General features: G+C 70.7%; 50 protein-coding genes. 39 read left to right on the top strand and 11 right to left on the bottom strand.

The window, feature by feature from the left end; all coding sequences use genetic code 11:
- Positions 1-18: 18 nt before the first annotated feature.
- Together AB0M73_RS40585 and AB0M73_RS40580 are read right to left on the bottom strand one after the other, a co-directional pair.
- Positions 19-1,680: an FAD-binding dehydrogenase gene (locus AB0M73_RS40585; RefSeq protein WP_363903172.1), complete on the bottom strand. Its 1,662-nt coding sequence runs from the start codon at positions 1,678-1,680 to the stop codon at positions 19-21.
- Positions 1,677-2,306, bottom strand: a complete 630-nt coding sequence (locus AB0M73_RS40580) for a TetR/AcrR family transcriptional regulator (protein WP_363903169.1) — start codon at positions 2,304-2,306, stop codon at positions 1,677-1,679. Before AB0M73_RS40580 ends, AB0M73_RS40585 begins: the two co-directional genes overlap by 4 nt.
- 112 nt (positions 2,307-2,418) lie before the next feature.
- Between AB0M73_RS40580 and AB0M73_RS40575 the strand changes: the two genes are divergently transcribed.
- The 5 genes from AB0M73_RS40575 to AB0M73_RS40555 all read left to right on the top strand — a co-directional run bounded on the left by AB0M73_RS40575 (position 2,419) and on the right by AB0M73_RS40555 (position 8,632).
- On the top strand, positions 2,419-3,657 hold the full coding sequence (locus tag AB0M73_RS40575; RefSeq protein WP_363903166.1) for a peptidase S8: 1,239 nt from the start codon (positions 2,419-2,421) through the stop codon (positions 3,655-3,657).
- Between the two features lie 80 nt (positions 3,658-3,737).
- Positions 3,738-5,360 (top strand): alpha/beta hydrolase, encoded by a 1,623-nt coding sequence (locus tag AB0M73_RS40570; RefSeq protein ID WP_363903163.1) that lies wholly within the window; start codon positions 3,738-3,740, stop codon positions 5,358-5,360.
- A 190-nt stretch (positions 5,361-5,550) separates the two neighbouring features.
- Positions 5,551-7,065, top strand: a complete 1,515-nt coding sequence (locus AB0M73_RS40565) for an AMP-binding protein (RefSeq protein WP_363903161.1) — start codon at positions 5,551-5,553, stop codon at positions 7,063-7,065.
- A gap of 156 nt (positions 7,066-7,221) precedes the next feature.
- Complete coding sequence (locus AB0M73_RS40560; protein WP_363903158.1) at positions 7,222-8,106, top strand: hypothetical protein; 885 nt, start codon at positions 7,222-7,224, stop codon at positions 8,104-8,106.
- A 124-nt stretch (positions 8,107-8,230) separates the two neighbouring features.
- Positions 8,231-8,632 carry a RidA family protein gene (locus AB0M73_RS40555; protein ID WP_363903155.1) on the top strand — a complete coding sequence of 134 codons (402 nt, stop codon included), beginning with the start codon at positions 8,231-8,233 and terminating at the stop codon, positions 8,630-8,632.
- Here the strand turns inward: AB0M73_RS40555 and AB0M73_RS40550 are convergent.
- Together AB0M73_RS40550 and AB0M73_RS40545 are read right to left on the bottom strand one after the other, a co-directional pair.
- Complete coding sequence (locus AB0M73_RS40550; protein ID WP_363903152.1) at positions 8,629-9,351, bottom strand: HAD family hydrolase; 723 nt, start codon at positions 9,349-9,351, stop codon at positions 8,629-8,631. The two genes, AB0M73_RS40555 and AB0M73_RS40550, sit on opposite strands and share 4 nt — an antisense overlap.
- On the bottom strand, positions 9,351-9,968 hold the full coding sequence (locus AB0M73_RS40545) for a uridine kinase (RefSeq protein WP_363903149.1): 618 nt from the start codon (positions 9,966-9,968) through the stop codon (positions 9,351-9,353). The genes AB0M73_RS40550 and AB0M73_RS40545 overlap by 1 nt, the downstream gene beginning before the upstream one ends.
- Positions 9,969-10,013: 45 nt before the next feature.
- On the opposite strand from AB0M73_RS40545, the gene AB0M73_RS40540 reads away from it, so the two are divergent.
- The gene (locus AB0M73_RS40540) at positions 10,014-11,369 is read left to right on the top strand and encodes a replication-associated recombination protein A (protein ID WP_363903146.1); all 1,356 of its coding nucleotides are present in this window, start codon (positions 10,014-10,016) and stop codon (positions 11,367-11,369) included.
- 85 nt (positions 11,370-11,454) lie between these two features.
- Here AB0M73_RS40540 and AB0M73_RS40535 read toward each other — a convergent pair whose 3' ends face one another.
- Positions 11,455-12,447, bottom strand: coding sequence for an alpha/beta hydrolase (locus AB0M73_RS40535; protein WP_363903143.1), 993 nt, complete (start codon positions 12,445-12,447; stop codon positions 11,455-11,457).
- Positions 12,448-12,490: 43 nt separating this feature from the next.
- A complete protein-coding gene (locus AB0M73_RS40530; RefSeq protein ID WP_363903140.1) occupies positions 12,491-13,270 on the bottom strand; it encodes an EI24 domain-containing protein in 780 nt (259 codons plus the stop codon).
- 122 nt (positions 13,271-13,392) lie between these two features.
- Here AB0M73_RS40530 and AB0M73_RS40525 point away from each other — a divergent pair, with 122 nt between their 5' ends.
- The 11 genes from AB0M73_RS40525 to AB0M73_RS40475 all read left to right on the top strand — a co-directional run bounded on the left by AB0M73_RS40525 (position 13,393) and on the right by AB0M73_RS40475 (position 24,959).
- Positions 13,393-14,274, top strand: coding sequence for a S41 family peptidase (locus AB0M73_RS40525; protein WP_363903137.1), 882 nt, complete (start codon positions 13,393-13,395; stop codon positions 14,272-14,274).
- A gap of 21 nt (positions 14,275-14,295) precedes the next feature.
- Positions 14,296-14,772, top strand: coding sequence for a hypothetical protein (locus tag AB0M73_RS40520; RefSeq protein ID WP_363903134.1), 477 nt, complete (start codon positions 14,296-14,298; stop codon positions 14,770-14,772).
- A gap of 199 nt (positions 14,773-14,971) precedes the next feature.
- Positions 14,972-16,162, top strand: coding sequence for a cupin domain-containing protein (locus tag AB0M73_RS40515; protein ID WP_363903131.1), 1,191 nt, complete (start codon positions 14,972-14,974; stop codon positions 16,160-16,162).
- A 61-nt stretch (positions 16,163-16,223) separates the two neighbouring features.
- Positions 16,224-17,105 (top strand): sucrase ferredoxin, encoded by an 882-nt coding sequence (locus AB0M73_RS40510; protein ID WP_363903128.1) that lies wholly within the window; start codon positions 16,224-16,226, stop codon positions 17,103-17,105.
- Between the two features lie 216 nt (positions 17,106-17,321).
- Complete coding sequence (locus tag AB0M73_RS40505) at positions 17,322-17,723, top strand: DUF948 domain-containing protein (protein ID WP_363903125.1); 402 nt, start codon at positions 17,322-17,324, stop codon at positions 17,721-17,723.
- A complete protein-coding gene (locus AB0M73_RS40500) occupies positions 17,723-18,001 on the top strand; it encodes a hypothetical protein (RefSeq protein ID WP_363903122.1) in 279 nt (92 codons plus the stop codon). The genes AB0M73_RS40505 and AB0M73_RS40500 overlap by 1 nt, the downstream gene beginning before the upstream one ends.
- 55 nt (positions 18,002-18,056) lie before the next feature.
- On the top strand, positions 18,057-20,711 hold the full coding sequence (gene alaS, locus AB0M73_RS40495) for an alanine--tRNA ligase (RefSeq protein WP_363903119.1): 2,655 nt from the start codon (positions 18,057-18,059) through the stop codon (positions 20,709-20,711).
- 72 nt (positions 20,712-20,783) lie between these two features.
- A complete protein-coding gene (ruvX, locus tag AB0M73_RS40490) occupies positions 20,784-21,266 on the top strand; it encodes a Holliday junction resolvase RuvX (protein WP_043728850.1) in 483 nt (160 codons plus the stop codon).
- On the top strand, positions 21,263-22,477 hold the full coding sequence (gene mltG / locus AB0M73_RS40485; protein WP_363903116.1) for an endolytic transglycosylase MltG: 1,215 nt from the start codon (positions 21,263-21,265) through the stop codon (positions 22,475-22,477). The genes ruvX and mltG overlap by 4 nt, the downstream gene beginning before the upstream one ends.
- Entirely contained in the window at positions 22,478-23,323 is an 846-nt protein-coding gene (locus AB0M73_RS40480) for a shikimate dehydrogenase (protein ID WP_363903113.1), read from the top strand.
- A gap of 256 nt (positions 23,324-23,579) precedes the next feature.
- Positions 23,580-24,959, top strand: coding sequence for a glycoside hydrolase family 18 protein (locus AB0M73_RS40475; RefSeq protein WP_363903110.1), 1,380 nt, complete (start codon positions 23,580-23,582; stop codon positions 24,957-24,959).
- A gap of 194 nt (positions 24,960-25,153) precedes the next feature.
- Here AB0M73_RS40475 and AB0M73_RS40470 read toward each other — a convergent pair whose 3' ends face one another.
- The 3 genes from AB0M73_RS40470 to AB0M73_RS40460 are packed head-to-tail and all read right to left on the bottom strand — an operon-like array spanning position 25,154 to position 27,528.
- Positions 25,154-25,423: an HPr family phosphocarrier protein gene (locus tag AB0M73_RS40470; protein WP_043716572.1), complete on the bottom strand. Its 270-nt coding sequence runs from the start codon at positions 25,421-25,423 to the stop codon at positions 25,154-25,156.
- Between the two features lie 39 nt (positions 25,424-25,462).
- Positions 25,463-26,740, bottom strand: a complete 1,278-nt coding sequence (locus tag AB0M73_RS40465) for a PTS transporter subunit EIIC (protein ID WP_363903107.1) — start codon at positions 26,738-26,740, stop codon at positions 25,463-25,465.
- Entirely contained in the window at positions 26,737-27,528 is a 792-nt protein-coding gene (locus tag AB0M73_RS40460) for a GntR family transcriptional regulator (RefSeq protein WP_363903104.1), read from the bottom strand. Before AB0M73_RS40460 ends, AB0M73_RS40465 begins: the two co-directional genes overlap by 4 nt.
- 241 nt (positions 27,529-27,769) lie before the next feature.
- On the opposite strand from AB0M73_RS40460, the gene AB0M73_RS40455 reads away from it, so the two are divergent.
- The 7 genes from AB0M73_RS40455 to AB0M73_RS40425 all read left to right on the top strand — a co-directional run bounded on the left by AB0M73_RS40455 (position 27,770) and on the right by AB0M73_RS40425 (position 33,394).
- Positions 27,770-28,006, top strand: coding sequence for a PTS glucose/sucrose transporter subunit IIB (locus tag AB0M73_RS40455; RefSeq protein WP_043716568.1), 237 nt, complete (start codon positions 27,770-27,772; stop codon positions 28,004-28,006).
- Positions 28,003-28,458, top strand: coding sequence for a PTS glucose transporter subunit IIA (locus tag AB0M73_RS40450; protein WP_363903100.1), 456 nt, complete (start codon positions 28,003-28,005; stop codon positions 28,456-28,458). Before AB0M73_RS40455 ends, AB0M73_RS40450 begins: the two co-directional genes overlap by 4 nt.
- Positions 28,459-28,601: 143 nt before the next feature.
- On the top strand, positions 28,602-29,792 hold the full coding sequence (aroC, locus tag AB0M73_RS40445; protein ID WP_363903097.1) for a chorismate synthase: 1,191 nt from the start codon (positions 28,602-28,604) through the stop codon (positions 29,790-29,792).
- Positions 29,789-30,301, top strand: coding sequence for a shikimate kinase (locus AB0M73_RS40440; RefSeq protein ID WP_363903094.1), 513 nt, complete (start codon positions 29,789-29,791; stop codon positions 30,299-30,301). Before aroC ends, AB0M73_RS40440 begins: the two co-directional genes overlap by 4 nt.
- Positions 30,301-31,407: a 3-dehydroquinate synthase gene (gene aroB / locus AB0M73_RS40435; RefSeq protein ID WP_363903091.1), complete on the top strand. Its 1,107-nt coding sequence runs from the start codon at positions 30,301-30,303 to the stop codon at positions 31,405-31,407. Before AB0M73_RS40440 ends, aroB begins: the two co-directional genes overlap by 1 nt.
- A complete protein-coding gene (aroQ, locus tag AB0M73_RS40430; protein ID WP_043716562.1) occupies positions 31,404-31,835 on the top strand; it encodes a type II 3-dehydroquinate dehydratase in 432 nt (143 codons plus the stop codon). Before aroB ends, aroQ begins: the two co-directional genes overlap by 4 nt.
- Before the next feature lie 71 nt (positions 31,836-31,906).
- A complete protein-coding gene (locus AB0M73_RS40425) occupies positions 31,907-33,394 on the top strand; it encodes a beta-xylosidase (protein ID WP_363903088.1) in 1,488 nt (495 codons plus the stop codon).
- On the opposite strand, the gene AB0M73_RS40420 is transcribed toward AB0M73_RS40425, so the two are convergent.
- Positions 33,374-33,790: a B-4DMT family transporter gene (locus AB0M73_RS40420; RefSeq protein ID WP_363903085.1), complete on the bottom strand. Its 417-nt coding sequence runs from the start codon at positions 33,788-33,790 to the stop codon at positions 33,374-33,376. The two genes, AB0M73_RS40425 and AB0M73_RS40420, sit on opposite strands and share 21 nt — an antisense overlap.
- Positions 33,791-33,878: 88 nt before the next feature.
- Between AB0M73_RS40420 and AB0M73_RS40415 the strand changes: the two genes are divergently transcribed.
- From AB0M73_RS40415 to nusB, 3 genes are all read left to right on the top strand, one after another.
- Entirely contained in the window at positions 33,879-34,946 is a 1,068-nt protein-coding gene (locus AB0M73_RS40415; protein WP_363903082.1) for a Xaa-Pro peptidase family protein, read from the top strand.
- 67 nt (positions 34,947-35,013) lie between these two features.
- On the top strand, positions 35,014-35,577 hold the full coding sequence (efp, locus tag AB0M73_RS40410; protein ID WP_043716554.1) for an elongation factor P: 564 nt from the start codon (positions 35,014-35,016) through the stop codon (positions 35,575-35,577).
- Positions 35,577-35,996 (top strand): transcription antitermination factor NusB, encoded by a 420-nt coding sequence (gene nusB, locus AB0M73_RS40405; protein WP_363903079.1) that lies wholly within the window; start codon positions 35,577-35,579, stop codon positions 35,994-35,996. The genes efp and nusB overlap by 1 nt, the downstream gene beginning before the upstream one ends.
- Before the next feature lie 92 nt (positions 35,997-36,088).
- Here nusB and AB0M73_RS40400 read toward each other — a convergent pair whose 3' ends face one another.
- Positions 36,089-36,577, bottom strand: a complete 489-nt coding sequence (locus AB0M73_RS40400; RefSeq protein WP_015803953.1) for a transcriptional regulator — start codon at positions 36,575-36,577, stop codon at positions 36,089-36,091.
- A 259-nt stretch (positions 36,578-36,836) separates the two neighbouring features.
- Here AB0M73_RS40400 and pyrR point away from each other — a divergent pair, with 259 nt between their 5' ends.
- The 12 genes from pyrR (at position 36,837) to metK (ending at position 49,500) form a co-directional block, all read left to right on the top strand.
- Positions 36,837-37,436, top strand: a complete 600-nt coding sequence (gene pyrR, locus AB0M73_RS40395; RefSeq protein ID WP_363903075.1) for a bifunctional pyr operon transcriptional regulator/uracil phosphoribosyltransferase PyrR — start codon at positions 36,837-36,839, stop codon at positions 37,434-37,436.
- A complete protein-coding gene (locus AB0M73_RS40390) occupies positions 37,433-38,365 on the top strand; it encodes an aspartate carbamoyltransferase catalytic subunit (RefSeq protein WP_363903072.1) in 933 nt (310 codons plus the stop codon). The genes pyrR and AB0M73_RS40390 overlap by 4 nt, the downstream gene beginning before the upstream one ends.
- Complete coding sequence (locus AB0M73_RS40385) at positions 38,365-39,666, top strand: dihydroorotase (RefSeq protein WP_363903069.1); 1,302 nt, start codon at positions 38,365-38,367, stop codon at positions 39,664-39,666. The genes AB0M73_RS40390 and AB0M73_RS40385 overlap by 1 nt, the downstream gene beginning before the upstream one ends.
- Positions 39,663-40,172: a transporter gene (locus tag AB0M73_RS40380; protein WP_363903066.1), complete on the top strand. Its 510-nt coding sequence runs from the start codon at positions 39,663-39,665 to the stop codon at positions 40,170-40,172. The genes AB0M73_RS40385 and AB0M73_RS40380 overlap by 4 nt, the downstream gene beginning before the upstream one ends.
- Complete coding sequence (gene carA / locus AB0M73_RS40375) at positions 40,169-41,290, top strand: glutamine-hydrolyzing carbamoyl-phosphate synthase small subunit (protein WP_363903063.1); 1,122 nt, start codon at positions 40,169-40,171, stop codon at positions 41,288-41,290. The genes AB0M73_RS40380 and carA overlap by 4 nt, the downstream gene beginning before the upstream one ends.
- A complete protein-coding gene (carB, locus tag AB0M73_RS40370; RefSeq protein ID WP_363903060.1) occupies positions 41,290-44,610 on the top strand; it encodes a carbamoyl-phosphate synthase large subunit in 3,321 nt (1,106 codons plus the stop codon). Before carA ends, carB begins: the two co-directional genes overlap by 1 nt.
- Positions 44,607-45,470, top strand: coding sequence for an orotidine-5'-phosphate decarboxylase (pyrF, locus tag AB0M73_RS40365; protein WP_363903057.1), 864 nt, complete (start codon positions 44,607-44,609; stop codon positions 45,468-45,470). The genes carB and pyrF overlap by 4 nt, the downstream gene beginning before the upstream one ends.
- Before the next feature lie 277 nt (positions 45,471-45,747).
- On the top strand, positions 45,748-46,065 hold the full coding sequence (mihF, locus tag AB0M73_RS40360) for an integration host factor, actinobacterial type (protein WP_363903054.1): 318 nt from the start codon (positions 45,748-45,750) through the stop codon (positions 46,063-46,065).
- Positions 46,062-46,676 carry a guanylate kinase gene (gene gmk, locus AB0M73_RS40355; protein WP_363903051.1) on the top strand — a complete coding sequence of 205 codons (615 nt, stop codon included), beginning with the start codon at positions 46,062-46,064 and terminating at the stop codon, positions 46,674-46,676. Before mihF ends, gmk begins: the two co-directional genes overlap by 4 nt.
- A 20-nt stretch (positions 46,677-46,696) precedes the next feature.
- Positions 46,697-46,984, top strand: a complete 288-nt coding sequence (rpoZ, locus tag AB0M73_RS40350) for a DNA-directed RNA polymerase subunit omega (RefSeq protein WP_084579136.1) — start codon at positions 46,697-46,699, stop codon at positions 46,982-46,984.
- Positions 46,981-48,198, top strand: coding sequence for a bifunctional phosphopantothenoylcysteine decarboxylase/phosphopantothenate--cysteine ligase CoaBC (gene coaBC / locus AB0M73_RS40345; protein ID WP_363903047.1), 1,218 nt, complete (start codon positions 46,981-46,983; stop codon positions 48,196-48,198). Before rpoZ ends, coaBC begins: the two co-directional genes overlap by 4 nt.
- Positions 48,199-48,297: 99 nt before the next feature.
- Entirely contained in the window at positions 48,298-49,500 is a 1,203-nt protein-coding gene (metK, locus tag AB0M73_RS40340; protein WP_043716542.1) for a methionine adenosyltransferase, read from the top strand.
- Positions 49,501-49,604 lie beyond the last annotated feature (104 nt).

Below are 49,604 nucleotides of genomic sequence, written 5' to 3'. Positions count from 1 at the left end.
GCCGCCCGCCGCGTCACGTCACAGCGTCTTGCCCAGGGCCCGCCCGGCCGCGCGGCCCGAGAAGATGCAGCCGCCGAGGAACGTGCCCTCCAGCGCGTTGTAGCCGTGCACGCCGCCGCCGCCGAAGCCGGCGACCTCACCGGCCGCGTACAGGCCGGGGAACGCCTCGCCGTCCGGCCGCACCACCTGCGAGTCGAGGTTGGTCTGCACCCCGCCCAACGTCTTGCGGGTCAGGATGTTCAGCCGCACGGCGATCAGCGGGCCGTGCGCCGGGTCCAGGATGCGGTGCGGCTTGGCCACCCGGGACACCTTGTCGGTGAAGACCTTGCGGGCGTTGCTGATGGCCATCAGCTGGAGGTCCTTGCTGAACGCGTTGCGGGTCTCCTGGTCGCGGGCCCGGATCTGGCGCAGCAGGTCGTCGTAGGAGATCTGCGGGCCGCGGGACAGCTTGTTCATGCCCGCCACCAGTTCCTGCAGGTTGTCGGCCACCACGAAGTCCACGCCGTGCTGCTTGAACGCCTCCACCGGACCTGGCGCGCCCTTGCCCAGCCGGCCGGTCACCGTGAGCTTGAGGTCCTTGCCGGTGATGTCCGGGTTCTGCTCGGAGCCCGACAGCGCGAACTCCTTCTCGATGATCGACTGGGTCAGCACGAACCACGAGTAGTCGTGGCCGGTGGCCAGGATCGCCTTCATCGTGCCGTTGGTGTCGAAGCCCGGGAAGTTGGGGGAGGGCAGGCGCTTCCCGGTGGCGTCGAACCACATCGAGGACGGGCCGGGGATGATCCGGATGGCGTGGTCGGGCCAGATCGGGTCCCAGTTGTTGATGCCCTCGGTGTAGTTCCACAGCCGGTCCCGGTTGACGATGTTGGCGCCGGCCGTCTCGGAGATGGCGATCATGCGCCCGTCCACGTGCGCCGGCACGCCGGAGATCATCGTCTTCGGCGCCGGGCCGAGCCGGTCGGTCGGCCAGTTCTTGCGGATCAGCTCGTGGTTGTGGCCGATGCCGCCCGAGGAGACGATCACCGCCTTGGCCCGCAGCTCGAACTCGCCGACCTTGGTCCGCGAGGACGCCTTGCCCCGCTCCAGGTCGGTCGACTCCAGCACCGTGCCCCGCACGCCGACCGCGCGGCCGTCCTCGACGATGATGTCGTCCACCTGATGCCGGAACGCGAACTCCACCAGGCCCCGCTTTTCCCCCTCCAGCACCGGTTCCAGGAACACGCGGACGACCTCCGGCCCGGTGCCCCACGTGAGGTGGAAGCGGGGGACCGAGTTGCCGTGGCCGTCGGCCAGGCCGCCGCCGCGCTCGGCCCAACCCACCTGCGGCATCACCCGCAGGCCCAGCTCGTGCAGGTACTGCCGCTTCTCGGTGGCGGCGAACCGGACGTAGGCCTGCGCCCACTGCCGGCCCCAGAAGTCCTCGTCCTCACGGTCGAAGCCGGCCGAGCCCTGCCAGTCCTGCCAGGCCAGCTCGAAGGAGTCCTTCACACCGATGCGGCGCTGCTCCGGGCTGTCCACGAAGAACAGGCCGCCCAGCGACCAGAAGGCCTGGCCGCCCAGGTTGTTGCGGTTCTCCTGGTCCACGACGAGGACCTTGCGGCCCGCCTTGACCAGTTCGCGCGTGGCGACGAGGCCGGCCAGCCCCGCCCCGACCACGATGACGTCGGGCTCGATTGTCATGACCGTCCTCCGGTTTCGATGCTGTAGGCCGTCAGGACCCGTTCGAACAGGTCGGCGCGGCGCCGCCACACGGCGGGATTCTCCGGTTCCAGCAGGCACTGCGCCGCGGTGCCGTCGTGCACGGCCACCAGAGCCTGCCCCAACGCCACCTGATCGGGTGTTTCTCGGCCGATTTTTCTCAGCAGGGCGGCGACCACCGGCGTGATGGCCCCGGCGATGGACTCTTCCCGCGTTTTCATCACGCGCCGCAGGCCCGGGTTGCGCAGCGCGTGGGCCGTGAACTCCGAGGTGATGCGGTACCAGGTGTCGTCCACCCGCACGGCCGGCGTCACCAGCTCCACCACGCCACGGACGTTGCGCACCTTGGCCGTGTCCATGCCGTCCAGGGCCTGGCGCAGGCCGTCGATCAGCTCGGTCGAGCGCTGCTCCCACATGGCCAGGAACAGGTCGTCCAGCGAGGCGAAGTTCGAGTAGAAGGCGCCCCTGGTGTATCCGGCCCGGTCGCAGACCTGTTCCACCGTCGAGCGGCCGAAACCCTGCTCGGCGAAGACCGTCAGGGCGGCGTCCAGCAGCCGCTGGCGCGTCTCGCCCCGGCGCTTGGTGACCCGCTTCGGTGCCGTGTCCATCTGATACGAAAATGTATCGGATACATCCGTGAATTGGAAGCGCGGAGTCCGGTGATTGTGTCGACACTGGCATCACGCAGAGTGCCCGGGAGGTCACCGCATGTTTGCCGGCATGGTCGCCGTACTGTTGGCGTCGTCGCTCGTGTCCGTCTACCCCGACACCGCAGCCCTGCACGCCCAGGTGCAGGCCGGCACCCTGTTGCAGAACCACGGGGTGATCGCCACCTGCGACGTGTGCGACTCGGAGATCGTCACCGAGGCCCAGGGCTCGGCCGCCCCGATGACGACCGTCGTCCCCGTCGGCTACAGCGCCTCGGAGCTGGCCGCCGCCTACCACCTGCCGGCCTCCGGCGGCGTCGCCGGCACCGTCGCCCTCGTCGACGGCGGTGGCTATCCCGGCTTCGAGTCCGATCTCGCCGCCTATCGTTCCCAGTTCGGCCTGCCCGCGTGCACGGTGGCGTCCGGCTGCCTCAAGGTCGTGGACTACCAGGGCGGCCCGCCGCTGCATCCCGACGGCACCGACGAGGAGAAGCAGCTCTCGCTGGAGACCGCGCTGGACGCCCAGATGATCTCCGCCGCCTGTCCCGCGTGCAAGATCCTCCTGGTGCAGGCCCCGACCCGGGACTTCTACCTGTCGTCACTGCACACCGCCGCCGACGCCGTCCCCAGCATCGCCCGCGCCGTGTCCACCGCCGTCGCCGCCGGCGTCTCCGCGGTCAGCATGAGCTTCGGCTATCCGTCCACAAAGGACATCAACACCGGCCCGTTGAGCACGGTCTTCTCCCACCCCGGCATCGCTTTTGTCGCCTCCTCCGGCGATTCCGGCTACCACGGCAACGTGCACGGCTACTGGCCGCAGAACCTGCCGAGCGTGATCTCCGCCGGCGGCACCGCCCTGTACCAGACCTCCGACGGCTTCGCCTCCAACGCCTGGAGCGGGGCCGGCAGCGCCTGTGAGACCGATCTCCCGCCGGCCAACGGGCAACCGGCCGCCGTCGCCGCCGTCTGTGGCGGCCATCGCGCCTCGTCCGACGTCTCCGCCGTCTCCGACCCGGCCACCGGCGTCGCCGTCTACGACTCCTACGCCGCGGGCGGCTGGTACACCGTCGGCGGCACCAGCGCCGCCGCGCCGTTCATCGCCGCCCTCTACGCCCGCGGCGGCCATCTGTCCCGTGTAGACGGTCCCAACACCCTCTACGCCGCCCCGGCCGGTGCGTTCAGCGACGTCACCCTCGGCCAGAACGCCGCCGCCCACGGCTGCCAGCCCACCTCGCTCCAGCTCTGCGTCTCCGGCACCGGATGGGATGGTCCCACCGGCGTCGGAACCCCCAACGGCCTGGCCGGTTTCTGACCGGGGGTGGTACTAGCACCACCTTGTTTTGTCACCCTAGTGCCAGTGCGTTCCTTGCCGTCGAGGGCAAAGCTGGTCCCATGCCCTTCCGACGCGTCACCGCCACGCTGACCGCCGCTGTGCTGGCCGCCGCCCTCATACCGCTGGCGCCGGCATCGGCGTCGCCGGCGCTGGCCTGGGGCGCCTGCCCGTCCGACGCGGCGTCGCCCGCGAACGCGCTCCCGCTGTCGGCCTACCAGTGCGCCTCCCTGGCCGTTCCACTGTCCTATCAGGACCCGGTCGGTCCAGAAACACAGATCGCCGTGGGCCGCCTGCCGGCGGTCGATCAGGCCCACAAGCTCGGCACCCTGTTCTACAACCCCGGTGGCCCAGGCAATCCCGGCCGGATCCCGCCGGTCCTCACGCCCGCGCTCCACCAACGCTTCGATCTGGTCGGCTTCGACCCTCGCGGCGTTGGCGCGAGCACCCAAGCCCATTGCTTCACCTCGCCCGATCAACTCGCCGTCCTGCAACGGGTCGCCGCCCAATTTCCCATCACGCCCGAGCAGACGACCCAGCAGATCGCCGACGCCCTGACGATCGACGACCTCTGCGCCCGCAACGCCGGCCCGTTGTTCTCCCACATGTCAACCGCCGACGTCGCCCGTGACCTGGACCGCTTACGTGCGGCCGTAGGGTCGTCAACCCTGTCGTACTACGGCCTTTCCTACGGCACCGTCCTCGGCGAGACCTACGTCAACCTGTTCCCCGAGCGCGTGCGGGCGGTGGTGCTGGACGCCGTCGACGACCCGGTCAACTGGACCACCGGCTACCGCCCCGCCGACGTCAACGTTCCCTTCAGCGTCCGCCTCGGCGCCGATCTCGGTGCGCAGCAGGCCTTCCGCTCTTTCCTCTCCGCCTGCGCCGCCACAACCCGCTGCGCCTTCAACACTTCCGGCGCCAACCTCGCCGACAAGTACAACCAGGTCCTCGACCACCTGTACGCGGATGGACCGGTCACGATCGCCGACCCGGCCACCGGTCAGCCCATCACCGTTCGCTACCAGGACGTCATCGCGCACATCGTGCACACCCTCGACGACGCCGGAAACTCCCCGGCCTTGGCCGAATACCTGCAACTGGTCAGCACGGCCACCCAGACCCCGCCCGCAGCAACCGTCACGGCTGCCCCCATCACTACCTTGCTCGACCGCCTGTCCTCCGATGGACCGGTCGCCATCGCCAACCCGGCCGACCCGGCACCGGCCACTCCCATCAGCACACCGTTCGACAGCCTGCTCGGCGGCGGCGCGACCCAGTGCGCCGACGCCCGCAACCCGTCCGATCCCGCTGTCTGGCCCCGATTCGCGGCCGCCACCGACCAGCGCGCACGGGGCTTCGGGCCCTACTACACGTACCTGTCCCTGCCCTGCGTCCGCTTTCCCTCGGCCGACCCGGACCACTACGCCGGCCCCTGGAACCGTCACACCGCCAACCCGGTCCTTCTGCTCGGCAACAGCCAGGGCGACCCCGACACCCCGTATCCCGGCGCGCAGCGCACCGCCAAGCTGCTCGGCAACGCGGAGTTGCTGACCCTGAACACCTTCGGCCACGGCTCCCTCAACCACAGCCGCTGCGTCGACGACGCCGTGGACGCCTACTTCCTCCGGCTCCGCCCGCCCGCGGCCGACACCGTCTGCCAACCCGACAAGGCGCCGTTCTAGTCATGGCAGGGCAGGTGAGGGTGCGCCCGTGCGGGTCAGCGTGTGCACCACCGGCTGCCAGCCGGCTCGGTCCGATCGACCGACCACTGTGCCCGGCCGGCCGCGACGCACGGGCGTTTCGTGCACACACGCAGTTGTGGACTGACATGACCGATTGCCAATGCGTTGCCGCGGTGCGAAAGTCACGCCCATGACTGCACAGGCGCGGCTGCTTCCGGAACTGGTCGAGCACTGGGCGCAGGCCAAGCCCGATGCCGAGGCCGTCAGCTACGAGGGCCAGAGCTACACGTGGTCGCAGTGGTGGGACCGGATCCGCCGGGTCGCCGGCGCGCTGCGGGCGGCCGGTGTCGGGCGTGGCGACCGGGTCGCCTATCTCGACAAGAACAACCTGTCGTGCCTGGAGGTCGTGCTGGGCGCCGGCTCGCTGGGCGCGGCGACCGCCATCCTCAACTGGCGGCTCGCCCCCGACGAGCTCGACTACGTGGTGCGCGACTCCGGGGCCCGCGTCCTGTTCGTGGCCGACGACCTGCTGCCCAGCGTCGAGGCCATCGCCGACCGGCCGGCGACCGTGCTGCTCAGCGGCTACGAGGACCTGATCACCACCGCCCCGGCCGAAATCGACTCCGAGGTCCGGTCCGAGGACCCCGTGCTGGTGATGTACAGCTCCGGCACCACCGGCCGTCCCAAGGGCATCCTGCTCAGCCACGCCAACGTGATCTCCCATGCCCGCAACACCGGCGAGGCCATGCCGGTAGAGGGGGACTCCCGCAGCCTCGTCGCCATGCCGTTGTTCCACGTCGGCGGCTCCTGCTACGCCATGTCCGGCTTCCGCGAGGGCATCCCGTCCACCGTGCTGCGCGAGCCCACCGGCCCCGGCCTGCTCGGCGCCATCGCCCAGGGCTGCACCCAGGCCTTCCTGGTGCCGGCCGTCGTCGCCGGCATCATGGCCGCCGGCCAGCCCGCCATCACCGCGTTCGGCCGCCTCCAGCGTCTGGTCTACGGCGCGTCGCCCATGCCCCTTCCGCTGCTGCGGGCGGCCATGGCCGCATGGCCGGACATGGAGTTCGTGCAGGTGTACGGCATGACCGAGATGGCCGGCGCGATCACCGTGCTCAGCCCCTCCGACCACCGCGACGCCGACCACCCCGAGCGGCTCACCTCCGCCGGCCGGCCCATCGGCGAGGCCGAGATGCGGGTCGTCGACCCCGCCACCTCGGAGGACGCCCCCACCGGCGAGCTCTGGTTCCGCACGCCCCAGACCATGCTCGGCTACCTCGGTCAGCCCGCCGCCACCGCCGACACCCTCACCGCCGACGGTTGGCTGCGCACCGGCGACATCGGCCGCCTCGACGAGGGCGGCTACGTCTACATCGTCGACCGGGTCAAGGACATGATCATCACCGGCGGCGAGAACGTCTACTCGCCCGAGGTCGAACGCGTCCTGGCCGAGCACCCCGACGTCGCCGACGTCGCCGTCATCGGCGTGCCCGACGACCGCTGGGGCGAGTCCGTCAAGGCCGTCGTCCAGCCCGTCGACGGCCACTCCCTCGACCCCGACGACCTCGTCGCCTACGCCCGCCAGCGCCTCGCCGGCTACAAGGTCCCCCGCAGCATCGACGTCGTCGCCGAGATGCCCCGCAACGCCACCGGCAAGATCCTCAAGAAGGTCCTCCGCCACCCCTACTGGCCCGACCGCGCCATCTGACCGGTCACGCCGGACGGCTGATTGACGCATTCGCGGACTGCTGCGCCCAGGTGACACATCCGTCGGCGACCGCATTCCTCGGCTACACACACCCTCTCGGCCGGCACGCCGTGCACGGGCCGAGGATGCGGTCACCGCGAGGTGAAGGAGCGGGCGATGCTGCGGGGATTCATTGTGTGGTTCGACAGCTATGTCTCTCGGGCGGGCGTCGTAGGTCTGATTGAAGGCGGCCTCGGCGTGATTGCCTTCGGTGGGGCGCTCAGCGTCGTGTTCGGGGACAGTGCGCCGAAGGCGGCGGCGGTTGTGGCGATTCTGCTTGCATTAATGGGCGTGCTCCTTCTGCTTGCGGCGAGCCGGGCAGAGTGGCGGCGTCGCGGCGAATTGAGTGAACGCCTGCTCATCGAGCATTGTCGGGCATTCCTCCAGGACAATCAGTCATCGTGGCGGCTCATGCGGTGGATCGAGCACCACCGCATCGACGACAACGGCGACACGGTCGTACTGGTCACCGTCCATGCTGTGGTGACGTGTGACCGTCTGAGGTTCTATCGGCTTCGAATGGGCTCCGGGCAAAACCAGCCGATGAAGATCCGTGGGCAGGTGCACGTGCAGGCGCGCAGCGTCGCGGTCGGAGGTGTCGGCGGGACCGGGCATGAGGTGACCAAGCACTGGGCCGATGACGCCCGGATGGAAGTCCTCGTGCACTTCCCAGTGCCGGTGTACTGCGGAAGTGAATTCAGTCTGCTCATCGAGATGCGCTGGCCCGCCCGCTCGAAGCGGCTCGTCCGGGACCGCCTGCCGGACGACTTCTGTGTTCGGATCCGGTCGCCGTTGAATCTGCTCGAATACACGGTGGCGCTGCCGGCTGGTGAGGAGGCTTTCTATGACCCAATTGGATTCGGGATGGACGACTCACATTTCGTGTTGGTTTCCCGGTCCAATAGCTCTGGTTGTCAGGAGATAAGCCTCGTTGGCCGAGACGTTCCCATCGACGGTCGCCTCGGTATGCGGGTCGACCTGAAACGGAAGGAACTCTCATGATAGGTGACGCTCGGTATGTGATGGTTACAGGTCGTTGCCATCCAGGGCTGTTTCGAAGCACAACATGACCGCTCGGATCAAAAACCGTTTTACCTGTGGCCGCAGGCCGGGTAGAACCGTTGTCATGGCCACTCATCGGATCTCACCTGCGCTGTTCCCGCCGCCTACCTACGCGCACAGTGTTGTCGTGGAGGCGGGGGAGCGGCTGGTGTTCACGGCGGGCGGGGTGCCGCTGGACAAGGAGGGGAACCTGGTCGGGGTGAACGACCGGGTGCGGCAGGCGGAGCAGGTGCTGGCCAACCTGGCCGAGCAGCTGGCGCAGGCGGGCACCGACCTGGAGCACGTGGTCAACACGACGGTGTACGTGGTGGCCGAGCAGCCGTCGGATCTGGTGGCGGTGTGGGACGTGGTGACGGCGTCGGGGCTGGCGAAGGGGCCGCACAGCTCGACGCTGCTGGGGGTGAGCATGCTGGGCTACAGCGGCCAGTTGGTGGAGATCGTGGCGGTGGCGGTGATCCCGGACTAGCAGCGGCAGAACGAGGGCACGCCGGCGAAGTCGGGGCTGTGGCGGCCGGAGGTGGAGCACGGGACGGCGCCGCAGATGTGGACGGCGGGCCAGCCTCCGTTCAAAGCCAGCGTGAGGTCGGTGCCGCTGTCGCCGGCCAGCAGGCAGACGGCGCGGCCGTCCAGGGCGGTGCGGACGGCGGTGGCGAACCCGGGGCTGCCCTTGGGCCACCCGACCTCGCCGGAGACGAAGACCCGCTCGAACCGGTCGCCGAGCCCGGACAGCCGGAGCTTGAAGCGTTGCAGCGAACGGCATCCGTCGGTGGCCAGCCACAGACTGTGCCCGGCGGCCAGCCGATCCAACGCCGCCTCGGCGCCGGGCAGCACTCGCACCAGCGCCGCCCGGTGCCGACGGTAAGCGCTGTCCAGGGCTTCGGCGTCGGCGCCGGGACAGGCGGCCCGCCAGGCCCGCACGGCGTGGCCGGCGAGCGACGACGAAACGTCCGAAGGCAGTGGCAGCTCGGCGAAATCGGCCCACAGGGCCTCCCACGAGCTGACCCGCTCGACCTCCCGATGCCCGCGGACGGCGTTGGCCCGCCACACCGTTCGGACGGCGGCCAGCACCTGGTCGACGTCGACGGAAAGCGAGAACTCCCGCAGCACCAGGCCGATCGCCGCGCGGGCGGCGGAGACGTCCGGGATGAGGGTGTCGTCGAGGTCGACGAGGACGACCGGCGGCACTAGGCGGCGGAAGCCGTGGTGGCGGTGAAGGAGACCAACTCGGCGGCGGCGCGGTCGGGGGTGGTGCGGCGCATGCCGGCGTTCAGGCAGCGGCGCACGACGGCCGGCTGCTCCCGCCACAGGCGCAGGCCTCGGCGGAGGAGCAGCGGCACGGGCTTGCGGTGCTCGGCGACGTCACGGACGAGGCGGCGCACGAACGTCTTCGCGGCGGACGGGGCCAGCACGAGAGCATCGGCCAGCACGCCGGCGTCGCGGCAGCCGGCGACGAGCCGGTCGGCGAACAGGCCCTCGGCGAAGAACAGCGGGGAGTCGCCCAGCTCGATCCGGTGGCAGCCGGTGCGGCGGTCCTCGCCGAAGGAGTAGACCGGCGCGGACACCTCGCCGGTCGCGGCCAGTTCGACCACGGCGGCCAGCGCGTCGGCGGCGTTCCAGGAGTTGTCGTCGTCCCAGTCGGCCCGGCCGGCGGCGTCGCGGGGCAGCAGCGGATCGGCGCCCTCGCGGTAGAAGTCGTCGAGGTTCAGCACGGGCCAGCCCAGGCGGGCGGCGAGGGTGGACTTGCCGGAACCCGAGGGCCCGGCCAGCAGCACGACGCGCGGGTGAACGGAAGCTGACGGCACGGGTAACGAGTATCTCACACGCGCGGGCGTTGTAACGTCGAACCTATGAGCGACCAGTTGTACGACGGCGGGCTGTTCGGCGCCGACGTCGAGGAGCGGAGCAAGGCCCAGGTGGCCGCCAACGCCCCGCTGGCGGTGCGGATGCGGCCGCGCTCGCTGGACGAGGTCGTAGGCCAGGGGCACCTGCTCGGCCCGGGCGCGCCACTGCGCCGGCTGGTGGAGGGCGCCGCGCCGGCCTCGGTGATGCTCTACGGCCCGCCGGGGACCGGCAAGACGACCCTGGCCACGCTGGTCTCGCAGGCCACCGGGCGGCGCTTCGTGGCCCTGTCGGCGCTGTCGGCCGGCGTGAAGGAGGTCCGCGAGGTCATCAACGACGCGCGCCGACGCCTGGGCCGGACCGCCGAGGCGACCGTGCTGTTCATCGACGAGGTGCACCGGTTCTCCAAGACCCAGCAGGACGCCCTGCTCGGCGCGGTGGAGGACCGGATCGTGCTGCTGGTCGCCGCGACCACCGAGAACCCGTTCTTCTCCGTCGTCTCCCCGCTGCTGTCCCGATCCCTTGTGCTGCAACTGAAGTCCCTCACCGACGAGGACGTGCGGGAGGTCGTGCGCCGGGCCGTGGCCGACGAGCGCGGGCTCGGCGGCTCGCCGACGCTGTCGCCCGAGGCCGAGGACCACCTGGTCCGGCTGGCCGGCGGCGACGCCCGTCGCGCCCTGACCGCGCTGGAGGCCGCCGCCGAGTCGGCCGAGTCCACCGGCGCCGACGTCATCGACCTGGCCACCCTGGAGGCCACCGTCGACAAGGCGGCCGTCCGCTACGACCGTGACGGCGACCAGCACTACGACGTGATCAGCGCGTTCATCAAGTCCATCCGCGGCTCCGATGTGGACGCCACGCTGCACTACCTGGCCCGCATGATCGAGGCCGGCGAGGACCCGCGCTTCATCGCCCGGCGGCTCGTCGTGCACGCCAGCGAGGACGTCGGCATGGCCGATCCCACCGCCATCCAGGTCTGTGTGGCTGCCGCCCAGGCCGTGCAGCTCATCGGCATGCCCGAGGCCCGCATCAACCTGGCCCAGGCCGCCATCCACCTGGCCACCGCGCCCAAGTCCAACTCCACCGTCGTGGCCATCGACGCCGCCCTGTCCGACGTCCGCAAGGGCGCCGCCGGCACCGTGCCGCCGCACCTGCGTGACGGCCACTACCCCGGCGCCAAGAAGCTCGGCAACGCCCAGGGCTACCGCTATCCCCACGACGTGCCCGAGGGCGTGCTGACCCAGCAGTACCCGCCGGACGACCTCGTCGGCCGGGACTACTACAACCCCACCAACCGTGGCAACGAACGGGCCCTGTCCGAGCGGGTTCCCAAGCTGCGCAAGGTGATCCGCGGCCAGGAGTGACCCCGCGAGTCCCGCTCAGCGTCACACCGAAATGCCGAAACCGTTTCGGCATTTCGGTGTGACTGTGGGCGGGACTCGCGGGGGTTCAGGTGGTGGTGTCGGCCCAGGCGTTCAAGGCGTTTTCGTACACGGCCGCGCGGGCTTCGAAGTTGAGGTCGTGGCCGGCGTCGGGCAGCACGGCGGCGGTGAAGCTGCTGGCGTTGGCGAAGTACGGCTTCTCCTCGGCCGCCAGCGCGTCGGCGTCGGAACAGTCGCCGCCGAGTAACTTCCCGCAGAACAAGGCGTCCAGGCCGCCGTCCACGAGGTACACCGGCCGCGTGACGGCCAACGACGTGGGCAGGCCGAAACCGAGGGCGATCGCGTCGGCCATCTCGGTGGACGAGACGACGCCCTTGGTCGCCTCGTCGTAGGCCAGCATCGCGGGATCCGGGTGCGGCCCGTAGAACAGGGCCGCCCGCCGGCCGGGCACGGTCGTCAGATAACCGGGGTCGTACTCCGAAGCCAGCGGGCCGGGGTCCACGGTGACCGGTCGGACGTCCACGGCCAGCGCCGAAGCCAACGCCTCGGGCGACACCCGGTGCGTCAATGCCGTGAGCGCCAACGCATCGGCGTCGTTGTACAGGGAGGTCTCGATCAACGCCACCGCACTGCCGACGGAGTGCCCGACCAGCAACACCGTGCCGAACGAGGCCCGCAGCGACGACACGACCTGGTGCACGGTGAGGGCCTGCGTCGATGCGGTCAGCAACGCGCTGGGCTCACGCGTGCTCGCGCCGTAGCCGACGCGGTCGATGGCCAGCGTTGCCCAGCCGTCGGCCAAAGCCCGTCGCACGTACGAGAACCGGCCGTCCGCAACGGGTTCGTCCCAGTACCGCGAGTCGTAGGTCGCCCCGTGAACCAGCAGCTGCACGCGATCGGACCCGCCCGGCGGCTGGCACAGCTGCCCGTGCACCTCGGCCGGTAACAGGACATCGAGCTGCACCGGCACGGTCACGTCGGAACAGTCGGCGGCGGCATGGGCGGGCACCGCCGTCCCGACCATGAGCGCCAAGGCGAGTCCCACGGCCTGCCACCGCATCGCAGCCTCCCGGAAGGAAGATCGATCCGGGAGGAGAGTAGGCCTAGAAAGGCTTTTCCGCGTCCGGTCGGCCTAGCCGGGCAGGGGCCTGTGCCTGTTCTTCCAGCAGCCGATGGGCCAGAAGAGTGCCGCCCGCGGTGGCCGCCGGCATCACGATGATCGCCAGCAGCGGCACCAGGCACAGCAGGTACGCCGGCAGCGCGAAGCCGAACGCCATCGCGCGCCGCTGCCCCAGCAGGTGCCGCCGGGCCGTCAACGGCAGCCCCCGCCGCGAGAACGGCACGACGCTGAGCTCAAGACCGAACAGCCACGCGCTCACGCAGACGCCGATCACCGGTCCCACGGACTCGCCGACCACCGGCACCAGGTCGATCAGGAACATCGGGATCGCCAGCAGCGCGGAGGCGCCCACGACCTTGGCGTTGTCCACGGTGTCGGCCCACCACGACGTGTCGTGCTCGGTCGGCACGCCGCCGAGCTGGTCCTCGACCCGCCGCGCGATCGACTCGTAGAACGGCGCGCCGATGGCCAGCGTGGCCGCGGCGAACAGCAGCAGCCCCAGGAACAGCAGCGCGATCACCAGCGCCACGGCCACCAGATCCCGGAAGATCTCCTGGTAGGTGTGGTCCCAGCCGTCCGCGAACGGGGTGGCCAGCGCGACCAGGTCCGGCGCGAAGATCCCGAGCGTGATCACCAGGGCCAGCAGCAGACCGCCGGTCAGCGCCGCCGGCAGCGCCCCGAGCAGCAGGAGCCGGGGCGTCCGGAACACGATGCCGAAGCCCCGCAGCAGCAGGCCGATGCCCGCGAAGAAGTCCCTGATCATGAGGCCAGGAGGATAGCCGCTCGGCACCGCGGCGAAACCCGTCCGCACCTCGGGGCGACGACCTCGGCACCGAGGTGAGAAATGCCGGGACGCCTGCCCGGCCCGGCGGCTAGCGTGGCGCGATGATCTCCCGCCGTGCGCTGATCGACGCCGCCATCCCGCTGATCACGGACAACTACGTGTTCCCGGATGTCGCCGAGAAGGTGGTGGAGGTGTTGCGCCGCAACGACTACGACCACCTCGCCGATATCGACGAGTTCGCTGCCGCGGTGACTGCCGACCTCCAGTCGGTCAACGGCGACAAGCACCTGCGGCTGCTGCACGAGGAGCCCAAGCCGCGGGCGGTCAGCGACCACCATGGCTTCGACAAGGTCGAGATCCTCGACGGCAACATCGGCTACGTCGAGAACACCGGGCTGCGCGACGCCGGCACGTTCGGCGACCTCGCCGCCGCCGCGATGACCCTCGTCGCCGGCGCCGACGCACTGATCATCGACCTGCGGCGGTGCCGCGGCGGCGACCCGGCGATGGTCTCCCTGATCTGCGGCTACCTGTTCGACGAATCCGAGCACGTCAACGACATCTACGAGCGGGCCGACGACCGGACCGTCCAGTTCTGGACGCCGCCCTACGTGCCCGGACGGCGTTTCGGCGGCACCAAGCCGATCTGGGTGCTGACGAGCTCGTTCACCTTCTCCGGCGGCGAGGAGCTGGCCTACGACCTCCAGCAGACCGGTCGAGGGGTTGTCGTCGGCGAGACCACCCGCGGCGGCGCGCATCCCACCGACCGGCACGAGCTCGCCGAGCACCTCTGTCTCACCGTTCCCGCGGCCCGTTCGATCAACCCCCGGTCCGGCACGAACTGGGAGGCCGTCGGCGTCACGCCGGACATCGCCGTCCCAGCCCCAGAAGCCCTGGACCACGCCCTCGAACTGGCCCGAAACTCACTGGCTGACGCGGGCAACGAAAGGCATGCGGGCGACGTCTCCGAAGAGACGCATTAGCCCTTTTTGTCGGGAGAGGCCATGATCAGAACCAAGTCGCTGGCGGCCGCGCTGCTCGCCGTGCTCGCCCTCGCCGCGCTCACCCCGTCGGCCGGCGCCGCACCCAGCGACACCACCGCATACCTGACCAACATCCGTGTCGGGGCGCACGACACGACCGACCGGGTGGTGCTCGACTTAACGAGCCTGCCCACCTACAGCTACAGCTTCGGCCCCGAGCTGACGTACGACCCGAGCGGCAAGCCGGTGAACATCCCCGGCACCACGTTCATGGACCTCGTCGTGCACGGCGCGGCCGCGCACGACGACAACGGCAACCTCACCTACACCGGCCCGCAGACCATCCTGACCCCGCAGCTGACCAACGTGCAGGCGGTCGCGATCATCGGCGACTTCGAGCACGTGCTCAGCGTCGGCCTCGGTCTCAAGCACTCGGCCAACGTCCACGTTTTCACCCTCACGGCGCCGAATCGCCTGGTAATCGACGTGGACCACTGATCGCGCGCAGTGATCACCGCACCACTCCTTTGACCGATGACCACGCCGCCGCCAGCCCGTACGGTGGGCGCGTCAGGGTCCCCTAACTGGGAGGTTGGCTATGGAGAGCGGTCTGCTGATCGAGGTTGAGAAGCTGGACGCCGCCGTCGACCGCGGCAAGGCCAACGGCGCCGTTGCCGACAACGACGGCAACGACTGAGTGACCGGCATTCCCACACTGGCTGACCTCGTCGCACCGATCGAGGTCAGCCAGTTCTTTGCCACGGTGCAGGGCCGGACGCACCGGCGGTTCGCCGGTCAGGCCGGCCGGTTCGCCCGGCTGCTGCCGTGGGCGGACCTCAACCGCGCGCTGCGCCAGCACCGCCTGGACTTCCCGCGCCTGCGGCTGGCCCAGGACGGCTCCGTGGTGCCCGTGCACGAGTACACCGAGATGGTGGACACGCGCCGCAACGGGCAGGTGCCGCGGCTGCTCAACGCCCCGCTGTCCGAGCGGCTGCGGGCCGGCGCGACCCTGGTGCTCGACTCCGTGCAGGAGATGTTCGAGCCGGTCGGCGACCTGGCCGCCGGGCTGGAGCACGACCTGCGGGAGAAGATCCAGGTCAACCTGTACGCCGGTTGGGGAACCACGCACGGCTTCGACGTGCACTGGGACGACCACGACGCGTTCATCATCCAGATCGCCGGCCGCAAGCGCTGGCGCATCCACGGCGTGAGCCGCCCGTTCCCGCTGATGCGGGACACCGAGCTGCCGCAGCGGCCCGAGGGCGAGCCGATCGACGACTTCATGATGGAAGACGGCGACGTGCTGTACCTGCCGCGCGGGCACTGGCACGACGTGTCGGCCGTGGGGGAGCAGTCGCTGCACCTCACCATCGGCTTCAACCGGGCGACCGGCGTCGATCTGGTGGCCTGGCTGGCCGACCAGATGCGCGTGGACGAGGTGTTCCGCGAGGACCTGCCCCGGTTCGCCCCGGCCGAGGAACGCGCCCAGCGGGCCAGGGCGATCCGCGAGCAGCTGGTAGCGGCGCTGACCGACGACGTGGTGGACCGATTCCTGGCCGATCGCGACGCCCAGGCGCCCGCGCACAGCCGGCTCGGCCTACCGTTCACGGCGACGCCCGGCCTGCTGCCCGAGGGCGACGAGGCGGAGGTGCTGCTGGTCGTGCCCCGGGCGGTCCTTGAGCACGGGAACGGCACGATCGCGCTGGCCGCGGCCGGGAAACGCCTAGTCTTCGCGGCCGCCGCGGGGCCGGTCCTGGAGGCCCTGCTGCCCGCACAGCCGTTGTCCGTCAAGACGTTGGTCGAACTCGCGGCCCCGGCCCTCGATCGTGGGACCGTCCGGGCCTTGTTGGGCGAGTTGGTGACACACGGGGTGCTCTCGCCGCGATAGCTGTGTAAGATTAGGTATGCCTAAGGTAACTTCCGAGGATGCCGCACGAGGCTGTGCCTTCGTGACCAGGCTGCTCGGTGGCAACCCGGCCGGTACCGCGGCCCTGATGACCTCGTGGCTGCTCATCGAGCAGCCCGGGCCGTGGCCGGCCGACGCGCTGGAGAACGTGCTGAGCGAGGCGTTCCAGGACGGGCGGATGGAGCAGTTGCGGGCCCGTGGCCTGCGGCCGCTGCTCATCCGCGCGCCGGGACGCCATCAGCGCGACCAGCAGGCATCGCGAACAGTCTTCGTCGCCAGTGGCGTGCCCGGGGCCCGTTGGCTGGAGCGCCTGGTGATCGAGGACCTCTCCGAGCTCGCCGCCATCGACCTGGAGGCCGTCGTCGACGGTCGGGCCGGCCACGGCGAGCCGGTGGCCGGGCCGCTCTTCCTGGCGTGCACCCACGGCGCCAAGGACATGTGCTGTGCCGTGCTCGGCCGCCCCGTCGCCGCCGCGCTGGCGGAGAACCACCCGGGCCTGTCGTGGGAGGTCAGCCACGTCGGCGGCGACCGCTGGGCCGGCAACCTCCTGGTCGTGCCGGACGGTTTCCTGCACGGGCAGCTCACGCCGGCCGAGGCCGTGCTGGTCGCCAAGGACGCCCTGAAGGGCCAGGTGCAGCTGGAGCAGCTGCGCGGCCGGACCGCGTCGCCGACCCAGTGGACCCAGTACGCGGAGATCGTCGTCCGCCGGCACGCCGGGCTCCGCGGCCTCGACGACGCCGTGGCCACCGGTGAGCGGCTCAACGCCGACGACACCCGAACGGTGACCGTTCGCTGCCCGTTCGGGGTGTACGAGGTGACGGTCGGTCGCGAGCCGTCGGAGCGCGCCGGCACCAGCCGCTGCGCCGGCCGCGTCGCCCCCACCGGCTTCCAGGCCTCCGCCCCCAGGCTCCTGGCGACGGTCTGACCCCCAACCCCCTTCTTTTTCTCCCTACCTGAGTGGCTCACTTCGCGTTGAGCGCCACCTGAGCCACTCAGGTGCCCCGAAAATGCGAAGTGAGCCACTCACGTGCCGCACGGGACGGGCAAGATCAACTGTCCGGCCCGGAAAGCCTGGTCGGCGTGGGTGCGAAATCGGCGGGCGGTAACCTTGCCGCACCCCACGTTCTGCCTAGGAGGATCCGTGTCACCGGAGTGGATCACCGCGCTGGTGGTGGCCGCCGTCGTCATCGTGCTGGCGGTGGTGGTCGTGTTGGTGATCGTGCTGGTCAAGCTCGGCCGCACGCTGGACGAGGCGACCAGGGCGATCCGCAAGGCGCACGAGAACAGCGAGCCGCTGTTCGTCGAGGCCAACACCACGCTGACCCACGTCAACACCCAGCTGGAGCGGGTGGACGGCATCACCGCGAACGCCAGGGCGGTCAGCGGCAACGTCTCCGCCCTCACGTCGCTGTTCACCGCGACCCTGGGCGGCCCGCTGGTGAAAGCGGCTGCGCTTTCCTACGGGATCAGCAAAGCTGTACGGGCCCGGCGCGCGAAGGCGGCCGGCATCCAGACGCGGCGACCCAGGCGCGGGAGGCGATGATGCGACGGCTGTTCTGGCTGGGTCTCGGCGTCGCCGCCGGTGTGGTCGCGACGCGTAAAATCGCTGGTATGACCTTCAGGGCCACCCCCGCCGGCGTCGCCGAGAACCTCGGTGACGCCATGCGCGAGATGGCCGGCGCCATCGGCACCTTCGGGGCCGACGTGCGGGCCGGCATGAGCGAGCGCGAGGACGAGCTGGCCCGCGACGTCCAGGAGAAGACCGGCTACAGCTACTCGCGTAGTGCGCAGGCGCGAGCGCGCAGGGCGGGCGGCAACTAGTTCCCGCCCGCCGTACCCGCGCCCACCTTCACCTGAACCCGCAAGGAACACTGCCGTGCAGACCCACGAGATCATCAAGCGCTTCCGCGAGCACTTCGAACGCAACGGCCACACCGTCGTGCCCAGCGCCTCGCTCATCCTCGACGACCCGACGCTGCTGTTCGTCAACGCCGGCATGGTGCCGTTCAAGCCGTACTTCCTCGGCGAGGCCCCGGCCCCGTACAAGCGGGCCACCAGCGTGCAGAAGGTCGTGCGCACGCCGGACATCGACGAGGTCGGCAAGACGACCCGGCACAACACGTTCTTCCAGATGGCCGGCAACTTCTCCTTCGGCGACTACTTCAAGGAAGGCGCCATCACGCTGGCCTGGGAGCTGATCACCAAGTCCCAGGACGAGGGCGGCTATGGCCTGGACCCCAGCCGCATCTGGGTCACCGTCTACCAGGACGACGACGAGGCCATCGAGCTCTGGCAGAAGATCGCCGGACTGCCCCCGGAGCGCATCCAGCGCCGCGACGGCCTGGACAACTACTGGGACATGGGTGTGCCCGGCCCCGGCGGCCCCTGCTCGGAGATCTACTTCGACCGCGGCCCCGAGCACGGCAAGGACGGCGGCCCGGTGGCCGACGAGGACCGGTACCTGGAGATCTGGAACCTGGTCTTCATGCAGGACGTCCGCGGCGAGCAGAGCCCCAAGTACGGCCACAAGCCGATCGGGGAGCTGCCGGCCAAGAACATCGACACCGGCATGGGCGTCGAGCGGGTCGCCATGATCCTGCAGAACGTCGAGAACGTCTACGAGACCGACCTGATCCGGGCCGTGATCACCAAGGCCGAGCAGCTGTCCGGCAAGCGCTACGGCGACAACGAGGTCGACGACGTCCGCTTCCGCGTCATCGCCGACCACGCCCGCAGCGGCATCATGATCGTCAACGACGGCGTCACGCCCGGCAACGAGGGGCGCGGCTACGTGCTGCGCCGCCTGCTGCGCCGCATCGTGCGCTCCTCCCGCCTGCTCGGCATCACCGAGCCGGTGCTGGGCACCTTCGCCGCCGTCGTGCGGGACGAGATGGGCCCGTCCTACCCCGACCTGGTCACCGGCTTCGAGCGCACGCAGTCGGTGGTGCAGGGCGAGGAGAACGCCTTCCTCACCACGCTGACCGCCGGCTCGCGCATCTTCGAGACCGCCGCCGAGGAGATCCGCTCGGCCGGCGGCACGCTGGTGCCCGGCGACAAGGCCTTCCAGCTGCACGACACCTACGGCTTCCCGATCGACCTGACCCTGGAGATGGCCGCCGAGCAGGGCCTCAAGGTCGACGAGGACGGCTTCCGCAAGCTGATGGCCGAGCAGCGGGCCCGGGCCAAGGCCGACGCCGCCAGCCGCAAGACCGGCCACGGCGACAAGACCGTGTACCGCGAGCTGCTCGAACTGGGCGCCACCGAGTTCACCGGCTACCAGGAGCTCGACACCGAGGCCACCGTCCGCGGCCTGATCCGCGAGGGCCAGCGGGTGCGCAGCGCCGGCGAGGGCGAGATCGTCGAGGTCGTGCTGGACCGCACGTCCCTGTACGCCGAGTCCGGCGGCCAGGACAGCGACGCCGGCGTGATCGTGGCCGACGGCGTCGAGCTGGAGGTCGTCGACGTCCAGAAGGTCGCCCGCAAGCTGTGGGTGCACCAGGTGCGGGTCAGGTCCGGCGAGGTCGTCGAGGGCCAGCACGTGCTGGCCAAGGTCGACCCCGACTGGCGCGTCGGCGCCCGCCAGGGCCACTCCGGCACGCACATCGTGCACGCCGCCCTACGCGAGGTGCTCGGCCCGAAGGCCCTGCAGAGCGGCTCGTACAACAAGCCCGGCTACCTGCGGCTGGACTTCGCCTGGCAGGGTGGCCTGTCGCCGGAGACCCGGTCGGAGATCGAGGAGGTCTCCAACCTCGCCGTGCGTCGGGACCTGCCGGTGCGCGTGCTGTACGGCAGCATCGAGGAGGCCCGCGAGCGTGGGGCCATCGCCCTGTTCGGCGAGACCTACGACGAGACCGTGCGCATGGTGGAGATCGGCGGCCCGTGGTCGCTGGAGCTCTGCGGTGGCACGCACGTGGAGCACTCGTCGCAGATCGGCCCGATCACGATGATCGGCGAGTCCTCGGTCGGCTCCGGTGTGCGCCGCGTCGAGGCCTACGTCGGCATGGAGGCCTTCCGCTACCTGGCCCAGGAGCGGGCCCTGGTGCAGAACCTGGCCGGCATGCTCAAGGTGCCCGACGCCGAGGTGCCGGGCCGGGTCGAGGCCCTGGTCGAGCGGCTGCGGGTGGCCGAGAAGGAGCTGGAGAAGCTGCGCGGCGCCCAGCTGCTGTCCTCGGCCGGCACGCTGGCCGGCAACGCCGAGGACCTGGGCGGCACGTTCCTCGTGGCCGCCGCCCCGGAGGGCGTGGCCGGCAACGACCTGCGCACGCTGGCCATGGACGTCCGCAACAAGCTGGGCGACAAGCCCGGCGTGGTCGCCCTGTTCTCGGCCGTCGACGACAAGGTCAGCTTCGTCGTGGCCACCACGGCCGCCGGCCGGGACAAGGGCCTGGCCGCCGGCAAGCTGGTGCCGGTGTTCGGCCCGGCCATCGGCGGTCGCGGCGGCGGCAAGCCCGATCTGGCCCAGGGCGGCGGCACCCAGCCGGGTGGCATCGCCGAGGCCATCGCCGCCCTGCGGACCGAGATCCGCAAGTGAGCGAGCTTGCGAGCTCACCATTCAGCACTGCGGCTGGAGCCGCGGGCCGACGAGCGCCAGCGAGGAGTGCCCGTGGCGCGTAGCAAGGACAAGCGGCGGTCCGGTCCCGAGTTCCTCTCGGGGCCGGGCCGCCGTCTTGGCGTCGACGTCGGCTCGGTCCGGGTCGGCGTCGCGTTGAGCGATCCGTCGCCGATGCTGGCGTCTCCGCTGGTCACGCTGCCGCGTGAGGGCAGCGTGGACGCCCTGGTGGCCCTGGCGGGGGAGCACGAGGTCGTCGAGATCGTCGTCGGCCTGCCGCGGACGCTGGCCGGCCGGCACGGCACGGCGGCCGAGATCACCACCGAGTTCGCCGGTCAGCTCGCTGAACGGCTCGACATGCCGGTGCGTCTAGCCGATGAGAGGCTGACCACGGTCACCGCGACCAGGGTGCTCGCCGACGCCGGCGTGCGTGGTCGGCGGCAGCGAGCCGTCGTCGATCAGGCCGCCGCCGTGGAGATCCTCCAGGCGTGGCTGGACGCGCGGGCCGCCGCACTGGCCAGGGAGGGCAGGTCGTGAACGACGTCGATCGCGACGGTGTTGACCAGCAGCACGAGGACAGCGACCTCGACCTGTTCGACAGCGGCGAGGACACCGCTGCGAAACGGGCCAAGCCGCGGCGCAAGCTGATCCTGTTGGCCATCGTCGCGGTGGTGCTGATCGGCGGCGGCTGGGGCGCCTACTACGGCGCCGGCACGTACCTCGGCATCGGCGGCTACGGCAACTACGGCGGCGACGGCGACTCGGACGTGCTGGTCCAGGTCGACAGCGGCGCCACCATCACCGACATCGCCGAGACGCTGCGGTCCAAGGACGTGGTGCGGACCGTGCGGGCGTTCCTCAACGCCTCCGCCGGCAACGCCGAGGTCGGCAACGTGCAGCCCGGCTTCTACGTCATGAAGACGCACATGTCCGGCGAGGCCGCCGCGACCCGCATCGTGTCGGCGGCCAGCCGCGTCGGCAACGTGCAGATCAAGGCCGGCGCGCAGCTCGACGACACCAAGAACCCCGACAACTCCGTGAAGCCGGGCATCCTGTCCCAGCTGGCCGCGGCCAGCTGCGTGACGCTGAATGGCGCCAAGACCTGTGTGTCGTCGGACGACGTGCACAAGGCCGCGCAGACCGCCGACGTGACCAAGCTGGGCATTCCGTCCTGGGCCGTGCCCGACGTGTCCAAGGCCATCCCGGCGAACCGGCTGGAGGGCCTGATCGTCTCCGGCGTGTACGACGTGCGGCCCGGCACCGACGCCGTGACGCTGCTGCGGTCCGTGCTGTCGCAGTCCGCCGCCAAGCTGGCGACGCTGCCGCAGACCTCGCAGGACACCGGCATGACGCCGTACCAGATCCTGGTCATCGCCTCGCTGATCGAGCGCGAGGCCATCACGTCGGACTTCGCCAAGGTGTCCCGGGTGATCTACAACCGGCTGGCGCAGGGCATTCCGATGGGCGACGACTCCACCATCAACTACGTGCTCGACCAGCCGCTGATCAGGACGTCCGACGCGGACCGGGACAAGCCGGGGCCGTACAACACCTATCTCAACCACGGCCTGACGCCGACGCCGATCTCGTCGCCGAGCCAGGACGCCCTCAACGCCGCGCAGAAGCCGGCCGACGGTCCGTGGATCTTCTTCGTCAAGTGCGACAAGGACGGCAACTCCTGCTTCGCCGTCACCCAGGCCGAGCAGGACGCCAACGCCGACAAGGCCAAAGCGGCGGGAGCGTTCTAGGTGGGTTCGCGTCAGGCCGCGGTCCTGGGCTCGCCGATCGAGCACTCGTTGTCGCCCGTGTTGCACGGGGCCGCCTATCGGGAGCTGGGGCTCGCGGACTGGACCTTCTCGCGGGTCCTGTGCACCGCTGAGGAGCTGCCGGGCTTCGTCGACGGTCTCGGGCCCGAGTGGGCCGGTCTGGCCGTGACGATGCCGGGCAAGCGGGCCGCGTTGTCCTACGCCGTGGAGCGCACCCGGGTCGCCGAGCTGGTCGGCGCCGCCAACACCCTGGTTCCCCGGGCCGACGGCGGGTGGTTGGCCGACTGCACCGACGTCGAGGGCGTTGTCGGCGCCGTACGGGCCGGCGGTGGTGTCGCCGCCGGCGGCCGGGCCGTTGTGCTCGGGGCCGGCGGGACCGCGACCGCTGCCCTGACCGCCTTGGAGGCCCTGGAGATTCCCTCGGCGACCCTCGTCGTCCGGGATCCCGCTCGGGCCGGAGAGGCGATGGCCTGTGCCGAGCGGGTCGGGCTGGATGTGGACGTGATCCGCTGGGATTCGGCCGACTTCGCCGCGGTGTGCGGGGGAGCGGACCTGGTCGTCAGCACCGTGCCGACCGGGGCCGTCGAGCCCGTCGCCGGCGACATCGTCCGCGCCGGCTGCGTCTTCGACGTCATCTACCACCCCTGGCCGACGCCGCTGGCCGCAGCGGCCTCCGATCGCGGCACCCGGCTCGTCACGGGGTTGGACATGCTGCTGCACCAGGCCTTTGCCCAGGTCCGCTGGTTCACCGGCCGGGACGCCCCCCGCGCCGCCATGCGCGCCGCCCTCCGCGCCGCAACCTCCACAGCACTGGACCTCCCCGTCTAACCGCGAGTCCCGCTCTCCAGCACCCATGAAACCGGTTCGGCACCCCCCGCGAGTCCCGCTCTCCGTCACACCGAATTACGGTTTCGGACAGACACGGGCAGTTATCCGTTCGGGCGCTTTCCGTGACGACTTTTGTAGTCAACCGGGCAATTCCCTTGGGACGGTTGCCTTCCCGCCTGTCCGGCCTCTTGACTTGCGTGATCGCCGGGCGGAGGGTGTGGCCACCAATTGGTGTAGACCAAACAGGGAGCTCGACATGCCCCGCACCAGAGGCAGGGTCGCCATCGCGGCGGCCGTGATCGCGATGGCCGGCCCGTTGCTGGCGGTCCCGGCCGTGGCCACGACTGCCAACCACCATCCCCGGCACGACGACGGCCGCGTCGTGTCGGCCTACTTCGCCGACTGGGACGTCTACGGACGCGCGTACAACGTCAAGGACATCCCGGCCGACAAGCTCAACGTCATCCAGTACGCGTTCGCCGCCCCGACCTTCGACAAGGCCAGCGGCGCGGTCGGGTGCTCCGTCCTCGACCCGTGGGCCGACTACCAGCGTCCGCTCGACGCCTCGCTCGCCGTCGACGGCGTGGGCGATGTGGCCGGGCAGCCGCTGTTCGGCAACTTCAACCAGATCCTCAAGCTGAAGAAGGCCCACCCCGGACTGCGGGTGGAGATCTCCCTCGGCGGCTGGACGAAGTCGACGTACTTCAGCGACGTCGCGGCCACCGAGCAGCGCCGGCAGGACTTCGTGAAGTCCTGTGTGGACACGTTCGTCAACGGCAACATCCCGGGCCTGGCCCCGGGTGCGGCCAAGGGTGTGTTCGACGGCGTCGACATCGACTGGGAGTACCCGACCCAGTTCGCCGGCGGCAACCCCGACGCCGGGCCGGCCGACAAGCACAACGCCACGCTGCTCATGCGGGAGTTCCGTCGCCAGCTCGGCCCGGACCACCTGCTGACGGCCGCGTTCCCGGCCACCTCCAAGGCCGGTGACTACTGGGAGCTCTCGGCCGCGATCGCGCCGATGGACTGGGTCAACGTCATGACCTACGACTACAACGTCCCCGGTGGTGGCGTGGCGGCCCCGGACACGCTGTTCACGCACAGCTTCCAGGACCCCAACGCCGGCGACCCGTCCTGGAACACCGTCGGCACGGTGCAGTACTACCTGGCCGCCGGGATCCCGCCGAACAAGGTCGTCGTCGGCGTTCCCTTCTACGGCAACCAGTACCTGCGCTCCGGTGGCCTGTGGCAGCCGTCCGACAACAGCGGCCTGGACCCCAACAGCCTGGTTCCGGACCAGAAGCCCCAGCCCTCGTACCACGACCTGGTCGACACGGCCAAGATCGTCGGTGCTGGCGGCTACACGGCCAACTGGGACGCCCAGGCCGGTGAGCCCTGGCTGTACAACCCGGCCGGTGTCCACAACCTGTGCTCCGCCTTCAACGCCGACGGCACCTGCGCCACCCCTTACGTGGCCTCGGTTCCGACCGTGATCGCCTACTCGGACCCCAAGTCCATCGGTGAGCGCACCACGCTCATCAAGGGCTGGGGCCTGCGGGGCGCCATGGCGTGGGAGATCAGCCAGGACTCCGACAACCACGCGCTCATCTCCGCGCTGTCGCCGTTGCTCCACTGAGGACGGTTCGGTCACACGCGAGCCCCGCCCGGGACTGGTTCCCGGGCGGGGCTCGATGTTTGTGTCTCTGGCCGGAGGGTTCTGCTCGGGCGCGTATTTCGGTGTGACGCTGGGCGGGACTCGCGGGGGTCGAGATAGGCGAAGGCCGCCGGTCCCTGGAAACAGGACCGGCGGCCTTGGAGTGGGCTAGGAGCTCACTCGCCGTCGAGATCGGTGGTGATGATGTCGGCGACGGCGGCAAGGGCCTCATCGGCCCCGGCGCCCTCGGCGGACAGGATCACCTCGTCACCGTGCATGGCGCCCAGCGTCATGAGGCCGAGAACGCTGGCGGCGTCGACCTGCTCGCCACCCTCCTTGCGGATGGCGACGGGCACGGCCTGACCGGAGGCTGCCTTGGCCAGCAGGGCGGCCGGCCGAGCGTGCAGTCCCACCTTGCTGGCCACGGTGACCCGAATTTCCGGCATGGTCTTCCCTTTCGTGCGGTGCGGCGGACCTGGCCGGTCCTACTTGGACTGACGACGCGAGGAGGTCTCGGGGACCGAGCCGCCCTCGGCGATCTGGTCCTCGACGTCGTCCTCGCGGCCCGGGGTGCGCAGGTTCCACCTGGTGATCACGAAGCTGAACACGAAGTAGTAGATCACGCCGTAGACCAGGCCTATCAGCAACAACAGCCACGGCTTCTGGGCGATGCCGATGTTCAGCACGAAGTCGATGGCTCCGGCCGAGAAGTTGAAGCCGTCGTGGATGCCCAGGGCGTTCACCAGGGCCAGCGAGGTGCCGGTCAGGATCGCGTGGATGATGTACAGCGGCCACGCGACGAACATGAACGAGAACTCGATGGGCTCGGTGACACCGGTCAGGAACGCGGTGAGGGCGGCCGAGATCATGATGCCGCCGACGACCTTGCGCTGAGAAGGCTTGGCACAGCGCCAGATTGCGAGCGCGGCGGCCGGCAGGGCGAACATGAAGATCGGGAAGAAGCCCGTCATGTACGAGCCGGCGGTCGGGTCGTGGTGGAAGAACCGGGTCAGGTCGCCCGTGTACTGCTTGCCGTCGGTGTCGGTGAAGCTGCCGGTGAGGAACCACACCACCGAGTTGACGACGTTGTGCAGGCCGAACGGGATGAGCAGGCGGTTGACCACGCCGTAGATGCCGCCGCCGATGACCGGGTTGCCGGCGATGGCGTTGCCGAACGCGGTCAGGCCCTGGTTGAAGATGGGGTACAGCAGGCCGAAGATCACACCGAGGACCAGCAGCACCAAGGAGTTCACGATCGGCACGAAGCGACGACCGCCGAAGAACGCGAGGTACGGGGGGAGCTTGGTGCGGTAGAAGCGCTGCCACATCAGGGCGGACACGATGCCCACCACGATGCCGGCGAGCACGCCGTAGGGCCAGCCTCCGGGCGGCGCGGGGGTGTCGCCGACCTTCTTGGCCACGACCGGCGCGAACACCTGGATCACCTGGGTGAACACGACGAAGCCGACGACGGCGGCCACGGCCGTCGAACCGTCGCCCTTGCGGGCGAAGCCGACGGCGATGCCGACGGCGAACAGCAGTGGCAGGTAGTTGAACAACCCACCACCGGCCGCCACCAACACCTTGGCGACGTCCTGCATGAATTCGTTCTTGAAGCTACCGAGCAGGTCGTCCTGACCGAGCCGCAGCAACAGGCCGGCGGCGGGCAGCGTCGCGATCGGCAGCATCAGGCTCCGGCCGAGGCGCTGCAGCCCGGCCAGACCCTTGTTGCTGCCGGCCACCGTGGGGGCGCTGGCACTCATCGGTTTCCTCCGTGGGCGGAAAGCGGACCGGAACCCGGGTCGCCCCGGTCCAATTGCATGGTTACCTGGTAGAGGTCGCCCCGGTACCAGGACGTCATGTCCTCGATGGCCTCGCCGTCGGCGGTCGAGATCCGTCGGAACACCAGCACCGGAGAACCGGTGCGCACCCCCAGCATTCGAGCGGTGTCGCGGTCGGCCGCCTCGGCCCACACGGTCTGCCGGCCATGGCTGAGCTGCACTCCGAAATGCTCGGCCATGAGCGTGTACAGCGACCGGGTCAGGTCGAGGTCGAGCAAGCCGGGGAGACGACTTGCGTTGTACCAACCGCGTTCCACCGCCAACGGCGTGCCGTCGGCCCGGCGCAGCCGGAACAATCGGTACGCCGAGTCGGTCGGCTCCAACCCCAGCGCGGCGGCTGCGGCCGGAGGCGGCGTCTCGTGGGCGCACGACAGCACCTCGGTGCCGGGTTCGTGCCCCCGTCGGCGCATGTCGTCGGTGAAGGACTCCAGATAGAGCTGGGCCTCCATCCGCCGCTGCGCGGTGAACGTGCCACGACCACGCGCCCTGGCCAGAAGTCCCTCGGAAACCAGCTGTCCCACCGCGGCCCGCACCGTGAGACGCGACACGCCGTACTGCTCGGCCAGGTCGCGTTCGGACGGGATCGGCGAGCCCGGGGGCAGGTCCTGCTGGGCCAGCCTCCGAAGGATTTCCCGCAGCTGGGCGTGCTTGGGCTTGGGGCCGTCGACGATCCGGTCCGGGATGCCCGAAGCGCCCTCGAACACGGCCATCGCACCTCCCGCAGATTCGTCTCGATTCGGCCCCACCTGTCGATCCTCGCCGCGAACATTGGTACGTTCCGGTCTAGACCAGTGGTGCGGGGAGGATGCGCCGCCGGGCGACCGGGTGTCAACCGCCGTTACGAGTTCGTGCCACGGGCGGAGACCATCCGGCCGACTCGCGTACGACTGGCGGACAGTCACATTCACGCGGTAGCGGGTCCACAACCGACTAGTGAGAGCAGGCGACGAGATGGCAGACGACAGGGCAGCGCGCATCCTGGCCGCGATCGGCGGCGCTGACAACATCATCGAGATCGAGCCGTGCATCACGCGGCTGCGCTGCGAGCTCGAGGACGGGTCCAAGGTGGACGAGGCCGAGCTCAAGGCGATCGGCGCGCACGGCGTGATGCGGGCCGGTTCGGTGGTGCAGATCATCGTCGGACCGGAGGCGGACACCATCGCCAGCGACATCGAGGACTTGCTGTGAGTGTGAAGGTCCTCAGCCCGGTCAAGGGTGTGCTGGCGCCGATCAGCGAGGTCCCGGATCCGGTGTTCGCGCAGGCGATGGTCGGCCCCGGCCTGGCCGTGCACCCGGAGTTGACCGCCGGCGACGCGGTGTCCCCGGTGGACGGCACGATCGTCACGTTGCACCCGCACGCGTTCGTGGTCGCGACCGCGGACGGCGCGGGGGTGCTGGTGCATCTGGGCATCGACACGGTCAAGCTCAAGGGTGAGGGCTTCACGCTGCACGTGGCCAAGGGCGACGCGGTCCGCGCCGGCCAGCCGGTCATCGGCTGGGACCCGAAGGCGATCGAGGACGGCGGCCGCTCGCCGATCTGCCCGGTCGTCGCGCTGGACGCGACCGTGGAGAACCTGGTCGACATCCGCGAGTTCGGTCCGGTCGAGGCCGGCGACGCGCTGTTCACCTGGCAGCGCTGACCCGTCAGGCCGCGGTGGCCCTCCCGGTTCCGGGAGGGCCGCCGAGCCGTCTCAAGTGGACGATGTGACCGCGGTCACGGCCTGGTCCCGGCCGCCGTGCGAGTTCACGACGGCGCGCGGGCGGGATGTGAAAGGATCCAGGGGTGCTGCGCTGGATCACCGCTGGAGAATCGCACGGACCCGCGCTGGTCGGTGTCCTTGAGGGCATGATCGCCGGAGTGTCCGTCACCACCGAGGAACTCTCGGTGCAACTGGCCCGTAGGCGGCTGGGCTTCGGCCGCAGCCCCCGCATGGACTTCGAGACGGACAAGGTCGAGTTCCTCGGCGGTGTGCGCCACGGGAGGACCCAGGGCGGGCCGATCGCCGTTCACATCGACAACGCCGAGTGGCCGAAGTGGCAGAAGGTCATGGCGGCCGACCCGGTCGATCCGGCCGAGCTGGAGGGGTCCGCGCGCAACGCGCCGCTGACCCGTCCCCGCCCGGGCCACGCCGACCTGCCCGGCATGCAGAAGTACGGCTTCGACGAGGCCCGGCCGGTCCTTGAGCGTGCGAGCGCCCGTGAGACGGCCGAGCGGGTGGCGCTGGGCACGGTGGCCCGCAACCTGCTGCGCCAGGTCCTCAACGCCGAGATCGTCAGCCACGTGGTGTCCATCGGCGCCGCCGAGTGCTCGCCGGACGCCCCGCTGCCCAAGCCGGAGGACCTGCCGGCGATCGACGAGAACCCGGTCCGCGCGTTCGACGCCGCCGGCACCGAGGCCATGGTCGCCGAGGTCGAGGCGGCCAAGCGGGACGGCGACACGCTGGGCGGCGTCATCGAGGCGATCGTCTACGGCCTGCCGCCGGGTCTGGGCTCGCACGTGCACTGGGACCGCCGCCTCGACGCGCGCCTGGCCGGCGCGCTGATGGGCATCCAGGCGATGAAGGGCGTGGAGATCGGCGACGGCTTCACCACGGCCCACCGCCGCGGCAGCCTGGCCCACGACGAGATCGACCGCGGCCCGGGCATCACCGGCGTGACGCGGCGGTCGAACCGGGCCGGCGGTCTGGAGGGCGGCATCACCAACGGCGAGCCGCTGCGGGTCCGCGTCGCGATGAAGCCCATCTCGACGGTGCCGCGCGCGCTGGCCACGGTCGACGTTGTCACGGGCGAGCCGGCGGTGGCGATCCACCAGCGTTCCGATATCTGCGCGGTGCCCCGGGCCGGTGTGGTCGTGGAGTCCGTGGTGGCGCTGGTGCTGGCCGACGCGCTGCTGGAGAAGTTCGGCGGCGACTCGCTGGGCGAGACCCGCCACAACGTCGAGGGCTATCTGAAGTCGCTGCAGGACCGCTGGTGAGCCCACGTGTGGTCGTGGTCGGGCCGCCGGGCGCGGGCAAGACCACGGTCGGCGAGCTGCTGGCCGAGCGGCTGGGCGTGCCCTTCCGTGACGTCGACGCGGACATCGTCGAGCTGGCCGGCAAGTCCATCTCCGACATCTTCACCGACGACGGCGAGCCGGAGTTCCGGCGCATCGAGTGCGAGGCCGTGGCCAACGCGCTGGTCGAGCACGAGGGCGTGCTGGCCCTGGGCGGCGGCGCGGTGATGGCCGAGGCCACGCGCAAGCTGCTGGCCGAGCACACCGTGGTGTTCCTCAACGTCGGCATGGCCGAGGGCGTGCGCCGCACCGGCCTGTCCACGGCCCGCCCGCTGCTGGCCGGCGTGAGCCCGCGGGCCACGTTCAAGGCGCTGCTGGACGAGCGGCTGCCGCTGTACCGCGAGGTCGCCACCGTCGAGGTCAACACCGACAAGCACGAGCCGGCCGGCATCGTCGACGAGATCCTGGCCGCACTCACCGAGGGAAAGTGATGTCCGAACCGACCCGGATCCACGTCGCCGCCGAGCACCCGTACGACGTGATCGTCGGCCGCGGGCTGCTGGGCGACCTGGTCGACACCCTCAAGGGCGTGCCGACGGTCGCGATCCTGCACCAGCCGACGCTGACCGCCACGGCCGAGGCCGTGCGGGAGGAGCTGGAGGGGGCCGGCATCGACGCGCACCGGGTGGAGATCCCGGACGCCGAGGACGGCAAGGCGCTGGCGGTGGCCGGCTTCGCGTGGGAGGTGCTGGGCCGGATCGGCCTGGACCGCACGGGCGCGGTGATCGGCCTCGGCGGCGGCGCGGTGACCGACCTGGCCGGTTTCGTCGCCGGCACGTGGCTGCGTGGCGTGAAGGTCGTGCACGTGCCGACCACGCTGCTGGGCATGGTGGACGCGGCGGTGGGCGGCAAGGCCGGCATCAACACCGACGCCGGCAAGAACCTGGTCGGCGTGTTCCACGAGCCCACCGCGGTGCTGGTCGACCTCGCGACGCTGGAGACGCTGCCGGCCAACGAGCTGGTGGCCGGCATGGCCGAGGTCGTGAAGGCCGGTTTCCTCGCCGACCCGCGCATCCTGGAGCTGATCGAGGCCGACCCCAAGGCGGCCGTGGACCCGACCGGCGACGTCATCGGCGAGCTGGTCGTGCGGGCCATCCAGTACAAGGCCGACGTGGTGTCGAGCGACCTGCGGGAGGCCGGGCAGCGGGAGTTCCTCAACTACGGCCACACCATGGGCCACGCGATCGAGCGCCGGGAGCGCTACCGCTGGCGTCACGGCGCGGCGGTCAGCGTGGGCCTGGTCTTCGCGGCGGAGCTGGCCCGGCTGGCCGGCCGCCTCGACGACGCGACGGCGGACCGGCACCGGTCGGTGCTGACCTCGCTGGGCCTGCCCGTGAACTACGAGCCGGGCGCGCTGCCGCAGCTGCTGGAGGGCATGCGCAACGACAAGAAGACCCGCGCCGGCGTGCTGCGCTTCGTGGTGCTGGACGGCCTGGCCCGGCCGGGACGGCTGGAGGGCCCGGACCCGAGCCTGATCGCCGCCGCCTACTCCGTGATCGCCGGCGACGACGAGCCGAGCGGAAAGGTGCTGCTGTGAGTCGGGTTTTTGTTCTCAACGGGCCTAATCTGGGCCGGCTCGGCGCGCGGGAGCCGCTGATCTACGGCAGCACCACCCACGCCGACCTGGTCGAGCTGTGCGTCGGCGCCGGCAAGGAGCTGGGGCTGGACGTCGAGGTGCGGCAGACCGACTCCGAGGGCGAGATGATCGGCTGGCTGCACGAGGCGGCCGACGCCGGCATCCCGGTGGTGCTCAACGGCGCCGCCTGGACGCACTACTCGATCGCCATCCGGGACGCCTGCTCGCAGCTGACCTCGAAGCTGGTCGAGGTGCACATCAGCAACATCCACAAGCGCGAGGAGTTCCGCCAGCACAGCGTGATCTCCGCGGTGGCCGACGGCGTGATCGCCGGGCTCGGCGTCGACGGGTACAAGCTGGCGCTGCGGTGGGTGGCCGACCACATGTAACCCACACGGGTGACCGGATTCCCTAGACTGGCCGGGATTCGCTGTCACCCGATCGTGGAGGTCGCCCCGGCATGCCGAGACCCATCAGGGCCATGGCGCGCACGATCGGCTGCCTGGCGGCCGTGGCCGTGCTCGCGGCGTGCGGCAGCGCCGAGGGCATCACCCCGCCCGCGCCGACGGAGCCGACGGCCGTGCGGAAGCGGCCCGACCAGCCGCCGGCCGACGCGGCGGAGGCGGCGTTACGCACCGACCGGGCCAGACAGGGGGCCGGCACGCTGGTGTCCGGCGGGCCGGCCGCGCCGTACAACTACGCCCCGACCGCGCTGCTCGACGGCGGTCGGTACCGGATCTGGTGGTGCAGTCAGCTTCCCGACGTCGGGGTGCCCGGCGACGACGTGCTGACCGCTTCGGCCGACTCGGTGCGGGGGCCCTTTCCCGACGGAACGGCCGTGCTCCACGGTTCGGGGGCCGGGTTCGACGCCGTGCACACCTGCGACCCGTCGGTCATTCGGGTGAACGGCGTCTACTACATGTACTACACGGGCGCGGCCGGCGACGGCGCCCTGGTCAACTCCATCGGCCTGGCCGTCAGCGCGGACGGCGTGAACTGGCAGCGCCGGCCCGATCCGGTCGTGCCGGCGTCCATGGACAAGCAGCGGGCCAACACCTACGGGGTCGGCCAGCCGTCCGTGCTGCACCTCGACGGCTGGTTCTACCTGATGTTCACCGACACCACCGGCCAGGCCGCCAATACCGCCGGCGCCGGGCAGTTCGTGCTGCGATCGCCGGATCCCGCGTTCGGCTCGGCCGTGCAGGCGTTGACGCCCAACGGTTTTCAGGACGTCCCCAGCACGAAGGCCAAGCGCTCGTTGTCGGTGGCCAACGCCTACAGCGCCGACTGGATGTGGGTGGACGCCATGAACGCGTTCGCCATCGCCCACGAGGTGGACGGCAAGGGCACGGTGATCTCCTTCTGGGACAAGGATTTCACCACGCACCCGTACCAGGACGTGGTGCTCGCCGGCCGCTGGAAGGAGGGCCCCGGGCTGGTGCGCCGGGCCGACGGGCACGCGCCGGCCTCGCCCGAGGATCCCTGCGGCCGGGTGCCCCTCGACGTCGTGCGGGCCACCTCCGACGACGGCCCCGGGCCCACCGACCTGCGCCTGTTCGGCGTGGACATCGCCAACGCCGACGGCTGCAAGGTGCTGGCCACCGCCGACGGCGTCGCCATGCCGTCCTCGGACCGCATGATCGTCATGGTGTTCGGGGACCGGCTCGTGAAGATCGAGCGACGCTCGGTGTCGGCCGAGATTGCCGTGAAGGTGCTGGACCAGCCCGTGCCGGGCTTGGACTCGCTGCCCGTGGTCACGGTCATCAGGGCCGGCACGCCGGCGGTGCACGCGCCGGATCGGTCCTACGCGTTCGTGCTCGACGGCAAGCTCTGGCCGGTCGGCGCGGGGGCGGTGACGGCGAATTCGTCGCCGGTGAGCGAGATCAGCGACGCGGACTGGGACGGCCGCCCCAAGAGCGGCGACCTGTCAGCTTTCCGGGGGAACTAGGGACTGCGCCGGCCGCGCGAAGCGGGCGATCAGCAGCCCGATGCCGGCGGGCACCAACACCAGCAGGGCGATGAACGCCGCGCCGCCGGTGATGGCGACGGGCAGCGCCTCGGCACCGGTGTCGTCGACGAACACGCCCTGGCCGATGACGCCCAGCACCCCGCCGACCGGCCCGGCCAGCAGCGCCGAGAAGAACCACACCATGCCGCTGCCCTCACGGCCCAGCCAGCCGTCGACGCCCGCCCACAGCACCGCCACGCCGACCAGCACGCCCAGCGCGGTCGGCCGCAGCCAGCTCACGGCGTTCGGATCGCCGGCGCGCACCCACGCCTCGGCGGTCTGCACCGCCGCATGCACCACGGCCAACACCAGCCCGCGCAGCAACCACGTCCTCATCCAGCCACCCTAACCCCCGCGAGTCCCGCCCAGCGTCACACCGAAATACGCGCCCTGACACACCCGGTCGCGGCAATAAGGTGGAGGTATGGGCGAGGTGCACGGGAAGCGGAGAGACGGACTGCGCAGGCTGCTCGAAGAGCACGCCCTGGACGGGCTGCTGGTGACCAATCTGCTCAACGTGCGCTATCTCACGGGCTTCACGGGGTCCAACGCGGCGCTGCTGGTCACCACGGACGGAGCGGTGTTCTGCACGGACGGCCGGTACGAGACGGTGGCCGAGACGCAGGTGCCGGACCTGGAACGGGTGATCGAGCGCGACTGCGGCCTGACGCTGGCGGCCCGGGCCAAGGGCAGCACGGGGTTCGAGAGCGACCACGTCACGGTGGACGGCCTCAAGGACCTGACGGAGGCGGCCGGCCAAGAGCTGCGGAGGGCGCCGGGTCTGACGGCCGAGCTGCGGGTCGTCAAGGACGAGACCGAGGTGGAGGCGCTGCGGATGGCCTGCGCGGCGGCGGACCGGGCCTTGGCGGCGCTGATCGAGCACGGCGGCCTTCGGCCGGGACGGACGGAGCGGGAAGTGGCCCGGGCGCTGGACGACGGCATGCGCGACCAGGGGGCCGAGGGACCCTCGTTCGCGACGATCGTCGCCGCGGGGGCGCACTCGGCGATCCCGCACCACGAGCCGACCGACGCCCAGCTCAAGGCCGGCGACCTGGTGAAGATGGACTTCGGGGCGCTGGTCGACGGCTACCACTCGGACATGACCCGCACGATGGTGCTGGGCCGCCCGGCCGGCTGGCAGACCGAGATGTACGAGCTCGTGGCGGCGGCCCAGCGCGCCGGCGTCCGGGCGCTGGCCCCGGACACGCCGCTGGCCGAGGTGGACGACGCGGCCCGCTCGGTGATCGCCGCCGCCGGCCGGTCCGAGCAGTTCGTGCACGGTCTCGGACACGGCGTCGGCCTGGAGATCCACGAGGCTCCGGCACTGAGCAGGGCCGGTACCGGTACACTAGCCGCCGGCATGGCGGTCACCGTCGAGCCCGGAATCTACGTCCCCGGGCAGGGTGGCGTCCGCATCGAGGACACCCTCATCGTGCGCGAGGGTGCGCCCGAGCTGCTCACCCTGACCACGAAGGAACTCGTGGTCGTCTGACGCACGACCCGAAACCCATTGGTCCGCGCACTGCGGCCCGTCCGCGACTACAGGAGATTCCACCACCGTGGCCACCACCAACGACCTGAAGAACGGCCTCGTGCTCAGCCTCGACAACGGGCTGTGGACCGTCATCGCGTTCCAGCACGTCAAGCCCGGCAAGGGCGGCGCGTTCGTGCGCACCACCCTCAAGCACGTGCTCAGCGGCAAGGTGGTCGACCGCACCTTCAACGCGGGCACCAAGGTCGAGACGGCCACCGTCGACAAGCGCGGCATGACCTACCTGTACAAGGACGGCGCCGACTTCGTCTTCATGGACGGCGACACCTACGACCAGATGACGATCCCGTCCGAGACCGTCGGCGAGGCCGCCAACTACATGCTGGAGAACACCGAGGCCATCGTCGCGGTGCACGAGGGCGTCGCGCTGTTCATCGAGCTCCCGACCTCGGTCGAGCTGGTGATCCAGCACACCGACCCGGGCCTGCAGGGCGACCGCTCCACCGGCGGCACCAAGCCCGCCACGCTGGAGACCGGCGCCGAGATCCAGGTGCCGCTGTTCGTCACCACGGGCGAGAAGGTCAAGGTCGACACCCGCGACGGCCGCTACCTCGGGCGAGTCAACGCCTGATGGGTGCCCGCAGCAAATACCGCAAACGCGCGGTCGACGTCCTGTACGAGGCCGACCTGCGCGGCGCGGACGCCGTGACCCTGCTCGCCGACCGGGTCGGCTCGCCCGACGTACCCCCGGTCAGCGACTACACGATCGCCCTGGTCGAGGGCGTCACGGCCAACCGTGCGCGGATCGACGAGCTGATCTCCGAGCACGCCGAGGGCTGGACCCTGGCCCGGATGCCGGCGGTGGACCGCGCGGTGCTTCGGCTGGGTGTGTACGAGCTGCTGTGGGAGGCCGACGTGGACGACCCGGTGGCCATCACCGAGGCCGTCGAGCTGGCCAAGGAGCTGTCCACGGACGACTCGCCGCGCTTCGTCAACGGCGTGCTGGACAGCATCGCGCGCATCGCGGTGCACCTGCGCGCCGCCCTCTGACGGACGAGTCAAATCTGGAAGGCCGCACCACCGGAACTCGGTGGTGCGGCCTTCCAGCGTTTGTCCCCAGGCTGTTACGCGCGCAGCGCGCCTCAATCCTCCTTGGAAGGCCTTGCCTCAGGCGGCAGGACGCCCCAGTCGATGAGCTGCTCGGTGAGCTCGCCGGGGGTCATGTCGTAGATGATCGCCAGCGACCGCAGGTCCTCGGTGCGGATGGAGAGCACCTTGCCGTTGTAGTCGCCGCGCTGGCTCTGGATGGTGGCGGCGTAGCGGGCCAGCGGACCGACCTTCTCCGCCGGCAGCTGCTGGAGCCGCTCGAGGTTTATGACGATCTTCGTGGCCGGTTCGGCACCCGAGGGCACGCGGCCCTCGGGCAGCAGTTCGGCCACGGGCACGCCGTAGAAGTCCGCCAGCTCGGCCAGCTTCTGCACGGTGACCGCCCGGTCGCCGCGCTCGTAGGAGCCGACGACGACCGCCTTCCAGCGACCGCCGGACTTCTGCTCGACGCCATGCAGTGACAATCCCTGCTGCTGGCGGATGGCGCGGAGCTTGGCCCCCAACGCCTTGGCGTAATCGCCCATGTGGCGGTTCTCCGTTCATTCGCCCCGTCGGCCGGTAGTCATCGCCGCGGGGAGCCTGAGATCAATACGCAGAGTAATGGTCGCTCGCTGTCGTCACCAGGTCAAGCTGACTTCGCTGCGTCATGCGGGGGAGGGGGCCCCAACCACCCGGAAGGGCTACAGAGCGTGGCTGGTACCGTTGCCTCTGAGCTCGGCAAATGCCGGGCGACCCGACGTCCTTTAAGGACCCGTCCAGTGAGGCGGGGAAGGAGGTCCACCCGTGGCGCCGCGTGTTCGTGGCGCGACGGACCCGGCCGAGCGTGAGCTGCTCTCGGCCGGCGACGTCGCGCGCACCATCGCCCGAATGGCCCATCAGATCATCGAGAAGACGTCCCTGGGTGGCACTGAGTCCACTTCTGGGAGCTCTCGGCCCGTCGTCCTGTTGGGGATCCCCAGTCGGGGTGCGCCGCTGGCGCGCCGGCTGGCCGGACTGATCGCCGAGTTCAGCGACGTCCGCGTCCCCGTCGGCGCACTCGACACCACCCTCTACCGCGACGACCTGCGGCGACGGCCCAACCGCCCGCTGGAGTCGACCACGCTGCCCGAGGGCGGCATCGACGACTGCCTGGTCGTGCTGGTCGACGACGTGCTGTTCTCCGGCCGCACCATCCGCGCCGCCCTGGACGCCCTGCGCGACGCCGGCCGCCCGGCCTCGGTGCAGCTGGCCGTGCTGGTCGACCGCGGCCACCGCGAGCTGCCCATCCGCGCCGACTACGTGGGCAAGAACGTGCCGACCTCGCGCACCGAGGAGGTGCACGTCTGCCTCGACGAGGTGGACGGGCGCGACGGCGTGTACCTGCGACGGGAAGACCACCAGTGAAACACCTGCTCTCCACCGACGGCCTGGATCCGGCGCAGGCCACCGCGGTGCTCGACACAGCGGACACGCTCAAGCGGACGCTGCTGGGCCGTGAGGTGCGCAAGCTGCCGACGCTGCGCGGCCGCACCGTGGTCACGATGTTCTACGAGAACTCCACCCGCACCCGCGTCTCGTTCGAGGTCGCGGGCAAGTGGATGAGCGCCGACGTGATCAACGTGTCGGCCGGCGGCTCCTCGGTCGGCAAGGGCGAGTCGCTGCGCGACACGGCCCTGACGCTGTCCGCCGCCGGCGCCGACCTGGTGATCGTCCGCCACCCGGCCTCCGGGGCGGCCCACCGCCTGGCCGGCTGGCTGGAGGGCACCGGCACCGGCGTGGTCAACGCCGGCGACGGCATGCACGAGCACCCCACGCAGGCGCTGCTGGACGCGGCCACCCTGCGGGAGCGGCTCGGCACGATCGCCGGCCGGCGGATCGCGATCGTCGGCGACGTGCTGCACAGCCGGGTCGCCCGGTCCAACGTCCACCTGTTGACGGCGCTGGGCGCGGAGGTCGTGCTGGTCGCGCCGCCGACGCTGCTGCCGACCGGGGTGGAGAACTGGCCGGTGTCGGTCTCGCACGACCTGGACCCGGAGCTGCCGGCGCTGGACGCGGTGATGATGCTGAGGGTGCAGGCCGAGCGCATGCACGGCGGCTTCTTCCCGTCGGCCCGCGAGTACTCGATCGCCTACGGCCTCAGCGAGCGCCGGTTCAAGCAACTGCCGGAGCACGCTGTCGTGCTGCATCCGGGGCCCATGCTGCGCGGCATGGAGATCGCGGCGGTCGTCGCGGACTCGCCGCGCGCCGCCATCACCGAGCAAGTCCGCAACGGGGTGCACGTCCGCATGGCGGTCCTGTACCACCTGCTCGCGGGGGAGGAAGAAGCCGCATGATGCTGATCAAGGGAGTCCGTCTCTACGGCGAGGGCGACCCGGTCGACATCCTGGTGCGCGACGGCGTGATCGCCGAGATCGGCCCGTGGCTGGACGCCGCCAGCACCCAGGAACTGACCAATGTCGAGATCATCGACGCCGACGGGCAGATCGCGCTGCCCGGTTTCGTCGACCTGCACACGCACCTGCGCGAGCCGGGCCGTGAGGACACCGAGACCATCGCCACCGGCTCGGCCGCGGCGGCGCTGGGCGGCTACACCGCCGTCTTCGCCATGGCCAACACCGACCCGGTCGCCGACAACGCCGTGATCGTGGAGCACGTCTGGCGCCGCGGCCGCGAGGTCGGCCTGGTCGATGTGCACCCGGTCGGCGCGGTCACCGTCGGCCTCAAGGGCGAGAAGCTGGCCGAGCTGGGCACCATGGCCCGCAGCCAGGCAGGCGTGCGGGTGTTCTCCGACGACGGCCACTGCGTCAGCGACCCGCTGATCATGCGCAGGGCCTTGGAGTACACCAAGGCGCTGGACGGCGTGATCGCGCAGCACGCGGAGGAGCCGCGGCTGACCGTCGACGCGCAGGCCCACGAGGGCGAGCGGGCGGCAAGGCTGGGGCTGGCCGGCTGGCCGGCGGCGGCCGAGGAGTCGATCGTGGCCCGGGACTGCCTGCTGGCCAAGCAGGTCGGGGCGCGCCTGCACGTCTGCCACGTCTCCACCGCCGGCACGGTCGATGTGCTGCGCTGGGCCAAGGAGCGCGGCACCAAGGTCTCCGCCGAGGTCACGCCGCACCACCTGCTGCTGACCGACGAGCGCCTCGCCACGTACGACCCGGTGAACAAGGTGAATCCGCCGCTGCGCACCGAATCCGACGTGCAGGTGCTGCGGGAGGCGCTGGCCGAGGGCGTCGTCGACTGCGTCGCCACCGATCACGCGCCGCATGCGCCGCAGGACAAGGACTGCGAGTGGTCGGCCGCCCGCCCCGGCATGCTGGGGCTGCAGACGGCGCTGTCCATCGTGGTCGAGACGCTGGTGCGGCCGGGCCTGCTGGACTGGCGCGGCGTGGCCCGGGTGATGAGCGAGAAGCCGGCCGAGATCGCCGGCCTGCCCGATCAGGGCCGGCCCCTGGCGGTCGGCGAGCCGGCGACGTTGACGCTGGTCGACCCCCATGCCACGTGGACGGTGCGCGGGTCCGAGCTGGCCAGCATCGCCGGCAACACCCCGTTCGAGGGCATGGAGTTGCCCGGGGTCGTGCGCACCACGATGCTGCGCGGGCGGGTCACCGTGTCCGAGGGGAAGGTCCAGTCATGACGCGCCTCGTGTTGGTGCTGATCGTGGTGGCCTTCTTCGTGCTGTGCGCCGCCGCGATGTGGTGGGGCTGGCGCAACAAGGCCCGCCGGCAGGCGGCGACGCTCCCGGCGTTCCCGGCCGCGCCGGCCGAGCTCGGCGGCGAGCTGCTGCCCGAGCAGAGCGGCGTGTATGTCAGCACGACGCTGGACGACAGCTGGCAGAACCGGGTCGCGGTGGGCGACGTCGGCTTCCGCTCGGAGGCCACGCTTCACCTGCACGACAAGGGTCTGCTCATCGACCGGGTGGGCGCGACCCCGGTCTGGATCCCCCGCGAGACGGTGCGGGACGCGCGGGTCGGCCAGGGGCTGGCCGGCAAGGTCATGTTCGGCGACGGCCTGCTCATCGTCCGGTGGCAGGTCGAGGATCAGCTGCTGGACAGCGGGTTTCGCGCGGACGAAAAAGAGCATTACCAGGAGTGGGTGACCGCGCTGCGGTCCATGGCAGGCGTTGGAGGTGGCGCGCAGTGAGTGCTCGCGAGCAGGCCGCGTTGGTGGTCGAGGACGGCCGGGTCTTCCGCGGTGAGGCGTACGGGGCGCTCGGCGCGTCCCTGGGCGAGGTCGTGTTCTGCACGGGCATGACCGGGTACCAGGAGACGCTGACGGATCCCTCGTACCACGGCCAGATCGTGGTGCAGACGGCCCCGCAGATCGGCAACACCGGCTGGAACGACGAGGACGACGAGTCGTCGCGGATCTGGGTTTCCGGTTACGTGGTGCGGGATCCCGCCCGCCGCCCGTCCAACTGGCGGGCCACCCGCACGCTGGACGACGAGCTGGTGCGCCAGGGCGTCGTCGGCATCGCCGGCGTCGACACCCGCACCCTGACCCGGCACATCCGGGACAAGGGGGCCATGCGGGCCGGGGTGTTCTCCGGCGACGAGCTGTCCGATCTGGACACGATGCTGGCCAAGGTGAAGGCCGCCCCGCAGATGAAGGGCGCGGACCTGGCCGGCGACGTCACCACCGCGCAGACCTACGTGGTGCCGGCCGACGGCGAACGCCGGTTCCGGGTGGCCGCGCTGGACCTGGGCATCAAGTCCAACACCCCGCGCATGATGGCCGCCCGCGGCATCGAGGTCCACGTGCTGCCGCTGACGTCGACCCTCGACGACATCCTCGCCGTCGAGGCGGACGGCGTGTTCCTGTCCAACGGCCCGGGCGACCCGGCCACCCAGGACCACGGCGTCGCGCTGACCAAGGGCGTGCTGGAGCGGCGGATCCCGCTGTTCGGCATCTGCTTCGGCAACCAGATCCTGGGCCGGGCGCTGGGCCGCGGCACGTACAAGCTCCAGTACGGCCACCGCGGCATCAACGTGCCGGTGATCGACACCGCCACCGGCCGCGTCGCCATCACCGCCCAGAACCACGGCTTCGCCCTGGAGGGCGAGCCGGGGGAGCGCTTCGACACCCCGTTCGGCGCGGCCACCGTGAGCCACTACTGCCCGAACGACGGCACGGTCGAGGGCCTGCGCTGCCTTGAGGCGCCCGCCTTCTCCGTGCAGTACCACCCGGAGGCCGCCGCCGGCCCGCACGACGCGGCCGCCCTGTTCGACGAGTTCTGCCAGCTGATGAGTGAGGCCCGCTGATGCCGAAGAGGACCGACATCGACCACGTCCTGGTGATCGGCTCGGGGCCGATCGTGATCGGCCAGGCCTGCGAGTTCGACTACTCCGGCACGCAGGCGTGCCGGGTGCTGCGCGACGAGGGCCTGCGGGTCAGCCTGGTCAACTCCAACCCGGCCACGATCATGACCGACCCGGAGTTCGCCGACGCCACCTACATCGAGCCGATCACGGCCGAGTTCGTGGAGAAGGTGATCGCCGAGGAGCAGGCGCTCGGCCACCCGATCCAGGCCGTGCTGGCCACCCTCGGCGGCCAGACCGCGCTGAACACCGCCGTCGCCCTGCACGAGCGCGGCGTGCTGGAGAAGTACGGCGTCGAGCTGATCGGCGCCGACATCGACGCCATCCAGCGTGGCGAGGACCGCCAGCTGTTCAAGGACATCTGCGCCTCCGTCGGCGCCGAGACCCCGCGCAGCCGGGTCTGCAAGACGATGGAGGAGATCCGCGACACCGTCGCCGAGCTGGGCCTGCCGGTGGTCATCCGGCCGTCGTTCACCATGGGCGGCCTGGGTTCCGGCATGGCGCACACCCCGGACGAGCTGGAGCGGCTGGCCACGGTCGGCCTGGACGAGTCGCCGGTGACCGAGGTGCTGATCGAGGAGAGCGTGCTCGGCTGGAAGGAGTACGAGCTCGAGCTCATGCGGGACCGCAACGACAACGTCGTGGTCATCTGCTCGATCGAGAACATCGACCCGATGGGCGTGCACACCGGCGACTCCGTGACGGTCGCGCCGGCCATGACCCTGACCGACCGCGAGTACCAGCACATGCGCGACGTCGGCATCGACGTGCTGCGCGCGGTCGGCGTGGAGACCGGCGGCTGCAACATCCAGTTCGCCATCAACCCGCAGACCGGCCGCATGGTCGTCATCGAGATGAACCCGCGGGTGTCCCGGTCCTCGGCGCTGGCGTCGAAGGCCACCGGCTTCCCGATCGCCAAGATCGCGGCCCGGCTGGCCATCGGCTACACGCTGGACGAGATCCAGAACGACATCACCGGCGAGACCCCGGCCTCCTTCGAGCCGACCCTGGACTACGTGGTCGTCAAGGTGCCGCGGTTCGCGTTCGAGAAGTTCCCCGGCGCGGACCCGACGCTGACCACCACCATGAAGTCGGTGGGCGAGGCCATGTCCATCGGCCGCAACTTCTCCGAGGCGCTGAACAAGGCGCTGCGCTCCATGGAGACCAAGCAGGCCGGCTTCTGGACCCGCCCCGACCCCGAGGGCGTCACGCTGGAGGACACGCTCAAGGCGCTGGAGCGGGGCCACGACGGCCGGCTGTACACCGTGGAGCGGGCCCTGCGGCTCGGGGCCTCGGTGGAGCAGGTGCACGAGGCGTCCGGCATCGACCCGTGGTTCATCGACCAGATCGCCGCCCTCGGCGAGCTCCGCGAGGAGATCGTGGACGCGGCGGTGCTGGACGAGGCGCTGCTGCGGCGTTCGAAGCGGGCCGGCCTGTCCGACCGGCAGATCGCGTCGCTGCGGCCGGAGCTGGCCGGCGAGGACGGCGTTCGCATCCTGCGGCACCGCCTCAAGGTGCGGCCGGTGTTCAAGACCGTGGACACCTGCGCCGCCGAGTTCGCCGCGCTCACGCCGTACCACTACTCGGCCTACGAGTCGGACCCCGCGGCCGAGACCGAGGTGCTGCCGCAGCGGGAGAAGCCCAAGGTGCTGATCCTGGGCTCCGGGCCCAACCGCATCGGCCAGGGCATCGAGTTCGACTACTCCTGCGTGCACGCGGCCATGGAGCTGCGGCGGGCCGGGTTCGAGACCGTGATGGTCAACTGCAACCCGGAGACGGTGTCGACCGACTACGACACCTCCGACCGCCTGTACTTCGAGCCGCTGACGTTCGAGGACGTGCTGGAGGTCGTGCACTCCGAGCGCGAGTCCGGCACGGTCGCCGGCGTCATCGTCCAGCTGGGCGGGCAGACCCCGCTCGGGCTGGCGCAGCGGCTGGCCGACGCCGGCGTGCCGGTGGTCGGCACCTCGCCCGGGGCCATCCACCTGGCCGAGGACCGCGGCGCGTTCGGCGAGGTGCTCACCGCGGCCGGGCTGCCCGCGCCCAAGTACGGCACCGCCACGTCGTTCCCGCAGGCCAAGCGGATCGCCGACGAGATCGGCTACCCGGTGCTGGTGCGGCCCTCGTACGTGCTCGGCGGCCGCGGCATGGAGATCGTCTACGACGAGGACACGCTGGCCGGCTACATCGCCCGCGCCACCGAGGTGTCGCCCGAGCATCCGGTCCTGGTCGACCGGTTCCTCGACGACGCCATCGAGATCGACGTGGACGCCCTGTGCGACGGCGAGCAGGTCTACATCGGCGGCGTCATGGAGCACATCGAGGAGGCCGGCATCCACTCCGGCGACTCCTCGTGCGCGCTGCCGCCGATAACGCTGGGCCGCAGCGACATGGAGGCCGTGCGCCGCTCCACCGAGGCCATCGCCCACGGTGTCGGCGTGCGTGGCCTGCTGAACGTGCAGTACGCGCTCAAGGACGACGTGCTGTACGTGCTGGAGGCCAACCCCCGCGCGTCGCGGACGGTGCCGTTCGTGTCCAAGGCGACGGCGGTGCCGCTGGCCAAGGCCGCGGCCCGCATCGCGCTGGGCGCCACCATCGCCGAACTCCGCGAGGAGGGCGTGCTGCCGGCCACCGGCGACGGCGCCGAGATGCCCGACGACTGCCCGGTCGCGGTCAAGGAGGCGGTCCTGCCGTTCCACCGCTTCCGCACGCCGGAGGGCAAGGGCGTGGACTCGCTGCTCGGACCGGAGATGAAGTCCACCGGCGAGGTCATGGGCGTGGACTTCTCGTTCGGCAAGGCCTTCGCCAAGTCGCAGACCGCCTCCTACGGCTCGCTGCCGACCAAGGGCCGGGTGTTCGTGTCGGTGGCCAACCGGGACAAGCGGGCCATGGTGTTCCCGGTCAAGCGGCTGGCCGACCTGGGCTTCGAGATCCTGGCCACCACCGGGACCGCGGAGGTGCTGCGCCGCAACGGCGTCGCCTGCACGGTGGTGCGCAAGCACTTCGAGGGCGAGGGCAACATCGTCGAGAAGATCCTGGCCGGCGAGGTGGACATGATCATGAACACCCCGTACGGCAACCACGGCCCCCGCGTGGACGGCTACGAGATCCGGACGGCGGCGGTGGCGCGGGACATCCCGTGCATCACCACCGTTTCCGGGGCTGCCGCGGCCGTGCACGGCATCGAGGCCCTCATCCGGGGGGACATCGGCGTGCGGTCGCTCCAGGCGCTCCAGGCCGGGCTGAAGGGTGCGAAGGCGTGATCGAGTCCTTCGGGGTCCGGTTGGCGGCGCGGGTCGCCGTCGCCGGGCCGCTCGTGGCCGGCATCGACCCGCATCCGGGGCTGCTGGCCGACTGGGGCCTTTCCATCGATGTAAACGGCCTTGAGCGCTTCGCCATGACGTGCGTGGACGCGTTCGCCGCCGAAGTCGCTCTCGTGAAGCCTCAGGCCGCTTTCTTCGAGGCGTTCGGGTCCCGCGGGGTCGCCGTGCTGGAGCGGACCATCGCGGCGGCCCAGGCCGCCGGCTCGCTCGTGCTCGTGGACGCCAAGCGCGGCGACATCGGCACCACGATGGCCGCCTACGCGACGGCGTTCCTGGCCGACGGCTCGCCGTTGGCGGGCGACGCCGTGACGCTCTCGCCCTATCTCGGATTCGGTTCTCTCGATCCGGCTTTGGAGCTGAGCGCGAAAACCGGTCGCGGAGTTTTTGTTCTCGCCTTGACTTCCAACAAGGAAGGCCCGTCCGTGCAAAGGGCGCGCGCCGACTCGGGTGTTTCCGTCGCACAGTCCATCGTGGATGCGGCCGCCGAGCGCAATCACGGGGCCGATCCACTGGGCCATGTGGGTGTCGTCATCGGGGCCACGGTGGGCGAGACGGGGCTGGACCTGTCCCGCCTGAACGGGGCCGTGCTGGCCCCCGGTCTGGGCGCTCAGGGCGGCACCGTGGCGGACCTGCGACGGCTGTTCGGCGGAATTTCCGGCCAGGTCCTGCCCAGTTCGTCGCGGGACGTGCTGCGGCACGGGCCCGATGTGGCGGCGCTTCGCGCCGCCGCCGTCGCGACCAGGGAATCCGTCCGCGAGCTGGGTGAATCCACAGGCGCGGCAGGGCATTCCGTGAGTTGATCTTGAAACCCCGCTGGTCGTGCATAGCACACGGGGCCGGCGGGGCACATCACCGGTGGCGGTGATCAGGCTGTCGGGGGTCCTTGGTAGTACTTCTTTCACGTCGTGACCGCCGTTGTGGTCGAGATGCACCCGACCGGGTGGGGGAGTGTCACCGCATTGGATGCGTTATCGGATGCGTTGTCACCGCGGGGACCCACGTTGTACCGGGCGATGCTCGATCGGTACGGTCGCGATACCGATCCCACTGAAGAACACCCACACCACGGAGGAGATCGTGGCCCTTCCCCAGCTGACCGAGGAGCAGCGGGCCGCAGCGCTGGAGAAGGCGGCTGCCGCTCGTCGCGTCCGGGCCGAGCTCAAGGAGCGCCTCAAGCGTGGCGGCACGAACCTGAAGGACGTGCTGACCGCCGCCGACAGCGACGAGGTCCTCGGCAAGATGAAGGTCTCCGCACTCCTGGAGTCCCTGCCCGGCGTAGGCAAGGTCCGGGCCGCTCAGATCATGGAGCGGTTGGAGATCGCGACCAGCCGTCGGCTGCGTGGTCTCGGCGACCGCCAGCGCAAGGCACTGCTGACCGAATTCGGCGGCGAGTGACCAAGAAGGACGAGAAGGGGTCGGGCACTCGTGCCCGGCCCCGCCTCACCGTGCTCGCCGGTCCGTCCGGTGTCGGCAAGTCCAGCGTGCTGGAGGAGCTGCGCACCCTCGGGACCGAGGTGTACTACAGCGTCTCGGTGACCACCCGCCGGCCGCGTCCGGGCGAGGTGGACGGCGAGCACTACCACTTCGTCGACCGGCCCGAGTACGACCGCATGGTCGCCGACGGCGAACTGCTCGAACACGCCGAGTACGCGGGCAACTGCTACGGCACGCCGCGCCGACCCGTCGAGGCCGCGCTGGAGCGGGGAACTCCAGCGATCCTCGAGATCGAGGTCCAGGGCGCCCGCCAGGTGCGGCGGGCCATGCCCGAGGCGCTGCTGGTGCTGCTGAAGCCGCCGACGTGGGAGGTCCTGGTGGCCCGGCTGACCGGCCGGGGCACCGAGGACCCGGCGGTCGTGGCGCACCGGCTCAAGGTGGCCGAGGAGGAACTGGCCGCCGAGGAGGAGTTCGACGTCGTGCTCGTCAACTCCGATGTTCGTACCGTCGCACGTCACTTGCTAACCTTGGTGGTCGGCTCGCCCACCCAGCGTGTGTCCAGCGAGCCGTGACTACCTCCAGGAGCGTTGTCTTGAGCATCCCGAGCCACCTCGCCGCCGTCGGCGAGCCCGCCTCCGCGCCGGAGGGCATCACCAACCCGCCGATCGACGACCTGCTGGAGCAGGTCAGCTCGAAGTACGCGCTGGTGATCTACTCGGCCAAGCGCGCGCGGCAGATCAACGACTACTACGCCCAGCTCGGCGAGGGCCTGCTCGAGTACGTCGGCCCGCTGGTCGAGCCGGGCCCGCGTGAGAAGCCGCTGTCGATCGCGCTGCGCGAGATCCACTCCGGCATGCTCGAGCACACCGAAGGCGAATGACCCAGCCCCAGATTGTGCTGGGTGTGGGCGGCGGCATCGCCGCCTACAAGGCGTGTGAGGTGCTGCGCCGCCTGACCGAGTCCGGTCACCGGGTGCGCGTGGTGCCCACCGCGGCCGCGCTGAACTTCGTCGGCGCGGCCACCTTCGAGGCGCTGTCCGGCCAGCCGGTCGCCACCGGGGTGTTCACCGACGTCCCGGCGGTGCCGCACGTCAAGATCGGCCAGACCGCCGACCTCGTGGTCGTCGCGCCCGCCACCGCGGACCTGCTGGCCCGGGCCGCCCACGGTTTGGCCGACGACCTGCTCACCGGCACGCTGCTCACCGCGCGCTGCCCGGTGCTGATGGTGCCGGCCATGCACACCGAGATGTGGGAGCACCCGGCCACTCAGGCCAACGTCGCCACGCTGCGTTCCCGTGGTGTGATCGTGGCCGAGCCGGCCAGCGGCCGGCTCACCGGCAAGGACACCGGCAAGGGCCGGCTGCCCGAGCCGGCCGAGATCGTCGAGCTGGCCCGCCTGCTGCTCGCCGCCCCCGCCGCGTTGCCCCGCGACCTGGAGGGCCGCCGCGTGGTGATCTCCGCCGGCGGCACCCGTGAGGCGCTCGATCCCGTCCGCTACCTGGGCAACCGCTCGTCCGGCAAGCAGGGCTACGCGCTGGCCCGCGTCGCCGCCCAGCGCGGCGCCGAGGTCACCCTGGTCGCCGGGCACATCGCCGACCTGGCCGATCCGGCCGGCGTCCGGGTGGTGCGCATCGGCTCCGCCGTCGAGCTGCGCGACGCCATGCATGCCGAGAGCGTTGGCGCCGATGTGGTGGTGATGGCCGCCGCCGTCGCCGACTTCCGGCCGCTCGGCCTGTCCGCGTCCAAGATCAAGAAGGGTGACCGGGAGCCCGAGCCGATCCGGCTGGCCGTCAACCCGGACATCCTGGTCGAGCTGGTCAAGGCCCGTCCCACCGGCCAGGTGGTGGTCGGCTTCGCCGCCGAGACCGGCGACGAGACCGGGGACGTGCTGCACCACGGTCGGGCCAAGCTGGCCCGCAAGGGAGTCGACCTGCTGGTCGTCAACGCAGTCGGCGACGGTCTCGCCTTCGAGGTCGAGGACAACGCCGGCTGGCTGCTGAGCTCGGAAGGTGACGAGCGTCCCATCCCGCACGGTTCCAAGGCGCGGCTGGCGGCCACAGTGTGGGATGCCGTGGTGCCTTTGCTCGGGACTTGAGCCGGTCACGACGTCACGCCCGGTACGGTTGGGGCGATAGACAGCCTGTCGCGCGGGGCCTGTGTGGGCGCCGAAGAAACACATCTTTGAGGAGTTGTCGTGAGCGAACACAGCCGGAGGCTGTTCACCTCTGAGTCGGTCACCGAGGGCCACCCGGACAAGATCTGTGACGCGATCAGCGACTCCATCCTCGACGGCCTGCTGTCCAAGGACCCGCGCAGCCGGGTCGCCGTCGAGACGCTGATCACCACCGGCCAGGTCCACGTGGCCGGCGAGGTCACCACCGAGGCCTACGCCGACATCCCGACCATCGTGCGGGAGAAGATCCTCGAGATCGGCTACGACTCCTCGGCCAAGGGCTTCGACGGCAACTCGTGCGGCGTCAACGTCGCCATCGGGTCGCAGTCGCCCGACATCGCGCAGGGCGTCGACTCCGCCTACGAGTCGCGGGTCGAGTCCGCCGAGGACGAGATCGCCCGCCAGGGCGCCGGCGACCAGGGCCTGATGTTCGGCTACGCCACCACCGACACCCCCGAGCTGATGCCGCTGCCGATCGCGCTGGCCCACCGCCTGTCGCGCCGGCTGACCGCGGTCCGCAAGAACGGCGCTCTGCCGTACCTGCGTCCCGACGGCAAGACCCAGGTCACCATCGAGTACGCCGGCGACCAACCCGTGCGGCTGGACACCGTGGTCGTGTCCTCCCAGCACGCCGACGGCATCGACCTCGAGAAGATGCTCGCCGTCGACGTCCGGGAGCAGGTCGTGCTGCCCGAGCTGGCCGAGCTCAACCTCGACACCGAGAGCGTGCGGCTGTTCGTCAACCCCACCGGCCGCTTCGTCATCGGCGGTCCCATGGGCGACGCCGGCCTGACCGGCCGCAAGATCATCGTCGACACCTACGGCGGCATGGCCCGCCACGGCGGCGGCGCCTTCTCCGGCAAGGACCCGTCGAAGGTCGACCGCTCCGCCGCCTACGCCATGCGCTGGGTCGCCAAGAACGTCGTCGCCGCCGGCCTGGCCACCCGCACCGAGGTCCAGGTCGCCTACGCCATCGGCAAGGCCGCCCCCGTCGGTCTCTTCGTCGAGACCTTCGGCACCGAGGTCGTCGACCCGGCCAAGATCCAGCAGGCCATCGGCGAGGTCTTCGACCTGCGTCCCGCCGCCATCATCCGGGACCTCGACCTCCTGCGCCCCATCTACGCCCCCACCGCCGCGTACGGCCACTTCGGCCGTCCGGACCTCGACCTCCCGTGGGAGCGCACCGACCGCGCCGAGGCCCTGAAGTCCGCCGCCGGCGCGTGACCCAGCTGCGCCCATGCGCCGAGTGCCTCGGCGGGCGAGGTCGCTCTTGAGCCGGCGCCTTCCCTGGGCATTTGTCGATCGATGGACTGACTCGATCGACAAAT

Origin of the sequence: Kutzneria sp. NPDC051319 (assembly GCF_040682195.1) — a bacterium.
Taxonomy (GTDB): Bacteria; Actinomycetota; Actinomycetes; order Mycobacteriales; family Pseudonocardiaceae; genus Kutzneria.
The sequence above is the reverse complement of the archived record's forward strand: the minus strand, read 5'-3'. Positions and strand labels throughout refer to the sequence as shown.

What these genes read in the sequence shown, in the direction of transcription:
- AB0M73_RS40585 (WP_363903172.1), bottom strand. Translation starts at nt 1,680, where the DNA reads ATGACAATCGAGCCCGACGTCATCGTGGTCGGGGCGGGGCTGGCCGGC.
- AB0M73_RS40580 (WP_363903169.1), bottom strand. Translation starts at nt 2,306, where the DNA reads ATGGACACGGCACCGAAGCGGGTCACCAAGCGCCGGGGCGAGACGCGC.
- AB0M73_RS40575 (WP_363903166.1), top strand. Translation starts at nt 2,419, where the DNA reads ATGGTCGCCGTACTGTTGGCGTCGTCGCTCGTGTCCGTCTACCCCGAC.
- AB0M73_RS40570 (WP_363903163.1), top strand. Translation starts at nt 3,738, where the DNA reads ATGCCCTTCCGACGCGTCACCGCCACGCTGACCGCCGCTGTGCTGGCC.
- AB0M73_RS40565 (WP_363903161.1), top strand. Translation starts at nt 5,551, where the DNA reads ATGACTGCACAGGCGCGGCTGCTTCCGGAACTGGTCGAGCACTGGGCG.
- AB0M73_RS40560 (WP_363903158.1), top strand. Translation starts at nt 7,222, where the DNA reads ATGCTGCGGGGATTCATTGTGTGGTTCGACAGCTATGTCTCTCGGGCG.
- AB0M73_RS40555 (WP_363903155.1), top strand. Translation starts at nt 8,231, where the DNA reads ATGGCCACTCATCGGATCTCACCTGCGCTGTTCCCGCCGCCTACCTAC.
- AB0M73_RS40540 (WP_363903146.1), top strand. Translation starts at nt 10,014, where the DNA reads ATGAGCGACCAGTTGTACGACGGCGGGCTGTTCGGCGCCGACGTCGAG.
- AB0M73_RS40535 (WP_363903143.1), bottom strand. Translation starts at nt 12,447, where the DNA reads ATGCGGTGGCAGGCCGTGGGACTCGCCTTGGCGCTCATGGTCGGGACG.
- AB0M73_RS40530 (WP_363903140.1), bottom strand. Translation starts at nt 13,270, where the DNA reads ATGATCAGGGACTTCTTCGCGGGCATCGGCCTGCTGCTGCGGGGCTTC.
- AB0M73_RS40525 (WP_363903137.1), top strand. Translation starts at nt 13,393, where the DNA reads ATGATCTCCCGCCGTGCGCTGATCGACGCCGCCATCCCGCTGATCACG.
- AB0M73_RS40520 (WP_363903134.1), top strand. Translation starts at nt 14,296, where the DNA reads ATGATCAGAACCAAGTCGCTGGCGGCCGCGCTGCTCGCCGTGCTCGCC.
- AB0M73_RS40500 (WP_363903122.1), top strand. Translation starts at nt 17,723, where the DNA reads ATGCGACGGCTGTTCTGGCTGGGTCTCGGCGTCGCCGCCGGTGTGGTC.
- AB0M73_RS40475 (WP_363903110.1), top strand. Translation starts at nt 23,580, where the DNA reads ATGCCCCGCACCAGAGGCAGGGTCGCCATCGCGGCGGCCGTGATCGCG.
- AB0M73_RS40470 (WP_043716572.1), bottom strand. Translation starts at nt 25,423, where the DNA reads ATGCCGGAAATTCGGGTCACCGTGGCCAGCAAGGTGGGACTGCACGCT.
- AB0M73_RS40465 (WP_363903107.1), bottom strand. Translation starts at nt 26,740, where the DNA reads ATGAGTGCCAGCGCCCCCACGGTGGCCGGCAGCAACAAGGGTCTGGCC.
- AB0M73_RS40460 (WP_363903104.1), bottom strand. Translation starts at nt 27,528, where the DNA reads ATGGCCGTGTTCGAGGGCGCTTCGGGCATCCCGGACCGGATCGTCGAC.
- AB0M73_RS40455 (WP_043716568.1), top strand. Translation starts at nt 27,770, where the DNA reads ATGGCAGACGACAGGGCAGCGCGCATCCTGGCCGCGATCGGCGGCGCT.
- aroB (WP_363903091.1), top strand. Translation starts at nt 30,301, where the DNA reads ATGTCCGAACCGACCCGGATCCACGTCGCCGCCGAGCACCCGTACGAC.
- AB0M73_RS40425 (WP_363903088.1), top strand. Translation starts at nt 31,907, where the DNA reads ATGCCGAGACCCATCAGGGCCATGGCGCGCACGATCGGCTGCCTGGCG.
- AB0M73_RS40420 (WP_363903085.1), bottom strand. Translation starts at nt 33,790, where the DNA reads ATGAGGACGTGGTTGCTGCGCGGGCTGGTGTTGGCCGTGGTGCATGCG.
- AB0M73_RS40415 (WP_363903082.1), top strand. Translation starts at nt 33,879, where the DNA reads ATGGGCGAGGTGCACGGGAAGCGGAGAGACGGACTGCGCAGGCTGCTC.
- nusB (WP_363903079.1), top strand. Translation starts at nt 35,577, where the DNA reads ATGGGTGCCCGCAGCAAATACCGCAAACGCGCGGTCGACGTCCTGTAC.
- AB0M73_RS40400 (WP_015803953.1), bottom strand. Translation starts at nt 36,577, where the DNA reads ATGGGCGATTACGCCAAGGCGTTGGGGGCCAAGCTCCGCGCCATCCGC.
- AB0M73_RS40385 (WP_363903069.1), top strand. Translation starts at nt 38,365, where the DNA reads ATGCTGATCAAGGGAGTCCGTCTCTACGGCGAGGGCGACCCGGTCGAC.
- AB0M73_RS40380 (WP_363903066.1), top strand. Translation starts at nt 39,663, where the DNA reads ATGACGCGCCTCGTGTTGGTGCTGATCGTGGTGGCCTTCTTCGTGCTG.
- carB (WP_363903060.1), top strand. Translation starts at nt 41,290, where the DNA reads ATGCCGAAGAGGACCGACATCGACCACGTCCTGGTGATCGGCTCGGGG.
- coaBC (WP_363903047.1), top strand. Translation starts at nt 46,981, where the DNA reads ATGACCCAGCCCCAGATTGTGCTGGGTGTGGGCGGCGGCATCGCCGCC.